The following is a 57,671-nucleotide window of genomic DNA, read 5'->3' on the forward strand; positions in this document are numbered from 1 at the left end:
TTCGGCAATGTCATCAAGAGCATCACCCTCGATGGCCAGCCGCTGGCCGATGCTGCTGTGCCGGCCAGCCTCAGCGGGCGGCACGCGGTGAAGATTGTGCTCAGCAGCGAAGCCCCGGCCGCCCAACCCGTGAACCGCGTGGCCGATGCCGTTTCGCCCGAAACGCCGGCCGTACAGCTTGCCGGTTACTACCTGCGCTGGCCCGCAGTTGCGAATGCTGTCAACCACCGCATCTTGAAAAACGGCCAAGCGCTGGCCACTACGACCGAAACGACCTGGCAAGTAGACCTTGCTACCGGGCCCGGCGAATTCCAGGTAGTGGCCATAGATGATGCCGGGCGCGAGTCTTTCGCCAGTGAACCCATCCCCGTGGGCGGGGCCACGGGCGCAGAAGTTCAGCTCGAAACGCTAGCTCCGAAAGCCACCCAGCCCTACAAAGGCTACTCCGGCAAGGGCTTCGTGGAAATCTCGACTACCAAAAATACCACCCTCAGCATCCCCGTCACGGTGCCGGAAAGCGGCGTGTATGCCCTCGATTTCCGATACGCCAACGGCAACGGCCCCATCAACACCAACAACCAGTGCGCCATCCGCACGCTGCGGCGCAGGGGCGAATTGCTGGGCGCCGTAGTGCTGCCCCAGCGCGGCGTGCAGGAGTGGAGCAACTGGGGCTTCTCGAACCCCATCCGCGTGCGCCTCGAAAAAGGTACCCATGCCCTCACCCTGACCTACGAGCCCGCCAACCAGAACATGAACGGCCCCGTGAACCAAGCCATGCTGGACTACCTGCGCGTGCGTCGGGTGGAGTAGGGGGCCGGTGGATTGGCCTGATTGCTCCATCAGAGTTGCACTTCGCCAGAGCAGAAAGCCGCAGGAAAACCGGTTAGCTGTTGTGTTCGGCTTTGCCGTATAGGAATCTGCCGGCCTCACTGGTTGGTCGGGCGTTTTAGCCAGCTGTTTTCGCGATGCTTTCTGTATGAAAAAACCACTCCTCGTTGCCATTGTCTTATTGCTGATTGGAGTGGCCGTGATAGGGCGCCGCTGGTGGTGGAAATCTACCGATGAAGTGGCCGCGCTGGCCGCCGGCCCCCCGCCTGCCGCCCTAATTCCCGACTCGACCACGGTAGTGCTGAGCGGCCGGATAGGAGCCGGCGGCACCGAACCGGTACTTGCCAAAAAGCCGGGCCGCATTCGCAGCATCTATTTCGATGCGGGCAAGTACGTGCGGCGCGGCACCATCATCGCCAAGCTGGCCGACTACAACTTCGTGATTGCCCCGCACGATGGCTTTCTGGGCGAGCGTCAGATTGCGCTGGGCGAGTACGTGAAGCCCAGCACCGTGGTCACCTCCATCACGAAACGGGGCTGCCTGCTGCTGCCCGTTGCCGTGCCCGCCGGCAGCCCCGCCCGTGTGCAACCCGGCGACTCGGTGCGCGTGTGGGCCACCAGCCGCCCCACCCGCGTAGTAACCGGCGTGGTCGCCCCCGCCAAAGACACCACCGGCGGCATCACGCTCGAAATCCAGCTCGCCTCGCGCGCGCCGTTGCATTTGGGCGAGGCCGCCAGCGTGCAGTTGAAGCGCTAGTTAGGCGTTGTTATGGTTTCGCAAATAGCCAGTAAGCCATTGAGTCCTGAAATGCACTGCTGTGGTAAACTGACGCGGAAATAGTGGCACTGCCGGCGTTGCCGCTCAACGTGTGTTTCTTGCCTAAGTTGCGCAGCCCCAGGCTATAATCGATGCAGGGCCTGGCCCGGCCGTACCCGTAGCCCAGCCCGCCTTGCACGCCGGCATCGAAGCGCTGGGTGTAGAATACGTCGTTATTGACGGTGTTGGGCCATGGGTTTGCATATGCCGCAACGGCTCCACTCGTTTGCGAAGAGTTGCCGCGTCGCAATTCACCCTGCAGTGTTCAGCGCAACACCGGACGGGCCCGAGCGATGGAAGACAACAGATGCTATATAGCTGCCTTGCCCCACGCTGGGTGCAGCTCCCGGCATGAGGGCAAATGCGGGATACGAGAATAAAACAGGGTAATAAAAAAGGCCCTCACATTGCTGTGAGGGCCTTTTGTGTAGTCCGTAGGGGAATCGAGCCTATATCCAAGCATATCCAATGCTGTACGATGCAAAAGCCTTAATGGGGTATCTAGAAGCATATTTTGCAAATTTGCTCTGCTGCTTTAATGAATGTTTTTCGGTCTAATGATGTGATTTTGTACCCTATGCTGTACCCTGGAAAGCTATTTGTTGTACCTTAGCGACAGCAATCAGAGCTATTTCTATGGCAACGGTATCATTTCATCTCAAAGAGCCGAACGGTGACAAGCCCACGGCCATCTTCATTTGGTTCAATCCCCAAAATGGGCAGGCTCGTGTGCGTATATACACAGGCGATAAAATTCACCCTGACCAGTGGGAGGGAGGTGACATACAGCGCGCCAAGACACCCAAGCGCGGTACTGACACCGAGCGGAACAAGACTATCAATACCAGTAATGAGCGCATGAGCAAGCGCCTCTTAGATTACTGGGCTGAGTGTAGGGCCGCAGGCACTCTGCCTACAACTGAGCAATTACGGGCTGTTGTAGAACCCCAGGTCCCAACAATTGAGGTTACTCAACCGCAGCCGCTGATTGATTTTGATGCCTATTTGGACCGTATGGCTACGAAAAATGCTGTTAATACTGTCAAGTCGCACCGCACAACTTACAATCACTTGGTGAACTTCGTGGCTGTAACACGCAAATCGCTGGAATACAGAGACTTTACGCGGGCGTGGAAAAACCAGTTTTGCGCGTGGTTAGCTGATGGTGCCGGAGGCGATAAGCCGATGGCTGACAGCAGCATAAACAAACAGCTCAAAAACCTTAAAGCCTTTCTGCACGATGCAGCCGACCACGGTTCGGTGGAGCGAATTGATACCAAACGAGGGTGGGGCTGGGATTTCACAGAAAGCGAGCCTATGGCGCTTTCTGCTGTGGAGCTAGCCCTACTAGAGGCTATAGAAGGTCTTCCTCCTTACTTGGAAAATGCGCGACGCCTCTGGCTGTTGATGGCTTATACAGGACTGCGCTATTCTGATGCGATGGATTTGAAGCCTGAGCATGACAAAGGAGATACAATACAGCTTATACCGCGCAAGACCACTGACGTTTCGGCAAAGGTGTATGTGCCTAAAGCAGCGCGGGCTTTGCTAGCTATGTGCTGGAGCGGAGAAATCCACAACATTGCAAACTCAACCCTCAACGAATACATAAAAGAGGTTTGCTGCCGTGCTGGTATCAACGAACCTACTGAGAAAATAGCATCATACGGCCAAACGAGCCGTACTCTGAAAACGGTGCATCCTAAATACGAACTGGTTACGTGTCACACGGCTCGTCGCACGTTCATTACTCATTCCTTTGCTAGGAAAATTCCTTTGGAGCTGATAATGATGGCTGCCGCGCACACCAACCCTAAAACAACACTGCGGTACAATCAGAACACTGTGGCTCGGCAAATAGAGGTTTCGAGACAAGCATGGGGTGAAGATGAATAGTCCCATCTCCGGTACGAAAAAGGCCCTTTACGATATTCTAAAGGGCCTTTTATTTATTTCTGGGGGACAATCATAGGGGGTAATCTAGTTAAATGCGTTCCTCTAGAATAGCGTCGAACGAAGCATATTCTCCTACGGCCTATTTAAAAGGCCCCCTGCATCACGCAGAGGGCCTTTTTTGTTTATCAGGGTACACAATAGGATGCATAGCGGTCTTTTATTCTTTCCTCTCCGCGAGAAGGAATATTGTGTTTTTAGAACGCGCACTGTCTGCGTATCGCCTAAAAATCCGTCAAACGCGTAAAGTAGAGCGACTAACCTTATGTTTCTCTATGTTACTATCTGTTACTCTTCGCCGCTGGCTCATCAGCGGGTTCTCGCTGCTGGCTCCGGCAGCCGTGCTGGCTCAGGCGCAGGTTCCTACCCTGCTCGATGACTTCAACCGGGCGGACAGTCCGACCGTGGGCGCGGGCTGGGTCGAGACAGAAACCACGGCCGGGACCGGCGCGGCCATCGTGAGCAACCAGCTAAAGCTGAGCAGCGGGGTGTTAGGCAAGGATTTCGTGGCACGGGACGTGTCAGGCCGCTACAGCCCGGTGCTGCGGCAGAATGCCGACCAGCTTACCTGGCTCTTCAACATGCAGCAGTCGCGGCCCAATCCGTCGGGGTTCGGGCCCAATAACTACGGGGCGGCGTTTGTGCTGGCCGGCAGTTCGTCGGACCTGACGACGGGCAACGGGTACGCGGTGGTGTATGGCAATTCGGGCGCGCCCGACAGCCTCAAGCTGGTGCGCTACACGGGCGGGCTCATCGGGCCGGGCAACCTGCGCACGCTGGCGGCGGTGAGCGTGCCGGTGGCGACCGGGGCGTTGACTGGGCCGGCGCACACGGTGCGGGTGCTGTACGCGCCGGACGAGGACAACTGGACGCTGGAGGTGAGTGCCAACACGGCCACGTTTGACGACCCGACGACGGCCACGTTCGTGCGCATCGGGGTGCGGAAGGACTCGGCGTTTGCGGCGACTCCCCTGCCCTGGGTGGGCTGCTTCTGGAACCACGCCACCACGGCGGCGGAGAATGCCGTTTTTGATAACATCTACGTGACGGCGCCCTGTACGCTGGGGCCGGAGCCCACGCAGGGGGCCAGCGCGCCGGTGGCGACGGGCCTGACCACGACGGGGGCCACGCTGAGCTGGACGGCCGGCAACGGCACGGGGCGCATTGTGGTGGTGCGGCGGGCCAGCACGGCGGCTACTGCGCCGACGGATGGCAGCGTGTACAACGGCAACGCCGCGTTTGGCAGCGGCTCGGCGCTGGGGACGGGTGGGTTTGTGGTGTATGCCGGGACGGGCACGACGGTGAACGTGACCAACCTGCAGCCTGGCACGGCTTACGCCTACCAGGTGTACGAGCTGCTGGGCACGGGCTGCACGACCAACTACCTGCAGGCGACGCCGGCGAGCGGCACGTTTACCACGGCGCCGTGCGTGCTGGCCAGCTTCCCGACGCAGGATGCCACCAATGCCACGGCCGTGGCGGCGGGGCGTAACGGGGCGACCGTGAGCTGGACGCCGGGCAACGGGACCAACCACCTAGTGGTGGTGCGGCCGAATTCCTCGACGCTGACGCTGCCGAGCTCGGGCGTCGGGTACACGGGCAATGCGGCCTATGGCGGCGGGAGTGCGCTGGGCAGCGGCTTCGTGGTGTACGCGGGGGCCGGGGCGACCAGCGTGACGGTGACCAATCTGGTGCCCGGCCAGTCGTACCGCATCGAGGTGTACACCTACAACGGCACGGGCTGCTCGGCGGCGTACACGACTTCCTTCTTTGCCAATGTGACTTACACCGTGCCGGTGCCGCCGGTGGGGACGCTGCTGCCCTTCCGCGGGAACATTCACGCGCACAGCAGCTACTCGGATGGCAACCAGGACGGGACCTTGACGACGCCCCTGCAGGACTTTCAGTACGCGGCGGCCTCGCTGCATACGGACTTTCTGGGCATCTCGGAGCACAACCACAGCCAGGCGGGCATGAGCCTGCCGAACTACGCGCGCGGCCTGCAGCAGGCCGACCAGGCGACGACGTCCGGCTTCGTGGCGCTGTATGGCATGGAGTGGGGCGTGATTTCGGGCGGGGGCCACGTGGTGGTGTACGGCGTGAACCAGCTGCTGGGCTGGGAGGCGGGCAACTACGACGTGTTCGTGGCCAAGAACGACTACCAGAGCCTGTTCCGGGAAATCAACCGGCGGCCGGGCGCGTTTGCCACGCTGGCCCACCCCAATCGGACGGACTACAGCAACCTGGCCGGGACGGCGTTCAGCCCCCGGGCCGACTCGGCCATTGTGGGCACGGTGCTGCGCTCGGGGCCAGCCACGTCGACCAATACCAGCTACACGAATCCGTCGCGGGGCAGCTACACGCCGTACTTCCAGACGCTGCTGGCCAAGGGCTACCACGTGGGCGTGACACTGGACCACGACAACCACAACACGACTTTTCTGCGCACGACGCCGGCCCGGCTGGTGGTGCTGGCCCCGGCCCTGACCAAGGCCGACCTGCTGGATGCGCTGCGGCAGCGGCACTTTTATGCGTCGGATGACTGGAACGCGGAGGTGACCTTTACGCTCAACAGCCAGCCGATGGGCAGCGTGTTTGCCGACCAAGCCGCGGCCTCAATGACAATAAACGTGAGCGATGCCGACAACGAGCCGGTGAGTTCGGTGCAGGTGTTGCGTGGGGTACCCGGCAACGGCACCAAGCCGGTGGTGGTGGCCACGGCAACGGCCGGGGCGACGGCACTGAGCTACGTGGACCCACAGAGCGTGAACACGACGGCCTATTACTATGCAGTGATTTCGCAAGCGGACGGGGACAGCATTGTTACCTCGCCTATCTGGTACACGCGGCGCATTATAACGGCCACGACGCCCGGTGCTGAGGAGCTGGCGTTGGCGGTGTTCCCGAACCCCACGGCGGGCACGGCGACCCTGTCGTACTACTTACCGGTGGCCAGTGCGGTGCGGGCGGAAGTGTATGACGCGGTTGGTCGTAAGGTGGTGAGCTTAGCAGCTGACGAGCGGCAGGTGGCGGGGCCGCATACGCTGGCGGTGCCAGCGCTGGTTCCGGGACTGTACACGGTGCGGGTGAGGCACGAGGGTGGAGTGGTTTACCGCAAGCTGGTGGTGGAGTAAGCCAGTAGGCACAAAGAATGCCCACCTTAGTAAGCATGGAGCTTGCTGAGGTGGGCATTCTTTTATTCGGCTGTTGTAGGAGGCCTTTGAGGCCGCGGTTTCGTGTTGGGAGCAACTGAAGGGGCGGCAGCAACGGAACCGGTAGGGTGGGTCGGTTTGCATATCGGGCGGAGACAGTAATTTAGGTAGGCTATGAAAACCTATTCACCCCGCGCCGAATCGATACCGTCTACCCGGCTGCTGTATAGCCTGATGCAGGAACGGCCAGCCGTTGAAAAGCTGGTGGCCATGGGCAAAGTGTACGAGCCGCTGCTGCGGCTGATGCTAGCCTGGCCGGCGGCGGAGAAGCAGCCCACGGGCAAGGCTCTCCAGCAGCAACTGGGCATCAACTCGGCGGTGTACCGGCGGTGGCTGGAAATCTGGTCGGCCGATTTTTGGGAACTGGCCCAAGCCGAAGACACCGGCTTCCTGGACTTTTCATCGGTGGAGCATGTGTTTGAGTTGCACCACCCGGAACAAAGCGTCTGGTTTCGGTGCCGCCTGGCGGTTACGCCACGGGTCGGAGAGGCAGTGGAACTGCCCTTTGTGCTCCGGCGCTACTGGTCTACTTATTATGTGGATGCCGTACAGCATGCGTACCGCAATGGGCGCACTGAAATCTCAATCATTCTGCGGGAAGGGCGCTACAATTCGCATCTACATTATTTGCGCCACAAAGCCCGATTTGAGCATGACTACTGGACGGTAGACCAGGGCGATGACTTTGATGTAAAGAAGTATTTTCAAGAACAGGAAAAGAGGAAGAATCCGGCTGCTGCCTACGTGACTGCGGTGCGCAACGATGGACGCGGGCGTTCTGGGCGATGAAGGAGCGCTGTGTGACCCGCGCTGAATAATGAAGCAGGTTGCAAGCTTGAATACCCCTGACAAGGTAGTTTTACGCACTTGCCCATTTGCCTACACCTTTCCCATTGACGACGTTTCTACCCTACCTGGCCAAGATTACCAAGCTGAAAGTGGATGTGCGCACCGTGGCGGGGGTGCGGCTGGAGTCGCCGTACAAGCCGGCGCTGTTGCTGGCGGTGCTGGAGGGCATTGAGGAGGCGGGTATTCGGCACAACCGCATTGAGATTACGCCGGAGCTGATTGCCGCTTTCAAGGCGTACTGCCAGCTGTTAAGCCCGGGGCCGGAATACTCGGCCTGCCCGTTTCAGATGCCGTTTTTTCACTTGCAGAGCAGTGGTTTCTGGCACCTGCATGCACGGCCGGGGCGTGAGCTGGTGCTGACGTCGTCGAAGTCGGTGCGGAGCTTTGGGCACTTGCGCGATGTTATTGCTTACGCTTCGTTGGATGCGGCGCTGTGGGACTTGCTGTTGCAGCCAGTGGCCCGCGAGCAGGTGAGGCAGGCGCTGCTGGCGCGTTACTTCCCGCTGACACGGCACTATTTCCGGCCGCGGGCTGGTCAGGAAAAGCTGGATGAGCTGGGCCGGCAGATGCTGGAGGAGCCGGCGGCCATGTACAACCGGGTGATTGACGTGGCCGACGAAACCGAGGTGCTGGTGCGGAGTGCGGTGTTCGGGCGGGAAGTGCTACGGGCGTATGAGTCGACTTGCGCAGTGTCGGGGTTGCAATTGGTGAGCACCACGGGGGCCGCGCCGCTGCTGGATGCCTGCCACATCGTGCCCTGGTCGGTGAGCCGGGATGATACTATCGGGAATGGGATGGCGCTCTGCCCAAATTTACACCGGGCTTTTGACCGGCACTTGTTTTGGGTAGATGAAGATTACCGGGTGCGCGTGGCTGAAGGATTTGGTGAGCTGGGCGGGCACGATTACGGGGTGCAACGGTTTAACGGGCATCAGCTGCGGCTGCCGAAATTACGGGCGTTGTGGCCGCTGGTGGAGAACCTGGCGGCACAGAGGAAGTGAGCCGTTGACTAATTCGTAAGCTTATCGAAAGGCTTTTCCAGAGTTTGATGCGCTCAGGCGTGGCTTTGCCAGCTATCCGATGCTGCTGGAATAGTGACCGACCACCGCTAAGCTGGTGGAATACGTGGTGCGACTATTTCAGCGGCAGCTGCTGGGGCTTGCGGCGTCCGTGGGACTTATGAACGTGGCGCTGGTGGTGCGTATGGCCTTGGCGCAAACCAGCATGCCGAAAGAAAAAGACGATGCTTCGGAATGGCGCAGGAAGTTGGGTAATGAATTTCTAAAGTATCTCCCAGGTTAGTAGTTGAATTAATTATAACGGCTAATAAACCCAGCCTTTTGAGCATAATAGACATATGAAAATGCACTTTCCCGCAACCTTACTCTCCTCTTGTTGCTAGCATCAATATAATTACCAGCTAATTCTATAGCTCCTATTGCGGCAACACCAAGTGCTTCTGTTGCAACCGGAATATCGAATAAACTCGTTTGAGAATTAACTAGAGCGCCAATTGCTGCAAAAGATGTTGGTGACTTTAAATTGATAAGAGATTTGAAAGACTTAAAAACGTGTTCAATTCTCGAATCACTCAAGGCTTTATCCAAGTCTTTGACACCATTCATTAATGTTTCGTGAAAATCTATAGCAATTTCTTTCATTTCAGAATTGGATGTCACCTTAGCTGCCTTTGACTCGAAGGCTGATATATTCTTGTTGAAATGGCTCAAATTATCCTTTCTAAGCCTTTTGAATTTGATTATCTCTTCGAATGGAACGTTACTATTTGGCGTGGGCATAATATTATGAAGGCTTAGGCTCATGATTTGAATTCCAGTCCTTCTATTATCAGCCTTAAAGTTTAATTTTTCATAGCCTGCATTGTCTGTACCTATTACTGTATAGTTGTCAGCGGCATCAGCAAGATATTTGGCGAGCAGAGACATATAAAGCATTGCTACACTGTTCTCGAAATCAATCCACTCGCTATCCTGATTTCGTTTAGCCAAACCTAGCTCTTCGAGAAATTCATAAATTCCATTATTCGTTTTATTGGAATGAATTCTTGAACTATTCCCAACTTTATTACTGTGAATTTTAATACTATGTGACCCAGCACGACGTTTTAAAAAACCTTGAAATTCGTCGCTTCGAACTGTTTCTTTAAACTCTACTTGGAACGCTTCAAAAGCTTCCCAATTATCTGGTTTATCAGTTAGCTCTTCTGGTTTAACAGGTCTGAACTGCTCTTCGTCCATTAAGTAGTGGATTTCGGGAGACAACTCCAATAAAAGTTCATTATCCCAACTTTTGGGCACTATTGAACTAACCTCATCCCAATATAACAAAGCGTGCCTCAGCCAATCTGCTCGTGGAATATCAATCGTAGGGTAGTATAGTATTGTTCTTTTCATGCGTAGGGTGAAAGCCTCGGTTAAGAAATCTAAGACCAGTCATTAAAAACCCTTGGCTTGGCGGCAGAGTCATTACGCCTAGCGTACCTAGGAGAAGGTGATTTGGTGATTATAATCACTAAGTGAATCACCTGAAATACTAAGCTGATTTCAGCTTCAGCGTTTTATTTTCTGGACCATAGAATTCGCCGATGCAATACTTGTCAACGTTCAGCGACTCATCTATCATAGAGGTCGAAAAAATAATCTGGTGCTCAACGTCGAACTGCTCCGAGAGGGAAACAACACTCCGCTGAAATCTTTTGCTGCGCTCAGGCTGCATGCCCTTATCTTCCATGTTATCGCACATAACTAGGCGAGGGTAACGGAAGAAGGGATTTTCTAGCGAGGCAAAGAAAATCCCAAAAAGCGCGCAATTCTTAGCGTAGACTACGGAGCTAGCAGAGAAGTTATTTCGACCGTCGACGGCAAATGTGTTTTTAGAAAAGTCGACCTCTACACGGCTGGCATTGGCAAAACCGGCTTCATAATGGCCATCCTGTTTAAGCAGGCTGACGGCGAATCTGCTAATTGAATTAAGCGCAATCGATGAGTTACGGCGTTGCTTTTCGTGTTTCAATTGGATGATATCATCTAATTCCGCAATCTGTCGCTTGGCATCTTCAATTTTGCGCCGGGCAGCATCCAGCAGCTTCATTACATTGATTTGCTGTTCCAGAAACTGACGCTGTGCCTGCAGATTCCCTTTTCTAATGAGAAGCTTATCAATCTGTTCATCTCGGGAAGACTGGCTTTTGTTGATAAACGCATCGTAGTTGCGTTGTAAAAGCCTGGCGTTTGAGCGAAGGTTCGGGATAGCATTTTCGAGCAGCTCTTTTCTGGAAATCTTGTCGACCAGTAATCCAGTTGATTCTTTTAATTGGAGTTCGAGTTCTTGGCGCATACGCATGGCCTGCGTCTGCTTGGCCTCGGGGGGAAGGGGCTGGTCACACAGGATGCAATTATTTTCTGGCTGCTGGTCCCGAACTAATGCTTCTAAGCAGTGTGGGCATTGGGTGATGGGCAATTGCCCTAGAATTCGGCGGGTTTCAATTGACTCATTGAGGGCCGAAACCCGATGCTTTAAGCTGGCAATAAAGTCTTCGGAATCCTGTACATCCAAAACGATTTTTTCGAGCTCCTGCAAGGAACTACCGAGGGCGTTTTTGGCATCCGACAGGGTTTTATTGAGCTCGGCAACATTTGTGTCAATCTTCTTGACTTTTAAGGTTGTGCTATCGGCTGCAACCTGCGCGTTGATGGAATCAACTTCCTGCAGAAGCTCCTGAAGCTGAATTTCCAGCTCGCTAATTGTTGTAGACTGGCCAGCCACCTTCATTACGGAAAGCAACCCACGGTGCTCACTCGTGTAATCGGCCAACTCTTTTTGCAGACGGCTGCGGTTTATCTGGGCGCTGTACAGCTCATTATCATAGATGCCCAACAGCAAATCACCAGTAGCCTTGCGGGTAAGCGGCGGGTCAAACTTCTCGTCTATCATCAACGACGTGAAGTTGGTGGCTTGGTCGATAAAGAGCAGGCGCAACACCTGGTGCATGGTGATATTGCTTTCGTCTTCGGTCTTGACCTCGGGAAAGCCAATCGCCCGGAACATTAACTGCGAAAAGCTTTCCTTGGTGGCCGTACGGCGGCCTCCGTATTCTTCCCAGCCGATTGCCGAAGCTAATGCTTCAGGGAGAGGCCCCCAGAAAATATCAATTGGTGGCGGGTATACAGCTATTTTGCGGCGCAGTGTGAAGACAGCGCCAAATGTTTCAACTTCGGCATACACGTCATCGCAGGACTTTGCGTCTTCGGTCCACTGGGTGTACTCGCCGCCCAGGACGTAGAACAGCATGTTCATCACCGTGGATTTGCCGGAGCCATTTTCGCCGCGGATGATGTTCACGCCACGATGAAACGAAGCTTGAAATACTTGCTTCCCAGCCTTATAAACTTGAAGCTCTCGAACGAAGAGGCTTGGGGCGAGCTTTTGCATCATGCACCTAGAATAATTTAGAACGTTCTTTTAGCCCAATCGAGCCTTCGTAAGGCATTTTGAGCAGCACTTGGTTGACAAACTCGGCCAGCACAGCGTTTTCTATCGGCTGAGAAACAAGCATATCGATTTCCTCACCAAAAAATTTATCGGAGAGCTTAACCTCACCCTTGCGATACAGAAGAGGGTCGATAAAAGCGTAGGCAGACATTGCCTGGAGGGCAGAGTCCTGGTAGCCTTGCAGCTGGCGGAACACAATTGGCCCGTTGTAGACGTCCTCGTAGGGGTTAACCTTGAAAAGCTTGCGGTAGCTTCTGTACTCTAAGGGCAACTGCATCTTGGTTATCTCACCTGGAAAGACCACGAAATAATCAATCAGCTTGATGTGTTCGGTGGCGTAACTTTTATCCTTGGTGAGATAGAGCAGTTTGAGGAATCGGCAGACGGCATGGTATAGGTCGAAGGCAGGGTGGTAGACTAGCATGTTAGTGCCATTTTATGTGGCAATTCCCTGTCAGAAAGTAAAGCATGCCGCATATTTCGTCCTTATACAAGTCGAGTACGTTGCTGCCAAGCTTCTCTTCCAAGTAGATGTACACATGCTCTTCGACGAGGTACATGACCTGCTGCGCTGGTAGTCCAGCTACGATGGAGGGGTAAACGTGTTGCTCAAAACAAGCATACGTTTCGACCAGCAAAATAGCATACATTTTCTGCGCAGCCTCGGAAAACTGGTGTTTTGTGAGGTGTTTTACGAACATTTCCTTGGTCTTGACGGCGAAGCCATAAAGGGAGCTGTAGCCTCCCAGAACCAGTTTTTGCTCCAAACCAATGACTTCTACCTCGTCCTCCGCCAAAGTGGAGTAGTGTTCGAGCTTGTCAATCAGGGGCCGGTGGCCACCCAAATTTTGCGCGCGCTCCTCCAGGTACTGCATGCCCAGCTCGACCAGCTTGTTGCTCCAAGCGGCGCTACGACTAGAATAGTTGTTGATAGTCGTTTCGTGGCGAATGTCACGGCCGGCGTTGTCGCGGCCAGCACGTATGTCATCCTGGGACGTGCGAGTGCCCGGCGGTACTCCGAACATCTCTACTTCGTGTTCTTGTTGATGTCGCCACCCGCCACGTCGCCGCCGGCGCGGATGTTTTTCTGCGTCACATCATTGATGCGGCCAGAGTTGTGTGTATTACGATTCTGAATGACTTTGAAAGTAATAACGGCACCTGCTGCAAGAAGCGCGACTACAGCCAGCAGAATTTTGGTAAGATTGTCGTCCATAACAAGGGCGCGGAGGAAAGGAAATCGGAGGGGAATGCTAAGCGTTTGCTACCCAATCCATTTGCCAGAGTAGAACAAATGGGGGCCTAAAGCCAAGCGGATAAGCGGTGGTTGTTACCACGGAGTAGCTTATACTTGCTGTATAATCGACAGTGGTTGCCACAAAGTAACTATACTTTTTCCAGAATGAGTACACCGTTGCTGATATGAGTCACTTTTGGTGCCTCATGTTAACAGCGTTACACAGCCGAGGGTATTGAGGCGTGGCCACTGCCGCAGTGCTAGCGAATGCCGCAAGCACTTGGTTTTCAAAATTATGAATCAACATTAGTGGATACGATATTATTTGACCGGGTGCCTCGTCCCCAAACGTTTGAGGAGGACTTGTGGAAGGCAGCCGACCAGCTGCGGGTAAAAAGCAAGCTAAAGTCGAGCGAGTACGCGGCCCCACTGCTGGGGCTGTTTTTTCTGCGATACGCCACCAACCGGTTTGAGAAGCTGCGGCTCAAGGCGGAGGCGCAGTTTGAGGAACAGACGGGGCGCAACCTGCTCACACGGGAGCAGATTTACACCCTCCTGATTGGCTACCGGCTGCCCGACGAGGCGCACTTTGACAAGGCACTGGTGGACCTGCCACGGGGCACCAACGTGCAGGAAAAAGTGGTGACGGCCATGCAGGCTTTTGAAGATGCCAACAACGTGGGGCTGACGGCGGGCCAGGACCCGCTGCGGCTGCCGCAGACGGCGTACCGCAATATTCCGGACGACGTGCTATCTGACATTATCCGCACGGTGGCCAAGGTACAGGCAGCGGAGGGCGACGTGTTCGGGCAGATTTACGAATACTTCCTGGGCAAGTTTGCGCTGAGCGAAGGGCAGAAGGGCGGCGAGTTCTACACGCCTACTTCGGTGGTGCGGCTGATAGTGGAGATACTGGAGCCACACACGGGGCTAATACTGGACCCGGCCTGCGGCACGGGGGGCATGTTTGTGCAGTCGGCCAAGTTTGTGCGGAGCCACGAGGCGAAGGGGCACCTATCGATATACGGGCAGGAAAAGGTGCGCGAAACGGCAGAGCTGGCGCGGCTAAACCTGTTTGTGAACGGGTTGAAGAGCGACGTTCGGAACGTGGTAACGTCGCTGGCCGATACGGCCTACGAGGGCGACTACGCCGACACGGCGGGCAAGTTTGACTTCGTGATGGCCAACCCGCCGTTCAACGTGGACGGAGTGGGCGCGGCTGACGTGAACGGCCACCAGCTGTTTACCACCTACGGGCCGAAGCTGGCCGAGAAGGGCAAGGGCAAAACGGCCGAAACCTATGGCAACGCCAACTACCTGTGGGTGTCGCTGTTTGCAACGGCCTTGAAGCCCACGGGGCGGGCGGGCTTCGTGATGCCCAACTCGGCGAGCGACGCACGCGGGGCCGAAGCAGAGGCCCGTGCCAAGCTGGTGGACGCCGGCATGGTGGATGTGATGGTGACCGTGGCCTCAAACTTCTTCTACACGGTGACCCTACCGGTGACGCTGTGGTTTCTGGACCGGGCGAAAACCGACGAGACTCATCCGCGCCATGACCAAATGCTGATGCTAGATGCGCGGCGCACCTACCAGCAGGTAACGCGCAAGCTGCGCGTGTTCACGGAGGCGCAGCAGCAGAACCTGACGGCGGTGGTGTGGCTGTACCGGGGCGAAACGGACAACTTCCGGGCCTTGCGGCAGCGCTACCTGGCGGCGCTGAAGGCATGGCGCGACACGGAGATAACCGACGACGCGGGCGAAACGCCGGTGACGTACCGGGGCATGGCGGCGCAGCGCGAAGCTTACGCCAACGCCCTGGTAGCCCTGGCCAGCCGGGCGGCCGACTGGAGGGCCGGCGTGGAAATGCTGCTGAGCGACGCGGCGCGGGAAGCCTTGCTGCCGCCCTACTGGGTTGAAGAGCTGGACGCGCTGCTGGCCCTGACGGGCGAGGCGCTGCCCGTCGACAAGGCGGGCGTGCAGGCGCTGGGGCAGCGGGCCGAGGCGCTGGTGAACTTCGCCGAAAAGAGCCTGCGGCCCGAGAAGGACAAGACCTGGGCGGGAGCCGGCCTGCGCGGGCTGCTGAAGCGGGCGGCCGAAGCCCGGGAGCTGCTGCTGTTTGTGCTGGAGCGGTGCGCGTACTTCGAGGCGCAGTTGGCGTGGCTGGATGGGCACTTCCCGGACGGGGAATACCGCGACGTGGAGGGGCTATGCTACCGGGCCAGCCGGGCCGACATTGCCAAGCAGCAGTACTCGCTTAACCCCGGCCGCTACGTGGGCGTGGCGCTGGAAGACGACGGGCGCACGCCGGAGGAGTTCCGCGAGTTTGTGGAAGCGCAGGCCGCCGACCTGGCGCGGCTACACCAGGAAGCCGACCAACTGCAAAGCGAGTTGGCTCAAGATATGGTGATACTGTTTATGGACGTTGTACGGGAGGAGGCAGCAGTATGAAATGGCCTGAGGTAGAGCTTGGAGAAGCGGTTGTATTCGGCCCAAAAACAAAGTTGCAGAAAGGCCAACCGTATGCCTTTGTCGGGATGCAAGACATTAATCCGATTGATAATTTCGTCTACTCTTATTCAGACGAGATATTCGACGGACAAGGCGGCGCAAAATTCAGCAACGGTCAGATTCTGTTTGCTAGAATTACACCGTGCTTAGAAAATAGAAAAATTGCGCAAGTCAAACTAGGAGAAGGAGGCACAGGGTTTGGGTCAACGGAGTTTTTTGTTTTTGATGAAAAAGAAGAAGTCAGTGACATAAACTATCTGCTTTATTTATTAAAAACGGACTACGTAATCAATCATGCTATTGGTAGCATGGTCGGCGCGAGTGGTCGGCAACGTGCTGACTGGCAGTATTTCAAAAACATTAAAATACCCTTGCCTCCATTACATCTGCAACGGCAGATAGCGGCGGTGTTAGGGCGCTACGACTCACTGCTGGAGAACTACCAGGTGCAAATAGCAACGTTACAAGCGTTGGCGCATGAGGTGTACCGGGAATGGTTTGTGCGCGGGCGCGGGCTGGGAGTAATAGTTGGGGTTGAGAAAGAATTACCAGTAGGATGGCGAAAAGGAAAGCTACGCGAGGTATTAGATTTCTATATCGGCGGAGGCTGGGGTCAAGACGAACCCGATGACGCCCACACAGTAGGCGGCCACGTCGTGCGTGGCACAGACATTCCGAACCTGAAAAAGGGCCAGGTAAATCTAGATGTGTACCGCTACCACAAAGCATCTAATATGGCCAGCCGGGAGCTACGGGCAGGCGACATTGTATTTGAGGTGTCGGGCGGCAGTACAGACCAAGGCCTGGGTCGCAACGTGCTGATTACCGATGAAGCCCTGGCAAAATTCGGGGACAAGGTGATGCCGGCGAGCTTTTGTAAGCTAATCAGGGCAGACCAAGTGAAAATCAGCCCCTATTACCTGCAACAGCTGCTTGACCATTTGCTTGAAACGCAAGAAATGGCACAGTTTGAAGTGCAGAGCACGGGCATCAGCAACTTTCAGTTTGAGGACTTTATCGACTACCAGCCGGTAATTATTCCGGCGATGGAGGCGATGAATCGATTTGATAAGCTGGTCGGTCCAATGTACAAGAAAATCGGAATCCTGAGTACCCAAATGGCGACCCTCCGCGCCACCCGCGACGCGCTATTGCCCCGGCTATTGAGTGGCCAGCTGGCAGTTGAGGCTTTGGAAACCGCAGAAATTTAGCAGTCGCACCTAGTTCGTATTTATTGATTGTTTTTCTACCCAAAACATGGCTTTTATTTCAGAAGACGACATCGAGCGGGCATCCGTGAAGGTGTTGATGGAGGAGCTCCACTACGATGAGCACCTGAACCTGTATGACCTGCACCTGAAAGACGAGGTGGCAGCAAATGCCAAGTTTGGGCGGGCCGACTCGCGGGACGTAGTGCGGTTGGGGCAACTGCGGGCCAGCCTACAGAAGCTGAACCCCCACGCCCCGGCCGCGGTGCTGGCCGAGGCGGAACGGCAGCTGACGGAAATCAAGCCCGGCAATACGTTTGACCGCAACAAGGCGGTGACGAAGCTGCTGCAAGATGGCGTGAGCCTGCCAGGAGCCAAAAACGCGGCGGGCGAATCCGTGAACACGCGGGTGCGGTACGTGGATTTTGACCACCCGGCCAACAACCACTTCGCGGTGGTGCAGCAGCTGACAATACGCGGCAAGAAGACACGGCGGCCCGACCTGCTGGTGTTTGTGAATGGCTTGCCGCTGGTGTTCGTGGAGCTAAAAAACAGCACGGAGGAAACCCGCCAAGCCTACGACAAGAACCTGACCGACTACCGGCGCGACATCGAGCGGCTGTTTGACTTCAACCTGGTGGTGGTGCTGAGCAATGCCCTGGTGACGAAGGTGGGCAGCCACACGTCGGACTGGGAGCATTTCTTTAACTGGGAGCGGGATGATGAGGAAGAGCCGGCCGCCGTGGCGAAAGGCGAAGTAGACGTGGTGCGGGTGATGCAGACGTTATTTCAGAAAGAAACGCTGCTGGATTTGCTCGACAACTTCGTGTTGTTCTACGCCGGCCGGCAGAAGATAGTAGCTAAGAACCACCAGTACCTGGGCGTGAACCTAGCGGTGGACGCCTTAACTCGTCGGCAGGAGCTGGCGGGCAAGCTGGGGGTGTTCTGGCACACCCAGGGCTCGGGCAAGAGCTTTTCGATGGCCTACTTCGTGCAGAAGGTGCGGCGCACGGTGCCGGGAGGCGCGGAGCTGAAGTTTGTGATGGTGACGGACCGCGACGACCTGGAGGAGCAGCTGTGGAAGACGTTTGTACGGGCCGGGATGCTGAGCGACGACCGCAAGGCCCCCGAATCCCGCGCCAAGAGTGGCGAACACCTGGGCAAGCTGGTGCGGGCGGACGCACCGGTCATGTTTACGCTGATACAGAAGTTTAAGAATCCGAGCGGGCGCGGCGGGGCGGGCTTTCCGCAGCTGACGCCAGCCGCCGATTCAGGACTAAAAGGGGGCGAAAGCAACTACGTGGTGCTGGTGGATGAGGCGCACCGGAGCCAGTACAACGACCTGGGCGAGAACCTGCGCCGGGCGTTTCCGGGGGCCAGCTATCTGGCCTTCACGGGTACTCCCCTGCTCGACGCGGTGCAGACGACACGGGAATGGTTTGGGGGCTACGTGAGCCAGTACAACTTTCAGCAGAGTGTGCTGGATGGCTCGACGGTGCCCCTGTTCTACCACAACCGGGTGCCGAAGATGGAGCTGCAAAACGATGCGCTCAACGAGGAGTTTGCGGAGATAATGGCCGATGAGGAACTGAGTGAGGAGCAGCAGGAAACTCTGACGCGCAAGTACGCCAGCGTGATGACGGTGCTGACTGACAGTGACCGTCTGGATGCAGTAGCGCAGGATATTGTGGGCCACTTCCCCAACCGGGGCTACCTGGGCAAGGGCATGGTGGTGAGCCTGGATAAACCTACGGCGGTACGGATGTACGACAAAGTGCAGGCCCGCTGGAAGCTGAAGCAGCGCGAGGTGCAGAAGGCGCTGAACGCAGCGGCCGACGGTAGCGAAGAGCAAGCAGAGCTAAAGCGGCGGCGTAAGTGGATGCAGGAAACGCAAATGGCCGTCATTGTAAGTGAGGAGGCCGAGGAAGAGCAGAAGTTTGACCGGCTAAGTCTGAATATCCGGCCGCATCGGGAGCTGATGAACAAAACCTGGGGCGACGACCACCAGACGATAGAAGACCGGTTTCGGGACCCTACCGACAAGCTGCGGCTGGTGTTTGTGTGCGCTAAATGGCTGACGGGGTTTGACGCGCCAACGATTTCGACGCTGTATCTGGACAAGCCACTGCAAAACCACACGCTGATGCAAACCATCGCCCGCGCCAACCGGGTGGCGGTGGCGCTGGATGCGAATGGCCACGTAGCGACGGACACCACCCTCTACCCGATTGCCAAGACGAATGGGCTCATCATGGACTACTACGGGCTAATGGACAGCAAGCGGCTGGAAAAGGCCCTGGTGCAGTACGCGAGCACGAAGCGAGTAGGTAGTGAGGGTGAGCCGGAAGGGCCCAAAGTGCCAGTGGAGGGCTTCGAGGTACTCCTAAGCTACCTGGACGCGGCGATTGAGGAGGCGGTTAAGTTTCTGGCAAAGCAAGGACTGAGCTTGGACGAAGTGCTGAAGAGCGGGGCCACGTTTGACAAGCTGGGCCAGCTGGAAGACATGGCTGACCGGCTGGTGAAGACGGAGGAATTGAAGAAGGAATTTGGGGTGTACCAAACGGCGGTTACGTCGTTTTACCAAGCCTGCAAGCCGAATATTCTGACCGAGGAGCTATTGGTGGGCGGCGGGCCATACAAGGGCCGGTACCGGCGGCTGAAGGACGCGCTGGAGTACGTGCGCCGCATCATGCAGCAAGGCCAGGGCGACAGCAGTGACCTGGACGATGCTCACAAGCGGGTGCGGGAGTTGATTGACCCGTCTATCGTGGCGCAGGGCGACGGCAAAGGCTACCATATCGAGGCGCAGGGCCAGGAGCTGGATTTGAGCGGCATAGACCTGGAGAAGCTGCAGGAGCGTTTCAACACACGGCCCCACAAGAACCTGGCGATAGCAGACATGGTAGCATTTCTGACCGATAAAGTGCAGGGGCTACTGAGTCGCAACGTGAGCCGGGTGGATTTGGCCGAGCGGCTGCACGAAATCATCCAGCGCTATAATACGGCCAGTAGTGACGTAACGGCTTTTTTCCAGGAGTTGAAAGCCTATACGGAAAAGCTGCAAGCCGAGGAAAAGCGGGCGGCGGCGGCCGGCTTGAGCGAATCGGAACTGGAGATTTTTGACCTGTTGTTTGTGCCGGCGCTGAAGCAAGGCGAGGAAGCCAGGGTGAAGCTGGCCGCGCAGCACTTGCTGGAAAAGCTGCGCTCGCAGGAGGCTAAGCGCACGGTAATGGCTCCGGACTGGCACAAGAATTCGCAGCTACAAAACGAAGTGCTGGTGTACATCGGGCAGGCGTTGGACGACGACGATAAAGGCCTACCGAAGGAGAGCTACCCGGACCCGGTGTTTCTGGAAAGGAGGCAGGCGGTGTTTGACCATGTGAAGAACCTGGCGACGCTGGGGAATCGGTATTGGGCTTAAATCAATTAATCGAACAAAGAATCATAAACCTGAAACAATGGCAACTCCACTACTTTTCACGCCTGAACTGATGTCAGCAGTTAAGCGCACTGAACATCAGCATTACAAAAACTACTTTCAGTACCTCATCCAGGAACCGGGTTTGGAACCCGTTAGACAACAGCTTGAAGAAGATTTACAAGCCTATCCCTCTGAACGAATTTCAAAAACACTTGGCGAAATAAAATCGCAGGACAAAAAGCAATCAATATCTGCAATTGCAGAAGTCCAGGCTTTTCGTAGGCTGAAAAAAGCCTTTACAACTGTTGAGATTGAAAAACCACTGGAAATAGTTGGAGGGAAGACGCCTGATTTCTGGGTTGATGATGCTTTAGCATTTGAGGTATTTGCTGTTTTTGATGAAGCACCATCACAGCAACACGAAATTATTTCCGCTATAAACCAGATTATCAGCGACGTTAAAGTGGTGATAAGAATTGACTTTTCTCCTGATGAAGAAGTGGACGATGAAGGGAAGCCGATTAAACAAAAGAACATCAACTTCAAACCAACTGAAATCAAAAAAGCATTCATTGAACTTTTTCAAAAGCATCCAACCCCCACTTTTAATGAACCTTTCTTTCTAAGATTCCGAGATGGCCTTATTATCAGCGGCTATTTTTGGCCTTTACCTTCTAATTATGGAGGGCCAACAGTCTTTTCGGTAATTGAGTCTTACAGTTCGAACGATGAAAGCAAGGATTATATAAAATCGATTAGAAAGCGGCTACAATCAAAACTGAGTAAATATAAATCTTTAACTGAAGAAGGCATTCCGTTGGTTGTTATTTTATATAATAAGAACCACTGGATACAAAGTCAAGATATAACCGAAGTGCTATACGGCACGCCAACATCTTTTTATGATGGTGAAAAGATAATAGAAGGCCCTACTAAAGACGGAATTATCAGGATTAACCAAAACCGTGCATTGTCTGCTGTTCTAATCAAACAAGATGATGTGAATACCCCTTTTAAACTAATAGAGAACCCTCATGCAAGGGCGCCGCTATCGGAAGAATTAAAGGCAAAAATTATTACTGCGTTCGAAATAGTTTAGTGAAAGTTCTTTTTCTCTTACCAGCAATATGAAAGCCACCGAAACAAAACTCCTAGGCCTTTTAGAGGGTCGCCAACAGTTCACCATTCCCATTTATCAACGGCCGTACAGCTGGACACTGGACGAGTGCCAGCGGCTTTTGCACGACATTCGACAAGTGGGGCAAGATGATACGCGACCTACCTATTTCATTGGGTCGGTGGTGTATTTTGAGGAAGAAGCACACGCGATAGGTACTATTCGCAACTTTCTCGTCATAGATGGGCAGCAGCGGCTTACTACCATGGTGTTGTTGTTGAAAGCCCTAGCAAACTATTTAGCACAGCATGGCGAACCTCTCCAATCAGACACCACCAGCGAAGAGCTAACCGATACATACCTGACCAACCGGCTGAAACAAGGCGACTTGTTGCAGCGGTTGTTGCTCACAAAACGCGACAAGGAAACCTTAATTGCGGTAGTGAACGGTAACCCGCTGCCCTCGCAGAAGTCAGAGCGAGTGGCGGCTAACTTCGCTTTATTCGAGCGGGAGGTAGCAGGTGACGTAGCGACGCTGTGGGAAGGAATCAAAAAGCTAATGGTCGTGAGCGTGGCGCTGCAGAGCGGCGTTGATAACCCGCAGCTAATTTTCGAAAGCCTGAACTCAACGGGCCGGCCGTTGGACCAATCAGACCTTATCCGCAATTACGTGCTAATGGGTCAACTCAAACCAGTGCAGGATGCGCTGTATGACGGGTACTGGTATCCCATGGAGGCAGCGTTTGGCGATGCCTACAGCAGCATGTTCGGAGAGTTTATGCGCGACTTCCTGACAATGAAGTTAGGCTCGACAGTGAATATCTGGACGGTGTATCAGACGTTCAAGACCGACTACGCGGCGGGACGGGTACAGGCCGAACAGGTGGAAGGTCTGGTGAAGGAGTTGTATTACCATGCTACGTATTACGTGCGGCTGCGGCAACCTGAAAAGGAAGAGCACGCCGGGCTTCGGGACGCTTTGAAGCAACTGCGCAACCTTGAAATTGGGGTGGCTTATCCATATCTGCTGAGTGCCTATGCTGCATCAGCAGCTGGGCAGATGAGCAAGGAGGGGTTAGTAGAAGTGGTACAGATGATAGAAGCCTATCTGATGCGGCGGGCGGTATGTGCGCTTCCGACAAACACGTTGAGCAACACGTTTGCCAGCTTTGGGCGGCAGCTGAACGGAGACGACTATCTGGCGAGCGTGAAGGCCCGATTCTTGAGCTTGGGTTGGGCGCGGCGTTTCCCAAAGGATGAAGAGTTTCGCCGCAGCTTTATTGAGCGGAATTCTTATCATTTCGGCAAGCGCAAGTTTCTACTATCTAATTTGGAGAACTACGGCCGCAAAGAGCGTGTGAACGTGAGCGAGTACACACTGGAGCATATCATGCCGCAAAATAAAAACCTTTCGGAGGCTTGGCAGCGGGAACTTGGCGACGACTGGGTAACGGTACACGACGAGTACCTGCACACAATAGGCAACTTGACACTTACCGGCTACAATTCCGAGATGAGTGACCGCCCGTTTGCAGAAAAGAAGGCACTAGAAGGTGGCTTTGTGGGCAGCCCTATCCGGCTAAACAAGCTTGTAGCTACGGCAACGCAGTGGAACTTGGATGCTATACTTCACCGTGCCGACGCGCTGGCGGACATAGCCGTGAAAATCTGGCCCGTTCCGACGACAGATGAACCAGTAATAACGATTGATGATGTCGAGGAAGAGCTGGTAGAGGAAAACGAGTCAATTGAGGACTAGGGGCTTCATTATTCATCGATTGATTAGTAACTAATGGAAAACCTCGACCGCTACGGTATTCTTACCTCCATCACTTGGAGCAGCACTGGCTGGACGAAACCGCTCACAAAGGAAGACTTGCAAAAGTCGAAATATGACTTTGTGCGCGATAATGGCGAGGCCGCCGACCATTTGAATTTCGGCCACGAGCTGTACCCGGCAGAAGCGGATGGCACTTACATTGGCTATAGCCCAATGCTCAACAGGAATCCACAGGTGCGTGATTTAGGGGCCATTTTCTTTTTGAGCTCTGATTACCAGCACGACAACCGCAAGTGCATTGTCGGAGTGTATGCCTTTCCTGAAATCGGGGAAACGTTGCGAAAAGCGAAGCACCCGATTTTCAAGAAATTTAACTTTGGTAACGTGCGGGCCAAGGTGGATGACATCGTGTATTTCGCCAAACCGGTGGTAATTGATGCTGAATCTGTGGTGCGAGAACAGCTACTGCCGACTGGAAAGAAGATATCGCAGCGGGGATTTAATTACTTGACGTCGGATAATGTCATCAACATCCTGCGCTTAGCAGAGCGGGGCAACCGCCGAAATGCTAAGCTGCGGGGGCTGCTGGAGAGGCTCGGGCAGGAAGAGGAGACGGATGGCGAGGGCTTGGGCGGCCTAGTTGATAACCCGGACGCGGGCACCCTGGGTGGTATCGCCGAATTGGAGGCCAAAATGCAGAAGATGAAGCCAGAGCAGAAGCGGCGGGTTTCAGTCTATATTGAACGGGGCCGCATTGCAACGCTAGCAAAGCGCCACACAGGCTACAAATGCCTCCTGTGCGAGGCGATGAAGCTTAACCCTATTGGGTTCCTGAAGGAAAACGGACAACCTTACGTGGAGGCGCACCACGTTGACCAAGTAGCAAACCTGGCGGTCGGGGCATTGGGGCTAGCGAATATCATTACGCTGTGTGCTAACCATCACAGGCAGATGCATTACGGCAATGTGGATTTGCTGAGCGCGACTAAAACGCAGTTCAAGTTTCGGGTAGATGGGAGGGATTTTGTAATCAAGAAAATCAAGGTTTGACGTAGCTGGAATTCCAACTGGCCATTATTGAATACTTCGCTGTATCCCCCCTAACTTATGGCTCAACTACACGCTGGCTACTTTATTGAGGAAATTCTACCCTTTCTAATCAAAGGAGCGGCAGAGGACGGGCCAGGAATTGGGCGTGACAAGGTGTTGGCGCTACTGCGGAGCCTTAGCTATTTCGAATTAGAATCCAGTAGCCCGCTAGAAGGTCACGGCACGGAGCCGGATAGTTTGCTGGCGGTAGCTGGCAATTTGGTATCACGGGGGATGCCTACCCGCGCACCCTTGAGGCTAGTAGCGCAGGTACTGCAGCAGGTATGGCCGGCTGAGGTTGCAGAAGCAATTGATTTGGGAACAATCCGCTACGAGTTGGGCAGCGTGACGGATGAGTGGAAGCAACTACTGTGGCGGGCGCTGCACGTTGTGGAACCGCGCATACAAGATACAGCGGCTACGCGGCAAGAGCTGGCGGGGTGGGCCAGCCACGGCAGTGATTTCGAGCGGCGTTTTTTTACCCGCATGGTACCGGAGTTATTTGGCCCAGAGCTATGGCAAGTTCTGGCTCCCCAAACGGTTTTGCGGTCACTGCTTGAATTTGCGCCCGATGAGCGCGAGCAGCTGCATAAGCAACTGCTGGTGAATGCATCGGAATTCACGGAGCAGACACTCGATTTCACGCTAGCTCTACCCTATCCCTGGTACCGAAACGCGGCGGCCTTGGGTAGCCCGCCGGTACAGGGAGTAGTAGTAGAAATTGATGGTTCGCAACACCGGAGCGACGCCCGGCAAAGCGTCAAGGATAACCGGCGCGACTGGGCTACCGAGCAAGCGGGCTGGGTTACTGCCCGCTTGGCTACGTCGGACTTTGATGCACCAGAAAAGTCGCTCGGGCCACTACGGGAAGTCGTTAGCAAGCACACCTATCTGCGGCACCTGAGTACCAATTTTCATCAGCCCATGCACGCGGATGAGGCCGGGCGTCGGGCAATGCAGTTGCTGCTAACACCCCTGGCCGTGGCGCGTGTGCAGCGGACCATGATAGAGTGTATGGCTAGCGGCGTACTGCCTATGCACAAGCAGCGGTGGAGTGTGGCAATTATTGAGCGTGACGTACCCTGCGGGCACTTAGCAGTAGAGGGATTGCAAGAGCTTTTCCTAGAGCTGTATGAATTGGAAGGCCGGGAGCGGCACTTACCCGAAATAGACTTGCGGGTTTACACCACGGCCGAATATGCAACCGCGGAGCTACACCAAATAGCTAGGCACTCAGTAAGGCCATTGAGCGCGGCCGCCAGTGATGGTGAGGTTGACCTATTGCTTGATGTGTCGATGCTGCAGCGGCCAGGGTTCATCATGGGGAAGGCAATGGTGCCAGCGCTGGTCAGGCTATCTATTCGTACAGCCTACGCGCCGGACACGGCACGCCGCTTTCAGACGGCTCCATTGATTCCCTACTTGCCTATCGTGCAGATTACACCTGAGAATGGTGAGGGAGAGTATCCGGAAATACCTGAGCGCAAGGAGCCGATGCTTTATTTTCTGCGCAACATTTTTCGCAAGAATGATTTTCGGGCGGGGCAACTGGCTATTTTGAGCCGGGGCATTCAGGGAAAAAGTGTGCTGGGGCTGCTGCCGACGGGCGGGGGTAAATCTTTGACTTATCAGTTGGCGGTGTTGCTACAGCCGGGGGTAGCACTGGTGGTCGACCCCATCAAGTCACTTATGCAGGACCAGTTTGAAGGGCTGCATAAGAACTGGATTGATGCGACGAGCTACGTAAACTCATCGGTGCGGTCGGCGGCTCAACGTGAGATGCGGCTGCGGCGACTGAGCCGGGGGCAGCTACTATTTTTCTTTATTTCGCCGGAACGGATGCAAATTCAGTCATTCCGTGACCAACTGCTGCGAATGCGTAGCCTGGACGACCCGCGACGGCGCGTAGGCTTCTCTTACTGTGTGGTTGACGAAGCGCACTGTGTGTCGGAATGGGGCCACGATTTTCGGACGCAGTATCTACGCCTGGGAGATAATGCCCGAACTTACTGCCACACGTTTGAGAACGAGCCAGTGCCTCTATATGGCCTAACGGCCACGGCTTCATTCGATGTGCTAGCCGACGTAGAACGGGAGCTAAAGCTGGACCTGGATGCAGTAATCAGAACCAAGACCAACCGGCGTGATGAACTTAGCTACCGAATAATTGAGGTGGTTGCCGAGGCTGAACACAAAAAACATTGGGACCCGGTGGGCGCAGCCAAGCACCAGCGGCTGCGGGAGCTACTATACGAATTGCCGGACGAGATTCAGGAGAGAATTGAAGTGGCGGAGAGAGTAGAAGGATTTGAGGCGCGGTTTATTCCGCGAGGATTTGAGGCATCTACTTTCTTTGCAGCCCAGCAAGAGTATTACTCCAATGCAGGACTGATTTTCTGTCCGTACAAATCGGAAAAACATGCGGCAGGCGTTCAAAACGTATACACCATGCTCCAGGGAATGGATGGGTTGCCGTTGAAGGTGGGCTATTTCATGGGCAGCGACCAAAATGACCCAGATGCCGATGCGGGCGCAGCCGAAATGGAATTGATGCAGAGCCGTTTCGTTGGCGACCGCCTTAATTTACTGGTAGCGACCAAAGCATTCGGAATGGGGATTGATAAGCCTAATGTGCGGTTTACCATCCATTACAACTATCCCAGTTCAATTGAGAGCTTCGTGCAGGAAGCCGGGCGGGCGGGACGTGACCAAGCGTTTGCGTTGAACTACGTGCTGTTTCATGAGAACGACAGCCAAATCCCGAAACAGTTTTTCCAGCGCAGCTTCAAGGGCCGAACTAAGGAAGCGCTTATTATGCATGAGCTGCTGACGATGGTGACATTCCCGGCGGGGCAGGCTATTCAGGAACTGGCTGAACAGTTGGCTGCTACTTTCCATGCTCCGGTAAGCCTAAATCTTTACCCTAAACCGAGTGCCGGGGTACCGCGCTCCATTTATGTAAATCAGGCGTTTGGCGTAAGCTACGGACGGGTTGATTTCATGAATCCAATGTCACCCGTCAAAGTAGTAGTTGACCGTCATCCAAGCATAGATGCAGACTTGGCAGATGCTATTATTGATGAGTTGGTGCGCTATTTGGAAGAGGACGCTCCAGATACAGCAAAGGATTCACAGCAAGCGATGGGCAGCTGGCTAGCAGCGCACACCACTGCTTCCTCGGCTCCTGGCATAGCTCCACGACTAGCTCGGGTCCTTCCAGGGCAGCGACCAGAACCGCTCACTATTGGATTTACCAACGGCGCATTAAGTGAGATGTCAGAAGTAGCGGCGGCGCACGGCTTCACGTTGCCTGAACCAATATTGCGAAGTGCGGCAATGTATGCTGCCAGCGCTACGGAATTTCTGAATAATCTTAAGTCGGCGCTCACCCCGCAGCCGGCAGCGGAGGTGTTCGATACCATCCGTCGCAACTTTCTACGTATTCGGGACGAGCAGGACACCTACAAAGCTGTGTATCGGTTATGTCTGTTGGGTGTAGTTGAAGACTATACCATCGACTACGGTTCCCGCACTCTGACGCTAATATTGGCACCAAAGACACAGAGCGAAGATGATTATCTGAATAATCTGGAGCGTTACTTCAGCCGCTATACAAGTGGCGGGCGAGCGCGAAGAATGCGCAATGATGCGGAGCAGCGGGAGAAGGGAGATTCACTACTTGAAAAGTGTTTGGGGCAGATTTTAGATTTCACCTATCAAGAGGTGAGTACCAAACGCCTGCAAGCTATTACCGAAATGGAAGCTGCCTGTCGCAGAGGACTGACAGGAGATGACCTAATTGAGTACTTCGATTTGTACTTCAACTCGAAATACGCCCGCGCTGAACACTTGCCCGAAGACCTGAAACAAGGCACCTTTTTTAGCCAAGAGATAGTACTGAAATATCTGCGCTATATGGCCGACCCACCAGACGGCCTGGGGCAGGAGAAGGACAACATCAAGCATTTACGCGGAGCCTGTACGCGCCTGATACAAAGTGCGCCAACAAATGGTGCGCTGCTGCTATTGGACGGGTTTGCTACCCTCTTTTTGGAACATCACAAACCCACAGGGAAAGCTGATGCAAAACTGGTAGCAACTGGCCAACAGAAAATTAGGGATGGGCTGGTAGCATTCTATGAGCAGACTGAGTTGACGGAGGAAGAATTGCAGAAGTTTGGTCGACAGTACGCAGAAGAGATTAACCGATACGACACAGAAATTGGCGCTTACGTGCTTGATACAGTAGTTGACGAAATACTACTTGATATCAATAGCCGCTGGTTAGCTGGATTCAACCAGAAATTTGATAACCGCCGTTTCTAACCCATTTTTTCTTTATGTCTGACAAACCTACTTCTTCACTGGAAATTTTAAAGCGGGAGCTGAGCCGACTAGTAAGCTTTACAGATACTATTGGCACAGCCAAAGCTAGCGTCTTAGAGTCACAGCAAGCGGCCGAAGCCGCAATACAAGCCGCTGAGGCAGTGCATGAACAGCAGAAAGCCCTGTTAGTCGACCTGCGGCGGGAACATCAGAAAAGTATTGATGGACAAAGCGAACTGTTGCGTAACAACTCGCGGCAGTGGGAGGAAGCACTGAAGCAGCAGTTGGCAGTGGCCCTGCAAGAGTACGGCAAGCAAACAGCTCAGCTAGAAAAGGTAGCAGAACTGCTTCGCAAGGATGGCCAGAAGCAGGGGGACGTGTTAACAGGCGTGAGTGACCGGCTACAAGTGATTACGGCAAGCCTAACTGCATTTCGGGATGCAATGAATGCTGCACGGTTTTCGGACCGATTAGAATCCATCGGCACACGGCAGGAAAGCGTAGATAGCCAATTACAAGCTCTACGACAGCAACTGCGTGAGATAGGTACCCAAAATTTGATACTGCATGGAGTAATCGCAGCCGGAGTTATTGGACTGCTTGTACTACACTTTTTGAAAACGAGTTAGATGTATAGCCCCAAGATGTGATGGTGTGTTTTCCGGCCTGGAATTTCGCACAATGTTATGGGACAGATACTCCACGGCAGCACCCGTACAACAGCGGCAGTACGGCGCGCTATCTAGCGTAGTCAGGAAATGCATACAAGTGTTAGCCAAGCGCCACGGTATCAACCCGAAAATCGTCGCCAAGTGGCGTAAACAGCCCAAGGTTCAGGACTCCCGGATGGGACCCGCTGCGGCCTCGACGGTGCTCATTACCGAAGAAGAAGCCGTGGCCTTTCGGCGCATAAGCTCCTGCCCTTGGATGACTGCTTGTACGCGCTACAGGTCACACGGCCCTACACCGCTGGTTTTAGCGCCACGGCGTCAGCCACCTGCCCCTGGCCGAGGACGGGCTAAGCGAGCTCAAAAGTAGTTCCGATTGTATCCCATAGGCTACCTGCACGTCGATTTTGCAGAAGTGCAATCGGAATAAGAATGCCAGTACCTGTTTGTGGCCATTGACTGCACCAGGAAAGTAGCCGTTGCTGAATTGTAGCCACAGGCCACTAAGCTGGCGGCCACTGACTTTCTGCACCGGGTCCTGGCCAAACTGCCGTACCGGATGCACACGGTGCTAACCGACAACGGCATCCAATTCGGCAACATTCGCCACTAACTGTGGGCCTTGCCCCACCTGTTCGACCGTGTCTGCACCGAGCACTGTCTCACGCAGCCCGGCCATTCCTAGACCAACGGTCAGGTCGAGTGCATGAACCGTACGCTTAAGGAAGCAACGGTCCAACGCTACCATTACCAGACCACGGCCGAGTTAAATGAGTACCTGCAGACCTTTCTCCTGGCCTATAACCATGCGAAACTGCTCAAGACCTTATGCGGTCTAACGCCGCATGAATTCGTGTATGCAATGACAGAAAAATCCCGTTACATTTAATCAGGACCCAATCTGCCTTGCTCTAGGACTATACACATAGAATATAGCACGTAGTCACGCAGATAAGCGTACACGTTGTGAAAGCAGTACTTGCACAGATTATACTTGTCGAAAATACTGCGGGTCTCGCTGGCTAGGCGTAGCGCCTCGGCCTTGGATGCCTCGTCATATTTACACCGTTTGCCGGGTGACGTTCCGATTGCTTTTGTTGCCACGACAGAAGAAATGGATGTCCTTCTTCTATCCGGCTTGCCTAGACTAACTCAGTCTTTTGAACCGGTCAGGCTGTGCATTTTGAAGTTGAAGATAGATACTATGGAATCGGGCAACTGAAAGCTGTGGGTCCATACAGAGGTGCGACTAGTATAGGCTTCGCTGAACAGGCGCTCGGCGGATAGGAGTCGAAACGAAAGTTCGAGGCAATCATTACGTTGGCTTTAGCTATACTCAAGCGGATGTAATGTGACAGATACGTGAATGTGCGCAGTTCATTCAGAAAATTCTAACCAGTAACCGCACAAGTTTCAAAGAACTATTAATACATGAGTGTAGACAAAAGCAGCCCTTTGTTAAAGATGTTTGTGCGCAATACTGTGCGCAGAATCTTGAAAAGCGCCTTTTTAAAGTCTCCAAGCCGTTTCGCTCATTCTTGCTAAGAATATCCGAACCCGTTTCGCCGGTTTTGTTTAACCTTGCGATAGCCTACTGGACTGCTGGCCTCCTGAAAACCAAACGAAATTGTTCCTGTAAATCGGAGGGTACCCGGTCCAGCATTTACGTTTCTTTTCGGTTCACTCTCCCCCGTCCTTCATATAAGAGCCCCCGGGGCTTGCACAACTGACCATTAGTAATTGGCTTCTGAGGAAACTGCTGACATTTGGCGGGGCAATTCTAGGTGCGTCCACCATTCTGCGCAGAAGCACCCCCAAGGAGGTAGTAGCTTTTCCTTTTCGATGCGTTGCACAGTAGGCCGAGAATTGTCGGCATAGTTTGCTATGATTTCCTGCGTGAGCTTCAGTGCTCGTCGTCATAGCTGGAGGTGGCCCGGTTTCCCAGTTTGGACCTTAAATAAAAGCGCCATGTGAAGAAAGACAGGTGTTCGCATTCAAGCTGGTGCTGACAGCAGACACAGTCACTTTTGCCTTACTATTATATGAGTGGACACGGAACGGAGTCATAGGAGGGATGCACGCAGCAATCACTCTTTTTATCCCTGTTTATGCTGGTCTACGGCGTCAATCCCAGGGCAATCCATTAGTTCCTGGAGAGGAATCTCGAATGCGCGGGTAAGAGAGATTAGGACGTCAAGAGTTACTGAGAACTTAGCTAGTTCGAGACGTTGGATGGTGAGCTTCGACACATCAGCCATGTCTGCTAATGCCTGCTGACTAAGCTTTCGTTGCTCACGCAACCGTCGCACACGGAGTCCAAAAACTGCGAGACCGGCCGGATTTTTCACCGGCGCAAGGTCCATTGAGCTTAAAAGTGTTTGGATGCACATATGTACTCAAAGCCGTAAATGTGCTTAGCTTTGGGCTAAACATATTTGGCTACAATAATGAAAATGGCGTCAGAACTGTCGCGACGTGAACGGGATGACCTTTGTTCGCAATATGAGAAGCAGTTGCAAGGCCCAATGGGGCAGCAGCAACTTGCCGTCACCTGTGCCATGGACTACTTCAGTAGCATCCCCGGGTCTGAGCGAACTCCCGAAATCTCTGCCCTCGAAGAAATATTCTCGGTGATAGTAAGTGACTCGCTACGGGAAGACCTCCTCGAAGACCTGGAAATTATGAGAGGCGAGTTTGCGACGCCAGAACTGCAAAATGAGTTCTGGTTTGACTTTCAGCATATCATCTACGTGCAAGCCTGCCGATTGGAGTTGTATTACTCCTTGGCGCAGAAAGTAGCGGCACAGTATGGCTTTAAGCTGCCCAGTGATGAAGCCATCGTTTCCTGAAATTTGGTTTGCTCCAGCAAAACGATTGCTTGCCATATTACCAGGTAATGCTCATGTGGCTAGTGCAATTGAACCTAAAATAGGTTGCTGAAGGGGCAAAATTCCTCTTGCGCTACTGCGCCCCATCTACCAAGCTCAGGCTAACAGCAGGCCGCTATGATGCTCGCCGCGGCTGCTATGGCCCGCCGTAGCGAGCTTCAAATGCAGGCCGTGCGCGAGGTGGTGGTATAAGCCACCACGCAGCTCACCGCTAAACCAGTGTCCGCCCAATTTCCTCAAAATCCCATTTTCCCAAGCGTAGCTAATGCTTGCCCCGTCTCGGCCGCTCTAAATGGAAGTCGAAAACGCCTACGCAGCTTAATCCTTAACTTCTTTCATGATTCAGTCTCCCTACTTACGCCGCATAATCGGGTTCTTATTAGTAATACTGCCCGAAGTGTATTCGCTCGTGGAGTGCATCATCGGACTACTCGTGCTCACCCTCATTCTACGTTGGGTAGGCCTTGCGGACGGGACTTTTGCGCGTGTTGTCAGCACTATTTGGCTCATTATTGTGACATCTCGTTGGGCCGTGCGGCGTCGTCACGTGAACAATAAGAAGAGTGCGGCACCAAGTTCGCCACTGACAGTGCCGATGCTGGTCGCAAACGAATTTGCTCGAATCCCAGCGCCTTTAGAAGGTGAGGCACAGACGGGCATAAATCGCCGAGATGAAGCGATTCAGCGGGTAATGGCAAAGGGGGGACTGAGCCGTGAGGAAGTAGAGTCTCAGCTTCGCAAGTATGGTCTGTAATTCACCGCACTCGCTTTTTTGGCTATGGCAAATTATATCTGGTTAGCCGTGTCATGATAAGAAAAGGCCGATGATAAACTGTTTCATAGTCTATCATCGGCCTTTTTCTGCACACCTTGTGTCGGAAACTCGTGTTGGTGCGCTTAAAGAACGAATGCATCGGTTTGCGCTCGGCCAGAGACGCTGGCATCTGTATGCGACTGTGCCGAGCGCAAAGATACCTGAACCACCCCCGGAACACCTGATTTCGGGGTGGAGGAGTTAATGCGCGGCGACAGGATATCCGATTCCAACTGCGAAATCATTCAGAATCGAGCACTCTCCCGGTGATTCATTGTGGGGGACATCCCAATTGGGCGGATAACCTGGCCACTCCGCCAATAGTAGGTCACCCAAGTCGTAGCCGGTTGCTTGCTGCTCTTCCGTCGTGTGCTGCTCCAGATAATCGGATACATCGATTCTAAAGCCTGCTTTTTGTAACTCTTGTGCTTTGTCCTGCCACCGCTGAAACGCCCGTCCTTCGAGCGAGGCATCCGGGAAAAGCAAGATGTATCTGCTCTTCAATGGCGCGATGCGCTCGGCGTTGAGATACGATAAGGCATTGACGGCAACCCAGGTGTATTGGGGAAAAAAACCAGCCCCCAGCACGGCTGTTTTGGGTGCCTCCACGACCGCGACGATACGGGTGTGGGGGGCTTGGAGCGCCTGCGTTAGGCCAAACAAACAAGGGGACTTGGCGCCATGCAGGTCGTAGGCTATCAGCCAATCCGGATGGGTTTCTTTGCGCCGGTCGATGGCCTGCCCCAGCGCCGTATGAAACCAACTCGTGTACCGTTTGATGGTCCCGTCTGGTCGCACCGTTTTAACTGTGTGGCCATCGGCGTCGAAGAGGACCACTTGGCCCCCACGGACCCGCCCGCGTTCGTCGCGCAGCCAAAAGACGCATGCTCCAGGCCAATGGGCGGAAGTGCCGATTTCAAACTTACGCAGCAGGTCTTTCGCCACGCCGGCCCCAAAGTGCACCGTAAGCAGGCGGGCAAACTGGTTGCGGGAATACCCAGCGAAGCTGCGCTGCACAACTTCTTCGGGAACAGAAACAACTGGCGGGGCAGTTGGCGCCATCTGTGGCGTTTGACGCACGCGCCCCTTTAAGAAGGGGAGGCACTGGTTACGAATGTCTTCTGCATAGCTTGTTCCGCCTGGGGGCTTGTGGTACGGGCTGGCGAAATAGCCGCAGCGGTCCTCGCGGTTGCAACGGCCGAAGTGTGCAGGAAGTAACTCGCCGGTGGCTTTGTCCACGAAGCGGGCGAAGGTGTTGCGGTGCTGATTGCCACAGGCCGGGCAGTCATGCCGCGTGTGGGTGCCCCGGTAGCGGTAGGGCTGAAGTGCAAATCGATAAGGCGGAGCCATAAAGAATAGTTTTTTCGGCCTGCATTTGCTGCATTTTGTACATCGCCAACTCTGACATCAGGGCTGTGTGCTGAAAATGCAGCAAATGCAGGCAGTAGAAAAAAATTAATTATCGCTCATGGGCACCGTGCGGCCTGCCCGAATGGCCCACCCCACGCTCTTGCGGAAATAGACGAATCCAGCCCGTTCCATGCGTTTGCGGAAGTTCTTCCCACCGACGGGCGGGGCCAAGCTTTCGAAGCATTGGTTCTTGTACTGCCTGTAGAGGTCCTGGTGAGTAATCCACCGCTCGGGGTCAGGCTGGAAGCCTTCTTCTTCGAGAAACAACCGCACTGAATCAGACTGCTTTTCGAAATCTTCCACGAGGTGGCGCGACGCGGCGCAGGAACTGAACCCGCGCTGGGCCAGCAGGCGGTGCAAGCCCGCCAGTACCCAGTTCAGCATGCCCGGGAGTTCCGTGGCCGCGATGGTGGCGGCCAGTTGTGGGTCGCGCTCGGCCTCGGGAATGGTGACGGCAAAATGTATCAGCAGAAAGCGGCGGAAGTAGGCGTCGGTCTGCTCCACGTCGGTGGGCAACTCGTTGCAGTTGCCCATGAACTTCGCGTACTCCTTCATGATGAAGGGCTGGCCGTAGGGCAGCCGGGCCTCGATGGGCTCGCCCGACACGAGTTGCTTGAAGGCGTTGGCGTCAAACTTGCCGTTGATTTCACTGACGTAGTTGAGCTTCTTGTCGGCCAAGTTGGCGCGGTGATAAGCGCGGCTGTCCGTCAGGCTGTGTAAGCTGTAGCTGCACACGTTCTCCGCTCCCAGCATCTTCAGCACCAGTTCGTAAAAGACGGACTTGCCGTTGGCGCCGGAGCCGACCAGCAGCAGGGCTTTTTCGAGCTTGAGCGTGCTGGTCGGCACGAATACGTAGGCCAAAAATTCCGCCAAGACGTGCTGGCTGTCCATGTCGGGCTGCACACGGTTCAGGAACGCCTCGAACCGGGGAGCAGTGGCAGTGGGGTCGTACTCGTACGATAGCTGGTAGGTGAGAAAATCGGCGGGGTCGAAGGGCTGGAGCCGTTGCCCTGCGGGCCCAATGACCAAAGTGCCATTCTTCAGGTTGAGCTTCACCTCGTCGGTGTCCGGCTCGGGTGCTGCTTGGTAGCCGTCGCTGAGAAATTGAGCTAGCAAATTCTCCGTGAAGACATAATGACGGGCATCGCAGTGTTTCACGCCCATGCCTTCGGCGGCTTCGCGCAGGAAGACCCGCAGTTCTTCATTGGCGAGGCGCTCCCAGTAGGCTCCGTTGTACACGTAAACGGCCTGGTTTCGTTGGCAAAGGCCATAGCCGTGGAACTTGGCAAGGTCCCGCACTTTGCGAACGACGGTCACCAAGTGGTGTTTTTGCTTGAGTTGTTCTTTGTCGCTCTCCAGGGCAACTTCGGCCCGGAAGTCAACCGGCTCGACGTGCTGAAGCAGCTTATACAGCACAGAGTGGCGTGTTTGTGGAGTTGCAGCGTCTTGCAAGGAGTCGGCCTGCTCAGCTAGGTGAGCAGCTAGGCCGGTTAGAGAAGGGGAATCAGGAGCTTGGGGCACGCGCGCAGGCAAAACCGCAGTTCGGTTTTGGAGTAAAGTTTCGAAGGACATTAAAAAGGCAAGTCGTAAATGTCGTCTGACACAGAAGCGTGGAATTGGGTGCCAACAGCAGGGCTCACAGCAAGCCGGAAAGGTGCCGAAGTGCTTTTAGGTGTGCTTTCGCGCTGTTTTTGTTGAAGAGAGATTCTAAGCCGGAGCTTTTTCTGCTTGCACGCATACTGGCGCACGTAGTCTTTCGCTACGTCGCTTTCCCACCACATAGGGTCCTGTGACAGCATCATGGCCTGCACTTCAGTTCGAGAGAAACCGGAGCGGCCCTCCACTTTCCAGCATTTTAGCCAGCCTTTGCGCGACCAAGCGTGAAGTTGTTGAGTGCTTACCCCAAGCATAGAGGCAGCCATTCGTGCAGGGAACACATTTGGAGGAGGTGAAGTGTAGGTTCGCTCGGTCTGCGCCTGGGTCCACAAATAGACCAGTTTATCTCGAATGGCCAAACGGAATTGAAAGTCTTCCATGAAGACATTCATATGGCTCGGGAGCGCGACAACCGCACGGTCAGATGGACTTATGCTGGGATAATTTCCTCGGATGACTGCGGGCACATCAGTCGAAATCAGAACCTTTGCACCCTTCTCTGAGAGCCGTATGGTTGAAAATGTGGTTGGGCGGGTGGATGAATAGGTGGTCATGATTAGCGGGCTTTGGGGGTGGAAGAGGAACGACGGGCATACTTGCGGCGCCCATCCGGCTGGGTATGGGCTTGAAGGGCGGCCAGCACGTGACCACGCTTTATGCGAACCGAACGGCTGCCCGCAGTGCATGACTGTATCTTGCCCGCCTTAATCCATTCGTACACGGTTTGTGGCTTCATGCCCAGCACGGCCGCAGCTTGCTGAACGGTCAGCATTTGGTCGTTTTGGTCCGCCACGGCAGCCACATCAATTTGCTCAGCGGCTAAAAGCAGGTGCTCTTCGCGAGCAATTTGACGGAACCGTTGCTCCGCAAGTGCGATGAGCTGAAGGACCGGCGCCCAGTGTGAGGGCGCTTCATTCGCGGTGCCAGTTGTGGCTGGCATCGGGAGGAGGGTGGGGGCCCCGAGGGGCTGTCGCTGGTAAAGCGATGTCATATATGTATTACCAACCGCTTCGACCTGAGTACATTCGTTGCACTAGCGGCGATTGATATTACAAAGGTTAAGAGCTCCTCAAACCTTTCCCATTTTCGGTATATACCGGTAGCTGTTGGTATATACCAGGCAGTGGTTTTTGTTTCGCCTTGGGCGCCAAAATCAGTTGCGCGAAAGCAAATGCATTGCGTACCGCTTCCCGAAAAACCCGCGATTTCGGCGGGTTTTCGAACTGGTACTTTCCTATGGCTTCACTAACTGTAACTTGGTAGCGGTCCAACAGCATTGCCTTCCATTCACGAGATGGGATGTCTTTATGAACCAATCCCAGCCAATCAGCCAGTTTGTACACTGCGGCGCAAGCCGTAGGGTAACTGCTCGCAATGGTTTTGTTTTTGACGGCCTCCCACATTGCGTCAATCTTCGCAGCATATTCAGCCCGCTGCTTATCATCTTGCCCTTTGCATAGGCTTTCCAAGGATGGTATCGCCTTTTGGGCGAGAGGTGCTGAACCTTTCGAAATCTTGGCTCTAGCAGAAGCGAGGGAAGGAGCAGCCAAGTTCATCGAAACTGTATCTGGTGCCGTGGGCAAGCCAGCGTCCTGAACGGCGGCTAGCTGCACAGAGTCGGATTCGAAGACGACTTTTTTGAGAGGTCCTTTCGAGTTAAAAGGCGCTGCGTAATAGCTGCGCTTGGGGGTGGCCCGGCTTTCGCGCCCTTGCAAATCACGATACTCAGCCCATGGGAAACCATCACCCTCTTGACCAGATGCAACAAGAGCTTTTAAGCGCGAGAGTTCAGCGCGCATTGCTGGAGTAAACTCACTTGTATCTTCTCCAATGTGCCTTTTCATAAGGAAACTCATACGACCGGGCCCCAGAGTGGTTTTCAACGTCCGCCTCGGTGAGTGCAGGACGAGCCACGCATGTAGAGCAACTTGATAGAACAGCGAGGCAACCAGCCATCGGCTTAGAATTTGCTTTGTACCCGGGGCTGTACCCCAAGTACGAAAAAACCCGCCCTGCGTGATGCAGAGCGGGTTTTTAGTAGTCCGTAGGGGAATCGAACCCCTGTTGGTAGAATGAAAATCTACTGTCCTAACCCCTAGACGAACGGACCGTTGTTCGTTTTGATGATGCAAAGGTACGGCGCGCTTCGTTTCGTGCAAGTGCTTGAAGAAAAAAAAGTGCGATTTAAACCAAAGTACCCTGTTTTTCAGGCTGAAAAATTTTCACAGTGTCCTATTCCCGATAAGCCCGAACGTTTGAGACCTGGCAGCTGCCTGCTGAACCGTGCTGTAGTCCGAAGGGGAATCGAACTCTTATTAAGGGCGGAATTGAATGTGGGCTAACCCGCGCCTGCCTGCTATCTTCGCCCCGTGTTTCAACCGGCCGCCAGCGTGGCGGCTGGCCACTAATCCCCACCTGTTTGTACAATGGCAAAAATTAAAGTCGCCATCAACGGCTTCGGCCGTATCGGCCGCCTCACCTTCAAGTCGCTGCTTGGCCGCGACAATGTGGAAATCGTTGCTATCAACGACCTGACCGACAACAAAACGCTGGCCCACCTGCTGAAGTACGACTCCGTACACGGCCGTTTCGACGGCACCGTGAGCTACGACGAGGAGAGCCTGACGGTGAACGGCGTGAAAATCGCTGCCCTCGCCGAGCGTGACCCCAAGCTGCTGCCCTGGGGCAAAATGGGCGTTGACGTGGTGCTGGAATCGACCGGCCGCTTTGTGGACGAGGCTGGCGCTGGTCAGCACATCACCGCTGGTGCCAAAAAAGTAGTTATTTCGGCTCCCGCCACCGGCAACATCCCCACCGTAGTGTTGGGCGTGAACGAGGACATCCTCACCGGCTCGGAAACCATCATTTCGAACGCCAGCTGCACCACCAACTGCCTGGCCCCAATGGCCAAAGTGCTGGACGACGCTTTCGGCATCGAGAAGGGCTACATCACTACGGTGCACGCCTACACCTCGGACCAAAACCTGCAGGATGCCCCGCACAAGGACCTGCGCCGCGCCCGCGCCGCTGCCTACAGCATCATCCCCACCAGCACCGGTGCGGCCAAGGCCGTGGGCCTGGTACTGCCCACGCTGAAGGGTAAGCTCGACGGCCTCGCTATGCGTGTGCCCGTGCCGGATGGCTCGATGACCGACCTGACCGTCATCCTGAAAAAAGAAGCCACCAAGGAGCAAATCAACGCCGCGCTGAAAGCTGCTGCCGAAGGCCCCCTGAAAGGCATCATCGAGTACGTGACTGACCCGATTGTGAGCATCGACATCGTGGGCAACCCCCACAGCTGCATTTTCGATTCGGAACTGACGTCGGCCAACGGCACGCTGGCCAAGGTGATTGGCTGGTACGACAACGAAACCGGCTACTCGACCCGCACGGCTGACCTGATTCAGAAGCTCGGCGAGAAGATGAACGGGTAATTGCCGCTCCCGTAAATAAACGCCGTCTGCTTTGCCATTTGTGGCGGGCGGGCGGCGTTTTTATTTGTAAGTAAAGCGTAATGGGGAGTTAGGTGGTGAGAAATCAGCTGACTTTACTCTAAAATTGCGCCCAAGCTAATTCGCACTGCTTTCTACGATATTCCGCCAAGCCTTCGCTGGGCGTCTCCCATGCCCAAAACCTGCTTCATCCTCAACCCCAAGGCCGGCCCCAGCCAGCGCCACGACATGCCTGCCCTGATTGCGCGGTATTTCGGCGCGCGGGAGGCGGACTATGAAATCCGCCCCACCGAGTACGCCGGCCACGCCGTAGAACTGGCCCGAAAGGCAGCAGCCGAAGGTTTTGCAGTGGTGGCGGCCGTGGGCGGCGACGGCACCGTGAACGAGGTGGGCCGGGGCCTGCTGGGCACTGAAACCGCCTTGGGCATCATCCCCCAGGGCTCAGGCAACGGCCTGGCCCGCCACCTGAAAGTGCCCCTGGGCCTGCCCGACGCCTTGCGCCGACTGGCCGCGCCTGACTTCAGCCGCATGGACGTGGGCGTGATAAATGGCCACCCGTTCTTCTGCACGGCCGGGCTGGGGTTTGATGCGCACGTGAGCCAGCACTTCGCCCAGGCCGGCTCGCGGGGCCTGAGCACTTACCTGCAGGTGACGCTGCGCGAATACCGCCGCTACCGGCCGGTGGCGGTGCAGGCTAACTTTGACGGCCAGGAAATTGCTACCGACTGCTACGTGCTGGCCTTCGCCAACGCCTCGCAGTACGGCAACAACGCCTACATCGCGCCCCGCGCCGACTTGCGCGACGGCCTGCTCGATGTGTGCCTGATTGACGCCCTGCCCGTGTTTCGCGCCTTCCGCGTGAGCTTGGCCATGGCCCTCGGCAACCTTCCCCAGAGCAAAGCGGCCGAATATTTCCGGGTGCCGCACGCCCGGGTAGTGGCCGCCGCGCCCATTGGCTTCCACGTCGATGGCGACTACCTGGGCCACGCCACCGAATTCGACGTGGAACTACTGCCGCTGGCTCTGGCCGTAGCGGTATAGGTCATTTAACATTTATCAATTAACATTTAGCAGCGTTTACAAAGGACCAATCGCGCCAGTTGAACGGTCGTCAAATCGCGCCAGTTGAACGGTCGTCAAATCGCGCCAGTTGAACGGTCGTCAAATGTTAATTGATAAATGAAAAGATTGTTAAATGATAAATGTTAATAGATAAATGAAACAGAATCGCACCGGTGTGGTCTATTCCACCAATCCTGATTTCTCTTACCAAACCGATGAGCCTGCCGCGGCTACTACGCTGCCGCCGCAACAGCAGCAGCTGCGCGTGCAGCTTGATAAGAAGCAGCGCGGTGGCAAGCAGGTCACGCTCGTCACCGGCTTTGTGGGCAACGATGGAGACTTGCAGGCCCTCGGCAAGCTTCTCAAAACCAAGTGCGGCGTGGGCGGAAGTGCCAAGGACGGCGAAATTGTGGTGCAGGGCGACTTCCGCGATAAAGTGCTGGAAGTGCTGCTAAAAGAAGGCTACAAAGCCAAAAAAGCCGGCGGCTAGTTCCGACCGCGGGCCGGTAATGTCCGTATCCCGCTCGTCCTTGCATGCCCCGCCCCCATGATGTTGCTGTATACTTGTTTCCTATCAATCCTGCCCGAAGCGGCCCGCGACGTGACATCCCTGCACGGCCGGGCCGAAAGCACAGTTATCGACGCGGTGCTGTGGCTAAAGCTGGGCGTGGAAATGGTGGGCGCGCTCATCATCGCACTGGGCATTCTCAGCGCGGGCTGGCTGCTGCTGAAAGCCTTGAGCCGGGGCCAGACGGCTGATTTTACCGCCATTCGGCTGGCGCTGGCGCGGTACCTGGCGCTGGCGCTGGAATTCCAGCTGGGGGCCGATATTTTGTCCACCGCCATTTCGCCGACCTGGGAGCAGTTGGGCAAGCTCGGGGCCATTGCCATCATTCGCACGGCCCTCAACTACTTTCTCTCCCGTGAAATGCGCGACGAGCGCGGCCAAACCAGCGCCGAAAAGCCTGTGGTGGAGCGCGCCGACTAGCCCCGCAGCCGCGCCCGCGCCCGCTCCACGTCCTCCGGCGTATCGATGCCGAACGCGTCCAGCTGCGTCTCGGCGCAACGAATCTGAAAGCCAGCTTCGAGCCAGCGCAACTGTTCCAGGCTTTCGGCAGCTTCGAGGGGCGACACGGGGAGACGCGTGAGCTGCGCCAGCACCTGCGGCTGGTAGGCATACAGGCCCAGGTGGCGCAGGTAGCGGTGGTGGGCCAGCCACTCGGCGGGCTCGCGGCCGCGCTGGTAGGGCAGGGGGTGGCGGCTGAAATACAGGGCCTGGCCCTGCTGGTTAAGCACCACTTTGGGCAGGTGCGGGCTGAATAACTCTTCCTCCGTCAGCACCGGTTTCACCAGTGTGGCGATGGCGGGCGCGGTGGCAGTATCGGCAAATAAATCAACCAAGGCGTTGATTTGGGCGGGGTGAATGAACGGCTCATCGCCCTGGATATTGACGATGCAGTGCACATCGGCCGGGCTGCCGAGCTGCTGGAAGGCCTCCCAGAGGCGGTCGGTGCCGCTGGGATGGTCGGGGCGGGTGAGCACGGCCTCCCCCCCGAAATCCTGGACGTGGCGCAGGATGCGCTCATCATCCGTAGCGACCACCACGCGGGCTAGGTTGGCCTGCCGGGCCTGCAGCACCACGCGCTGAATCATGCTCTGGCCGCCCAAATCGACGAGCGGCTTGCCGGGCAGGCGGGTGGAAGCGTAGCGGGCAGGAATGAGGCCGAGAACCATGGGCGGGAGCGGGAAATGGGGAGCGGGAAGCGAGTGTAGCCCCGCCAATAAGCCCCAAATAACGGTACTGAACAGGGTTGAAACTGGCCGGGCTCAATTTCCCGCCGGTTATTGCGTTATTTTGCCTCCGCGGGCTGCCTGGCCGGCGCTCCCGGGCGGGGGCCAAGTGAATTTTGGAAGGCTTATTTATATGACTGCAATTCTTTCGTTGCTGACGCTGCTGGCCCTGGGCGGCCCCGGCCCCGGCAAACCCGGCCACGCCAAAAGTGCCCCGGCCGACTCCATTGGTCAGGAAATGCGCGGCGGCCAGCGCTTCGTGAAGCACCGCGTGGCAGCCGGCGAAACCCTGACGGCCCTCACGCGCCGCTACCACGTCACGCTGGCCGAGCTCAACGCGGCCAACCCGCAGATTAAAAACGGCCTCGGCGTAGGCCAGATTGTGTACGTGCCCCGCCCCGCCGCCGGCAAAGCCACGGCCGCTGCCGCGCCCGACAAAGCCGCCGCGCCCGTAACGGTGCCTGCCCGCTACACCGTGGCCAAGGGCGAGACCCTGTTCGGCATTGCCCGCAAGTTTCAGCTCACGCCCGATGAGTTGATTCGGCTCAACAAGCTGCCGGCTGGCGGCACCGTGCGCGTGGGCCAGCAGCTGATACTGTCCGGCGCGGCTGAGACCCCGTCGTCTGCCGCCACCACGGCTCCCAAAGCCGCGCCCGTGCGCCCGGTGGAGGTAGAAGCCGTGCCCGCCACGCCCGCCAAAGCCCCGGCCCCCGACAAACCCGCTCAGATTGCGACCGTGACCGAACGGCCCGATGAGAAGGAGGAAAAAGAGGACCACACCCCCAGCCGCGCCAGCGAAGTGCTGGCCCGCGTGGTGGAGTCCGGCCTCGGCGCGCCCATCGAAAAAAGCATTACCGACAAGTACCTCGCCCTGCACAAAACGGCCCCCGTGGGCACCATCATGCAGGTAAAAAACAGCGGCAACGGCCTGTCGGTGTATGTGCGCGTCATCGGCAAGCTGCCCGATACGGGCGAGAACAACAACATTCTGGTGCGCCTCTCGCCCCGCGCCGTGCAGAAGCTCGGCACCACCGACTCCCGCTTCCGCGTCGAGACGAACTACATCCCGCAGTAGGGCGGTTGACAATTCAACACGCCTGTCATCCTGAGCGCAGCGAAGGACCTTATCACGTTGATAGTTTTCTAACGTGCTAAGGTCCTTCGCTGCGCTCAGGATGACAGGCGTTTTTATTATCCTATTATTCATCCCATGAACATTGCCCAGCTCCGCCGCCAACTCGATGCGCAGTACCTGCGCTACAACCGTCCCGAGTTCATCCAGAACGACCCCATTCAAATCCCGCACCGCTTCACCCAGCGGCAGGATATCGAAATCGCGGCCTTGTTTGCGGCGCTGCTGGCCTGGGGGCAGCGGCCCACCATCATCAACAAGTGCAATGAGCTGATGCGGCGTATGGACGACGCCCCGCACCAGTTCATCACCCAACACCAAGATGAGGATTTGAAGAAGCTGCTGGGCTTCTGCCACCGCACGTTCTGCGATACCGACCTGCTGTATTTCGTGCATTTCCTGCGGCATTGGTACGGACAGCACGAGTCGCTGGAAACCGCGTTTCTGGTGGGGCACTCGCAGCGCGAGCGGCTGATAAACTTCCACCAGCACTTTTTCAGCCTGCCCGATGCGCCGCAGCGCACCCGCAAGCACGTGGCCACGCCGGCCCGCAAATCGGCCTGCAAGCGGGTGAACATGTACCTGCGCTGGCTGGTGCGCCGCGATGGGCACGGCGTGGACTTCGGCCTCTGGACCCGCCTCTCGCCCGTCGACCTCATCATGCCCATCGACCTGCACGTGGAGCGCCAGGCCCGCCCCCTGGGCCTGCTCACCCGCAAGCTCGTAGACTGGGAGGCCGCCGAAGAGCTGACAGCTAATCTGCGGTTATTGGACCCGACGGACCCGGTGAAGTACGACTTTGCCCTGTTTGGGGCGGGGGTGGATAAGTAGGTTTAATAGCCGACCGAGTAATCATGGGAAATCAATTTTACTTTATTCTGACTAATCGAATAAAACTGGCCGGTCTAATGATTGGAGGATTGTTACTGCTGATGTTTGGCCTGAAAACCGTCGACACACTAACCGCACCGTTGGCAGTTAGCAAGACTGTGAAGTTGCTGGTATTTCTTGTTTGGATGGCGGGAGGCTTGTATCTACTTTACCGACTATCAAAGAAGTTTAGCGGGGAAGCGGCATTGATTACAATTTCGTCTGATAAGCTGGTAATTGCTCGCTCGGATGCTGGAACGGAAAAGCAAATTCTATTGGCGTCCATTACAGCCTACCGTCATTCAACCTATAATTCGGACGATATTTTGCGCTTGAAGATGCGCGATGGTACGCGCACTAGTCTTGTAATTAGTGACTTCTTTCATGGAGGGCAGAGCTTGCACTTTGCCGCAATGGTAACAGCGCTTGAAACAGCCGTGGCGGAGCAACTGCGTTTGAATGAGCAACCGGTGACATTGCGTGAAAAGACACTTTTTGAAAAGCCGATTTCAACGGTTTTACTAGGTCCATTTGCCGCCTTGATGGTTTGGATGACTTGGGCGCAGATGCACCGCCTCCACACTTCCGGTAGCTTTTTCTCGGCTTGGGGGATTTTCAGCGCCTATCTGGTTGCGTGGATTGCCGCTCGTGAGCGGCGAAATGAAAAGTGAATTGCCTATCAGAACTGCAAGCGGGTAATTCGATTTCCGTTTCTCCCGGCAAACCGATAATTTGGCCAGACTTACATCCCAATGCTTTATTGCATGAGTGCCACTATTACTTCAACTGCCGAATCATCTGCTAGTTCATCAGCCACCTTGCACAGCCATCTGGTGCTGGTGCGCATGGGCCTGATGCTGGCCGGCATTCTCATTCCGGCCTTCGCATTGCCGCTTATTGTGGTGGGCTGCCTGTTCCTGAGCGACGGCGACCGCACCTGGGGCGGGGGCCTGTTGCTGGCCAGCGTGCCGATGCTGGCCGTGGCCTGGCCCTTGCTGCGGCGCAGCATGCTGCCCGTACTGGCCACCCTCACGCCCAAAAACCTGCGCCTGGAGCCGCGCGGCCGTAGCATCGCCTACGGCGTACCGCCGACCGACTACCCGCTGAGCGAAATGGTGGGCTACGGCGAGTTGGCCTCGCAGGGCGGCGCTCATATCAAGCTCTACCCCAGCCACGGCCCTATGCTGCAACTGGCCGACCGCCCTAAACGGGGCATTCCCGCCGCCGAAACCAGCCTGCCCGGTCTCGTGGATGCCGTCACCCTTGGCCGCACCTTGCAGGGCCAAATGGTTGCCGCTGGCACGCCCGACGAAAGCCTGCACCGCCCCAATTTCTACCAGGGCGGCTTCGGCCGCGCCCTGGCCTGGCTGTGCTACGCCTTGATGGCCCTGGGCGCGGCGTTGCTGCTGGTGCCCGGCGTGGACTGGACGGTGAGCCTGCGCCTGTTCACCTTCACCGCGCTGTATCTGAGCCTGTACCGCCGCAACCAGCGGACCGCGCCAACAGCGTAGCCTGCTTGCCGCACTGCCAGGGTGGTTATGTTGCCGCCTTACATGGCCATCTGGCTGCTGCGCTGAAATGCCTGCGCCACCGCGGCCGTATCCGTGTACACCTGGAAGCGCGACACCTTGCCGTCCCGCATCTGGAAGACGTGCGCCCATTCTTCCTCTTCGGACTGGCCCGTGGCCCGCACCCGGGCCTTGCCGTAGCCCAGGGCCACTAATTTATCGTCATGCGCGATGTACTCCGTGGGCTCAAAACGCTCAAATTCCACGGCATCGTGCAGCTTGGCGAAGAACGTGGCCACCGCCTCCTTGCCGCGGTAGACGCCGGCATACGGGATGGCCTGCGGTGCCCCCGGAATAACAAACTCGATGTCTTCGGTGTACAATTTCAATAAATTAGGAATGTCGCCTTTGCCGAAAAGGGCGTACCCGGCTTGCACCGTTTGGGTGTTTTGTTGCTCGTTCATGGCCGTGAAATTGATAACTAATGAAGGGTTGTGGCACGTCTCATCTCTTCCCGCAACCCCATCGGCAACAGACGCTTTTCGCCGCAAAGGCTACACTCGTGAGGCACGTTCAGCGGGCAGTTTGGCCGTCGTTCCTCATAACTCTGACTGCTTAGCTAAAATAGCCGTTGGGTAGTAGAGTTAACATGATTAACCTCAGCTGATTGAGCGGCTTTTATCAGTGATTTTTACTTTAGCTGGGCCGCGGGCTTTTGAGGCTAATCTGCCGCAGGCCTTCCATTCAGGTGCCCATAGCTGTCGCTTGTACTTTTGCGTCCGAATTAAAGGCAGCCGCCAACGCTGCTGTGGAACCATGCGCACGAGGCTACGCCGGCACGCCCGCCGGATAAAGGTGATTGTCTATCAGGAGACATTATTCGATTATAAAGAGCACTGCTGGACGTTTTTAGGCGCGTTTGTGGGCATTGCCCTCATTGGCCTGCTCAACCGCACCCGCCTCCCCGCCGATGCGCCCCTGCTTATCGGGTCTTTCGGAGCCTCGGCAGTGCTGATATATGGGGTCATCAACAGCCCGCTGGCCCAGCCCCGCAACCTGCTGGGCGGGCACGTGCTTAGCGCCTTCATCGGGGTCACGGTGTACCGCTGGCTGCCGCAGGAGCTGTGGCTGGCGGCGGCGCTGGCAGTTGCGCTGTCCATCGTGGGCATGCAAATCACCAAAACCCTGCACCCGCCGGGCGGGGCCACTGCCCTCATCGCTGTCATTGGTTCGCCCCAGCTCAAGGCTCTGGGCTACGGATACGTGCTAATGCCCGTCTTCTCCGGCGTGCTGATTCTGCTGGTGGTCGCTTTGTTCTTCAACAACCTCACCGCCACGCGCCACTATCTTGCCAACAAGCATTGGTACCGGTTCTGGCAGCGTCGGTACCACGGGTAGGCTGCGAAATCCAGCGTCAGGGGCAAGGGCTCATAAAGCAGAACTCCTGACTGAAAGGCAGTTGCCTTCCAGCCAGGAGTTCTGGCACTTGGGGCTCAACCCCGTTGGCTACACGCTCAGCGTCGCCGGGCCGAACTCCTCAAAATGAATGGCGGTGCGCGGCACGCCCAGCGCCGACAGGTCCTGCACCTGCTTGCTAATGAAGGGGGCCGGACCGCATACGTAGTAGTCGGCCTCGGGCATCAGGCTGCCGCCGTTTAGCTTGTTCAGGTCCACGAGGCCTTCATAGCAGCCTTCCTGCTCCAGGCCCGGCGCCAGCGTGTCGTAGAAAATGTGGTGCTGCACCTTTTCGTGGTGGGCGGCCAGCTGCGCCACCGGCTCGCGGAAGGCGTGCACCTGAGCGTTGCGGCTGCCGTGCACCCACATGACCTCGCGGTTGCTGCCCGTGGCCACCAGGTATTCCAACATACTCAGCAGCGGCGTCTGGCCCACGCCGCCGCTCACCAGCACCACGGGCGTCTGCTTAGTGGTTGCCAGGGTGAAGTCGCCGGCGGGGGCGGCCAGCTCCACAATGCCGCCCTCGGCCACGAAGTCGTGCAGGCGGTTGCTAATCATGCCATCGGGATGCTGGCTGCCGGCTTCCTTTTTCACCGAAATGCGGTAGTATTCGCCATTGGGGGCACTCGAGAGACTGTACTGGCGCGGCTGAAACAGGTTTAGCTCGGGCAGAAACAAGCGCAGGCTCACGTACTGGCCGGGCTGGAAATCGGCCACTTGGCCACCGTCGGCCGGGTAGAGGTAAAACGAGGTGATTTCGGCCGACTCTGCCACTTTCTGCTTTACTACAAACGGGCGCCAGCCCGTCCAGCCACCGGCCTGGTTGGCGGCTTGTTGGTAGAGGCCGCTCTCCAGGCCGCTCATCAGGCCGGCCAGCTCGCCGTAGGCGGTGGCCCAGGCATCGAGCAACGCGGGCGTGGCAGCCTCGCCCAGCACCTCGCCAATAGAGGCGATGAGGTGCCGGCCTACAATGGCGTAGTGTTCGGGCCGGATGTCGAGGCTGACGTGTTTGTGGCCGATTTTGGTGACGGCGTGCACCAGCACCGATGGGTCTTCAATGTTTTCGGCATAGGCCAGCACGGCCATGGCTAGGGCCATTTGCTGCTTGCCGTTCTGCTGATTGCCCATGTTGAAGACGTTCTTCAGCTCGGGATTGTGCTCGAACATACGACGGTAAAAATGGGTGGTGAGGGACACGCCGTGCTCTTTGAGGGTGCTCACGGTAGCCGTGACGAGGGCTTTCTGGTCAGGGGTCATGCGTAAATGGAATTGGTAAAGGACAAAAATGTCCGGTATTTGCGTAAAAAAAAGGTCAACCGAATTGCTTCAAAAAGCCCAGGCCGTCGTGTACCTTGCTGGCCAGCTCGCCGATGGTGTGCGTGCGCAGCAGCTCGTTGAGCTGGTCGCGGATGGGCAAAAACTGGTAGTGCATGGGGCAGGGCTGCCTGGCCGAGCACTGCGGCAGGCCCAGGGCGCAGCCCTGGAGCATCGCTCCCCCATCGATGGCCACCACAATCTGACGGAGCGTGACGGTGCGCAGCTGCTCCGCCGTCAGCTCGAAGCCACCGGTGGGGCCTTTCACGGACGTGATGAGCTGCTCGCGGACCAGCTGCTGGAGCACTTTGGCCGTGAAGGCTTCCGGCGAGCCAATTTCGGCGGCGATGTCTTTCAGGCCCACGCGACGGCCTGAATCGGTCGACTGCTGCCCGATGTAAATCGCGGCCCGAATCCCATACTCACACGCCTTCGAGAACATTGCCATGGTGGAGCAAAGGTACGGAGTGATTTTATATCGGACAATTTTATCCGATATATTTTTTGATTGAAGACGGGTTTGCTGCCGGGTGGGGGAGCAAAGGGGGCAAACAACTCCTGCGCTCGGCGAATCTTCCCGCCCGCTTAGCTGTTTACCTTCGTACCCAATTACAACTACCGATAAGCTCAACTACTTGCTGTTACCCCAACACTTCGAACAAAAAATAGGCTTCACTACCCTGCGCGAGCAGCTTGAGGCCAACTGCCTTTCCGCCTTGGGCCGGCAGTACGTGGCCCGCATGGAGTTCCAATCCAAGCACGAGCCCCTGCTGAAACTGCTGCAACAGGCCGACGAATTCACCTACCTGCTGCGCTCCGGGGCCGATTTTCCGGCCTCTCACTACCACGATGCCCAGGCCCACCTCAAGCGCGCCGCCCTGCCGGGTGCCTACCTCGACGTAGCTGCTTTCTTCGAGGTGAAGATGAGCCTGCGCACCATCCGGCAGGCCCTGAGCTTCTTTTCCGATGCCGATGCGGGTCTGTATCCCACGCTGCGCCTGCTGGGCATTGGCATTCAGGTCGACCGCAACTTGCTGGCGGCCATGGACAAGGTGGTCGATGATGAAGGGGGCGTGCGCGACGACGCCAGCCCGCTGCTGCGCCAGATTCGGCAGGAGCTCATTGCTCGCCAGGGCCAGCTGCGTCGGCAGATTGCCGGCATCTTGCGCCATGCCAAGAACGAGGGCTGGATTCCCAGCGACTCGGAGCCGACCATCCGGGGCGGCCGGCTGGTGCTGCCCGTCATTGCCGAGCACAAGCGCAAGGTGAAGGGCCTGATTCACGACGAATCGGCCTCGGGCCAGACCGTGTATATCGAGCCGGAGGCCGTTTTTGAGTTGAATAACGACATCAAGGACCTCGACAATGCCTACCACCGCGAGCTTATTCGCATTCTCACGGCCCTGACGGACCAGCTCCGGCCCCACATCCCGGACCTGCGCAAGGCCTATTCTTACCTCGGGCTGATTGACTTCATTCGGGCGAAGGCAAGATTGGCCGTCACGCTCGATTGCCGCCTGCCGCTGCTGCACAACAAGCCCCTGCTGAAGTGGGTGAAAGTGCGCCACCCGCTGCTGCAGCTGGCCTTTGCCCAGCACAAGCGCGACAACGGCGACCCCCGCGAAGTGGTGCCCCTGGACTTGGAGCTGAACCACGAGCAGCGCATCCTCGTCATCTCCGGCCCCAACGCCGGCGGCAAATCGGTGAGCCTGAAAACCGTTGGTCTCGTGCAGTTCATGCTGCAAATGGGCCTGCTCATTCCCTGTGCCGACAACTCCGAAGCCGGCGTGTTCGAGGATATTTTCCTGGACATCGGTGACGAGCAGAGCCTTGAAAACGACCTTTCAACTTATTCTTCGCACCTGCTGGCCATGAAGCAATTCATGCTGCTGGCCGGCAAGAAAAGTCTGGTACTGATTGACGAATTCGGCACAGGTACCGAGCCCAGCTTGGGCGGTGCCATCGCCGAGGCCGTGCTCGACCAACTGAACCGCGCCCGCGTCTACGGCGTCATCACCACCCACTACACCAACCTCAAGAACTTCGCCGAGCGCACCCCGCACCTCGTGAACGGGGCCATGCGCTACGACCCCGAGAAATTGCAGCCGCTTTACCGGCTTGAAGTAGGCAAGCCGGGCTCATCGTTCGCCATCGAAATTGCTCGCAAAATCGGCTTGCCGAAGGAAGTAGTGGAGCGCGCCACTCAGCTGGTAGGCAAGGATAAAATCCGCTACGACCGCCTGCTCGAAGGCCTCGAAAAGGAGAAAACCGAGCTCGAAACCCGCACCGCCGAAGCTGCCAAAGCTGAAAAGCGCCTCAAGCGCGCCGCCCAGGAATACCAGGACCTCAAGCAGCACATCGAAGACACCAAAATCGAAACCCTGCGCACCGCCAAGCAGCAGGCCAAGGCGCTGTTGGTGAATACCAATCAGCAAATTGAGGCCACCATCGGCGAAATCCGGCGCGGCAATGCCGAGAAGGAAACCAACAAAGCCGCCCGCGAGAAGCTCGACAACTTCGTCAAAAAGGAGCTGCAAATTGAGCCGCCCAAGCCCAAGGCCTCGCGCGAGCGGGCCGAAGCTGGTGACCTCCGTCCCGGCGATAAAGTGGCTCTGTTCGGCCAGGAGGGCCACGGCGAAGTAGTGAGCGTGAAAGGCCAGACCGCCGAAGTCATGTTCGGCGGCCTGAAAACCCTGACCAAGCTCAGCCAACTCGAAAAGCTGGGCCGTGCCGAAATCCGCGAGCGCGAGCAGGCTGCCAAAGCGCAGAAATCGAAGCTCAGCGGCGGCGGCTCCGGCGGCAACGGTGTGAACATCACCGACCGCATGGCCGGCTTCAGCCCCACGCTCGACCTGCGCGGCGAGCGCGCCGAAGACGCTCTCACCAAAACCATGAGCTTCGTGGACGACGCCGTGATGCTGGGCATGCCCGAAATCAAGTTCCTCCACGGCCGCGGCAACGGCGTGCTCCGGCAAGTGGTGCGCGACTACTTGCGCTCGCAACGCGCCGTGGCCAGCGTAGCCGACGAGCACGCCGACCGGGGCGGCGACGGCGTGACCATTGCCGTGCTGAAGTAGTAGGGAGCAGCTTCATATAGAACTTCATGTTTTGATTGCGCTCAGCATGATGCTCTATTGATGCCTGAATAATACACAACAAAAAGGCGGCTCCCGATTCGGGAGCCGCCTTTTTTGCGTCAGTTTTGCTCAGCTTATTCCACTACTACGCGGCTGGTTTGCACAGCTTCGGGAGTAGTTACCTGCACCATGTACAGGCCCGATTTCAGCGACGTAGCGTCGATGTTCAGGTCAGTGCCGGTGAGGGGCTGGGTTTGGGTGAGCACCACGCGGCCGGTTACATCGCGCAGCACGATGGTAGCAGTGCGGGCCGACGTGCTGGCCAGATGCAGCTGGAAGCTGCCGCTGGTGGGGTTCGGGTACACTTGCAGGGTGCTGGCCTGAATGCTGCCATTCTTGGTGGCGAGCACGAGGCGGCAGACGGCCACCCCGGCAATGTTCTGCTCCGACACGCGGGTCGAGAACTCCTGGTAGTACTGGTTCACAATCTTGGCGTCGTGGATAACGAGGGTGTTTTCGTCGTTTTCGTTATCGGCCGAGTTGGTCCAGTTGTGCGAGCCCAGGAAGATGGTGGGGTCCGACTGCGAAGCGCCGGCATCCACAATCAGGTACTTGTGGTGGAAGATGTAGGAGCCCACTTTCTTAATCATGCGCGTGCCGATGGCCGAGCGGATGATGCGGAAGTTGTTGCCCGAGCCGTCGGTGGCGCTGGTGTCGTTGGTCACGCCCTCGGTGCAGGCGGCAATGCCACGCAGCTGCACGCGGTCGCGGATGGCGCGGGCAATGTCGGCGCGGGTGATGAGCATCGAGGCAAAGTGCAGGTCGTTATCAGCCGTTTGCACGGTTTCGATGAGGCGGCCGTTCACGTTGTCCGTGGGCGAGAAGTACGACTGCACGTCGCGGTTGCCGATGCGCAGGTAGTGCGGCGTGTTGTCGGTTTTGCGGTTGCCGAAGAGCAGGGTGCCGGGCGTCAGCGTGGTGCTGCCCCACATTTCATTAAACTCGATGGTGTACACGCGGGCCAGCGCCTGGTCCTGAATGGCAATGGCCGAGTTGCGGTCAGTCGTGAGCTGGGCCGAAGTCCAGTTGGTCGAGCCCGTCCATACCCAGGGAGTAGAGGCTACGTTGGTGTCGGCGTCAATCACCACAAATTTGTTGTGCATGATGGCGCTCCCGCTGCTGCCGGCCTGGGCCGGACGACCTACGCGCGGAATGGCGGCGTTGAGCGAGTTGATGCTCACGTTGGCGTTGTCGTCTTCGTAAATCACACGCACCTTCACGCCCCGGGCGCGGGCCGCGTTCACCGAGTTCAGGATGACGGTGCTGTTCCAGTTGTAGATGGCGAGGTCGACGGTTTTGCGGGCCTTGTTGATGTAGCTGGCCAGGGTGTCGGCAATGTGGCCGCTGGGCAGGTACACGGCGTTGTTGCCGGGCAGGGCCAGGGTGTTATCCACAGGGTTGTTGAAGTACACGCGCATCTTGCCACTCGACAGCGACTGGGTAATCATCGGCACCACGCGCGACTGCGACTGGCCCACGCTGTTCACCGAAATGGCTTGCACGTAGTACACCGTGGCGGGCTGCAGGCCGGTCAGGGCCAAGGCGTGGGTGGTCACGCTGGCGGCATCGGTCACGCTCGTAAACGGGCCGGTGGGCGAGGTGCCGTAGCTCAGCTGAGTGTTGCCGGCGTTCTGAGTCAGGAAGTTCACGGTAAAGCCCGTGGTGCTGATGTTCGAGGTAGTAGGGGTGCCAATTACGTTAGGCGTCAGGCCCTGAATGAAGTCGGCATAGAGACGGGGCAGCAACTGGTAGCCAGTGGTGGTGTTCACCACACCGGTGTTGGCCGTCATGTGCTGGCTGATGAGGCCGATGGCGTCGTACAGGCCCGTGGGAGCGGGCTTGCCGATGAGGCCGTACGGGCCCGTGCTGGCCGCGTTGATGTAAAGCGGCGTAGCGGCGTTGTTATTGATGCGGTAGCCGGCTGATACCGAAGCAAATGCCGTTACCGGCGCGCCCGTGCTGGTGTTGATGGAGCTAATGCCGTTGATGCGCACCAATTGGCCTTCATACTGCTCGGCAAATGCCGGGGTGATGCTGCCGGCCGGGAAGCTCACTGGCACCACCGGCCGGTTGCCGGCCAGAATGGTAACGCTGGTGAGGGGGTCGATTTCTAGAAAACCATAGAACTGCTTCAGCTGGCCCGTCACCAGGATGCTGTCACCAGGCTGCACCGAGTTTAGCACGGCCGCTACGGCCGGAGTGGTGCCGGCGCTGCCGCCGTAGGCCGCAATGCCAGCCGTGCCGTCCTGAAAGTAGCGAATCGCGCCGAGCTCGTTGCCGTTGGTGGCAATGCCGCGCACCGTGACGGTGGCCCCCGCCGTGGCGTTGGTGGTGGGCTGCTGCGCCCGTGCGGCCGCAATGGTGATGGAAGTTTGGGCCGAGGCCGCGTGCCAGGAAGTGGCACACGCCAGCAACGCCAACAGAGTAAATTTCTTCATGAAAAAAACAGAGTTACGAAACGGTTAATTTTTAAAGATTAGGTGGGAGACGGAATTACAAAGATGCTGAATTTCAGCGAAACGAACCGCTCTCAGACCTCAATAGTGCCGTGCAACGCAAACTTTAATTTTTGCCGCCCGCCCGCACCCGTTTGCCGCCCGTGGTGATGAACGGCACGGGCGAGGCCGTTTCGGTGCCCGCGGCGTTGCGCGAGCTCACTTCCACGTAGTAGGTAGTGCCCGGAATCAGGTCGTTCAGGGTGAGGCTGTGATGGGTGGTAAGGGCATCGTCGACGCGGCTTTCCTTGAGCTGCTTGGCATCGAGGCCGTAGCGCACGCGAGTGTCGCCGGCGTTCAGGGTCGAGAACACGACGGTGAAGCCGGTCGGGCTCACGTTCACGGGCACGGGCTCTTCGGTGAGGCGGGGCAGGCCGCTGCCGCGCACAAAATCGGTGGCCAGGCGGGGCAGCAGCTGATAGCCGCCGGTGCCGCCCGGCGAGTACTGGCTCATAACGCCGCGCACATCGAACGGCTCGCCCGTGGGGGCCGTGGCCCCGATGAGGCCTTGGGGCCCGGTGCTGGCCGCGCCCACACGCAGCAACGCGCCGGCCGTGCCGTCGAGCAGGTAGTTGGCGTTGCCAACCAGCGCCTCAGCGGGGGCACCGGCCGGGGTGAGCAGGCGCGTCACGCCCTTAATTTCAATAAGCCGACCCTCGTTGGCCTCCACAAAGGCCGTGGTGGCCTGGGCTACGGGCACGCGCACCGGGTGCAGCCGTTGGCCGCTGGCCAGCTTATGAAACGAGGCGATGGGGTCCATTTCCATCAGCCCATTGTAAACCTTGAGCTGGCCCGTGACCTGGATGCTGTCGCCGGCCTGCAGCTCGCCGTAGCCGGGCAGCTTGGCTGCCTGGGCGTAGAGGGCCAGGCCGGCCTCGCCATCCTGCACAAAGCGGAGGTTGCCCATTTCGGCCCCGTTCAGCACCACGGCCCGCACCGTGACGGTGCTGCCAGCCCCCAGGGCACGAGCTGCTTTCAGGGTGAGTACCGGGGGAGTGGGTGGCGTGGGAGGAGAAGCCAGGGCCGGGCCGGAAAACGCCCCGGCGAGAAGGAGCAACGCGAAGTTCATAAATTGAAGAATAAGCAGACCGGCAAAGAAATGACTGATGCAAATGGTGGGACAAATTACGCATCATTTAGCATTCTCGGCAATATATACAGATTGCTGGTCAGTGTGCTATTCAATCACAAAATATTAACTTCCGGATGCAGTTCAATGCCGAACTGCTGGCGGACGGACGAGATTATCTCTTCGGCCAGCTGGCGCACCTCGCTGCCGGTTGCGCCGCCGTGGTTCACGAGCACGAGGGCCTGGCGGACGTGCACGCCGTGGGTGCCCGCGCCGGGGCCGCGCCGCAGCCCTTTCCAGCCGGCCCGCTCGATGAGCCAGCCGGCGGGCACCTTCACGCCGCCGGGCACGGGGTAGCCAGGTAGGTCGGGGTACTGGCTGTGCAGGTCGTCGAACCGGGCCTGAGAAATTTCGGGGTTTTTGAAGAAGGAACCGGCGTTGCCGATTTCGGCGGGGTCGGGGAGCTTGCTGCGGCGGATGTGCACCACCGCCCGGCTTACGTCGTGCGGCGTGGGCTCGCCTTCGATGCCTAGCTCGGCCAGCGTTTCGGCAATGGCGCCGTAGCGCACATTGGGCCGAGCCTGGCGGTGCAGGCGCAGCACCACGGCCGTGACCACAAACTGGTTTTTGAGCGCGTTTTTAAACACACTTTCGCGGTAGCCAAAGCCGCACTCGCCGGCCGTGAACACGCGCCCCGCGCCGGTGCTGATTTCAATAGCCTCCAGGTGGTCGAAGGTGTCGCGCAGTTCGGCCCCATAAGCCCCGATGTTTTGGAGCGGAGCGGCACCCACTGTGCCGGGGATGAGGGAGAGGTTTTCGATGCCGCTCAGGTTCTGGTCGAGGGCGTATTGGACGAGGCCGTGCCAGCTTTCGCCGGCCCCAGCGCGGACGAGGGCCGTACCAGTGTCGCCGTCTTCCGACATGATTTCCAGGCCGCGAATCTCATTCTTGAGCACCACGCCCGGAAAATCCTGGGTGAAAAGCAGGTTGGAGCCACCGCCGAGGATGAGCTTGTCGGCCGACTGCACTGCGGGCAGTTTCAGCAGCTGGCGCAGCTCATCGGCCGAGGCGAAACGGGCAAAGTAACGGGCCTGCACGTCGAGGCCGAAAGTGTTGTAGGGGCGGAGGGAAACGTTTTCTTCGAGCGTAGGCATCATGGCCGCAAAGGTAGCGGCCGCACCGTAGCGTGGGCAGCAAGCCCGCACGCCCTTACTTCGGGTCGGCCTTCACGTTGAAGCGCGAGTCGGCGCGCACGGTGGTGGCTTTGCTCAGGCCCAGCTGGGTCATCTCCACGGTGGTGAACAGCGTGTAGCTACCGCTGCGCAGGTAGGTATCCAGCTTCTGGCCCGAAGGCGTGAGTTCGATGGTGGTTTGGCCGGTGGGTACCGGGTTCAGCGAAGCCAGCGGTACTTTGTTGGTGCCCGCCGCATCAGAGGCAATCGAGATGCTGATGCTTTTTACAAAGTCAAAATTCTGGCCGACGGGGTCCGTAACCGTCAGGGACAAGCGGTCGAGGGTGACGTCCTTCACGTAGTCGGCGGCCGTGTTGTTGTTCTGGTAAGTGCTGTTGGCGGTGGAGTTGACCGTGACGCCCGGCAACGCAATCACCGGCCCGGCGGTGCCGATGGGCAGCGGGCCAGTAGCCGGGAGCTGAAACGTCGAGGAATCGTTAATCTGGAAAGTGAGCAGGTCCAGAATCTTTTTGCAGCCAACAGTGCCCAGCAGCAGAGCCAGCACGAAAAGAACAGGAATAAAGGGAGACTTTTTCATGAGAGTAAAGGGCTAGACCGATGGTACGAGCCTCAGCAGACGCTGTGGTAACGGCCAGGCGGCCGGCTTAGTGCGAAATGCACTCAGCCCAGGTAGTGGGCGGCGTAAATGATGGCATACACCCAGACCGTGTACAGGCTGGCGTGCCACAGGCCCTGGCCGATGCTGGCGGCCCAGCGGCCCCGGCAACGGTTAGAGTTTTTGAACACCAGCCGCAAGGCCCGAAAAAACACCCAGTACAGCATGGCGGCGAAGATGAGGATGCCCGTCCAGAGCAGCGCGCCCACCAGCCAGATAACGAACACCGCGACAATGGCACCCAG

At 56.8% G+C, this 57,671-nt stretch carries 46 protein-coding genes, 1 tRNA gene and 1 pseudogene (2 of these 48 cut by a window edge); 27 read left to right on the forward strand and 21 right to left on the reverse strand.

From position 1 onward, the window contains the following. From I7X13_RS07575 to I7X13_RS07605, 7 genes are all read left to right on the forward strand, one after another. Positions 1 to 810, forward strand: the end of a protein-coding gene (locus I7X13_RS07575) for an MGH1-like glycoside hydrolase domain-containing protein (protein ID WP_198075000.1). 1,926 nt of this gene lie to the left of the window's left edge; 810 of the gene's 2,736 nt are visible here — the last part of the coding sequence; the start codon falls outside the window, past its left edge; the stop codon is at positions 808 to 810. Positions 811 to 976: 166 nt separating this feature from the next. Then, positions 977 to 1,585: an HlyD family efflux transporter periplasmic adaptor subunit gene (locus I7X13_RS07580; RefSeq protein ID WP_198075001.1), complete on the forward strand. Its 609-nt coding sequence runs from the start codon at positions 977 to 979 to the stop codon at positions 1,583 to 1,585. A 696-nt stretch (positions 1,586 to 2,281) separates the two neighbouring features. After that, positions 2,282 to 3,541, forward strand: coding sequence for a tyrosine-type recombinase/integrase (locus I7X13_RS07585; protein WP_198075002.1), 1,260 nt, complete (start codon positions 2,282 to 2,284; stop codon positions 3,539 to 3,541). A gap of 332 nt (positions 3,542 to 3,873) precedes the next feature. Continuing rightward, positions 3,874 to 6,732 carry a CehA/McbA family metallohydrolase gene (locus I7X13_RS07590; protein ID WP_198075003.1) on the forward strand — a complete coding sequence of 953 codons (2,859 nt, stop codon included), beginning with the start codon at positions 3,874 to 3,876 and terminating at the stop codon, positions 6,730 to 6,732. 192 nt (positions 6,733 to 6,924) lie between these two features. Continuing rightward, positions 6,925 to 7,599, forward strand: a complete 675-nt coding sequence (locus I7X13_RS07595) for a hypothetical protein (RefSeq protein WP_198075004.1) — start codon at positions 6,925 to 6,927, stop codon at positions 7,597 to 7,599. Between the two features lie 104 nt (positions 7,600 to 7,703). Beyond that, positions 7,704 to 8,660: an HNH endonuclease gene (locus I7X13_RS07600; protein ID WP_198075005.1), complete on the forward strand. Its 957-nt coding sequence runs from the start codon at positions 7,704 to 7,706 to the stop codon at positions 8,658 to 8,660. A 115-nt stretch (positions 8,661 to 8,775) separates the two neighbouring features. Beyond that, positions 8,776 to 8,961 carry a hypothetical protein gene (locus tag I7X13_RS07605; RefSeq protein WP_198075006.1) on the forward strand — a complete coding sequence of 62 codons (186 nt, stop codon included), beginning with the start codon at positions 8,776 to 8,778 and terminating at the stop codon, positions 8,959 to 8,961. 8 nt (positions 8,962 to 8,969) lie between these two features. Here I7X13_RS07605 and I7X13_RS07610 read toward each other — a convergent pair whose 3' ends face one another. The 5 genes from I7X13_RS07610 to I7X13_RS07630 form a co-directional block, all read right to left on the reverse strand. Then, complete coding sequence (locus I7X13_RS07610; RefSeq protein WP_198075007.1) at positions 8,970 to 10,073, reverse strand: DUF6236 family protein; 1,104 nt, start codon at positions 10,071 to 10,073, stop codon at positions 8,970 to 8,972. A gap of 139 nt (positions 10,074 to 10,212) precedes the next feature. Continuing rightward, positions 10,213 to 12,114, reverse strand: a complete 1,902-nt coding sequence (locus tag I7X13_RS07615) for an ATP-binding protein (RefSeq protein ID WP_198075008.1) — start codon at positions 12,112 to 12,114, stop codon at positions 10,213 to 10,215. A 4-nt stretch (positions 12,115 to 12,118) separates the two neighbouring features. Beyond that, complete coding sequence (locus tag I7X13_RS07620; protein WP_198075009.1) at positions 12,119 to 12,595, reverse strand: ABC-three component system middle component 5; 477 nt, start codon at positions 12,593 to 12,595, stop codon at positions 12,119 to 12,121. A gap of 1 nt (position 12,596) precedes the next feature. Further along, positions 12,597 to 13,196, reverse strand: a complete 600-nt coding sequence (locus tag I7X13_RS07625) for an ABC-three component system protein (RefSeq protein ID WP_198075010.1) — start codon at positions 13,194 to 13,196, stop codon at positions 12,597 to 12,599. A 2-nt stretch (positions 13,197 to 13,198) separates the two neighbouring features. Next, a complete protein-coding gene (locus tag I7X13_RS07630; protein WP_198075011.1) occupies positions 13,199 to 13,387 on the reverse strand; it encodes a hypothetical protein in 189 nt (62 codons plus the stop codon). A 354-nt stretch (positions 13,388 to 13,741) separates the two neighbouring features. Between I7X13_RS07630 and I7X13_RS07635 the strand changes: the two genes are divergently transcribed. From I7X13_RS07635 to I7X13_RS07675, 9 genes and pseudogenes are all read left to right on the forward strand, one after another. Beyond that, complete coding sequence (locus I7X13_RS07635) at positions 13,742 to 15,856, forward strand: class I SAM-dependent DNA methyltransferase (RefSeq protein ID WP_198075012.1); 2,115 nt, start codon at positions 13,742 to 13,744, stop codon at positions 15,854 to 15,856. After that, positions 15,853 to 17,127: a restriction endonuclease subunit S gene (locus I7X13_RS07640; RefSeq protein WP_198075013.1), complete on the forward strand. Its 1,275-nt coding sequence runs from the start codon at positions 15,853 to 15,855 to the stop codon at positions 17,125 to 17,127. The genes I7X13_RS07635 and I7X13_RS07640 overlap by 4 nt, the downstream gene beginning before the upstream one ends. Before the next feature lie 46 nt (positions 17,128 to 17,173). Beyond that, positions 17,174 to 20,545, forward strand: coding sequence for a type I restriction endonuclease subunit R (locus tag I7X13_RS07645; protein ID WP_198075014.1), 3,372 nt, complete (start codon positions 17,174 to 17,176; stop codon positions 20,543 to 20,545). A gap of 37 nt (positions 20,546 to 20,582) precedes the next feature. After that, entirely contained in the window at positions 20,583 to 21,644 is a 1,062-nt protein-coding gene (locus I7X13_RS07650; protein ID WP_198075015.1) for a hypothetical protein, read from the forward strand. Between the two features lie 28 nt (positions 21,645 to 21,672). Then, positions 21,673 to 23,421 carry a DUF262 domain-containing protein gene (locus I7X13_RS07655; protein ID WP_198075016.1) on the forward strand — a complete coding sequence of 583 codons (1,749 nt, stop codon included), beginning with the start codon at positions 21,673 to 21,675 and terminating at the stop codon, positions 23,419 to 23,421. Between the two features lie 33 nt (positions 23,422 to 23,454). Next, on the forward strand, positions 23,455 to 24,492 hold the full coding sequence (locus I7X13_RS07660; RefSeq protein ID WP_198075017.1) for an HNH endonuclease: 1,038 nt from the start codon (positions 23,455 to 23,457) through the stop codon (positions 24,490 to 24,492). Positions 24,493 to 24,549: 57 nt separating this feature from the next. Then, a complete protein-coding gene (locus tag I7X13_RS07665) occupies positions 24,550 to 28,857 on the forward strand; it encodes a DEAD/DEAH box helicase (RefSeq protein WP_198075018.1) in 4,308 nt (1,435 codons plus the stop codon). A 14-nt stretch (positions 28,858 to 28,871) separates the two neighbouring features. Beyond that, positions 28,872 to 29,486, forward strand: a complete 615-nt coding sequence (locus tag I7X13_RS07670; RefSeq protein ID WP_198075019.1) for a hypothetical protein — start codon at positions 28,872 to 28,874, stop codon at positions 29,484 to 29,486. 57 nt (positions 29,487 to 29,543) lie between these two features. After that, positions 29,544 to 30,414 (forward strand): annotated as a pseudogene (locus tag I7X13_RS07675) (integrase core domain-containing protein). 1,207 nt (positions 30,415 to 31,621) lie between these two features. Here the strand turns inward: I7X13_RS07675 and I7X13_RS22030 are convergent. Continuing rightward, positions 31,622 to 31,915 carry a helix-turn-helix domain-containing protein gene (locus I7X13_RS22030; protein ID WP_198075020.1) on the reverse strand — a complete coding sequence of 98 codons (294 nt, stop codon included), beginning with the start codon at positions 31,913 to 31,915 and terminating at the stop codon, positions 31,622 to 31,624. 57 nt (positions 31,916 to 31,972) lie between these two features. Here I7X13_RS22030 and I7X13_RS07685 point away from each other — a divergent pair, with 57 nt between their 5' ends. Further along, positions 31,973 to 32,374, forward strand: coding sequence for a hypothetical protein (locus tag I7X13_RS07685; protein ID WP_198075021.1), 402 nt, complete (start codon positions 31,973 to 31,975; stop codon positions 32,372 to 32,374). A gap of 1,054 nt (positions 32,375 to 33,428) precedes the next feature. On the opposite strand, the gene I7X13_RS07690 is transcribed toward I7X13_RS07685, so the two are convergent. The 6 genes from I7X13_RS07690 to I7X13_RS07715 form a co-directional block, all read right to left on the reverse strand. Beyond that, positions 33,429 to 34,577: a DUF6371 domain-containing protein gene (locus tag I7X13_RS07690; RefSeq protein WP_233454699.1), complete on the reverse strand. Its 1,149-nt coding sequence runs from the start codon at positions 34,575 to 34,577 to the stop codon at positions 33,429 to 33,431. A gap of 105 nt (positions 34,578 to 34,682) precedes the next feature. Further along, positions 34,683 to 36,053, reverse strand: a complete 1,371-nt coding sequence (locus tag I7X13_RS07695; RefSeq protein WP_198075023.1) for a DNA primase family protein — start codon at positions 36,051 to 36,053, stop codon at positions 34,683 to 34,685. A gap of 155 nt (positions 36,054 to 36,208) precedes the next feature. Continuing rightward, positions 36,209 to 36,847 carry a MerR family transcriptional regulator gene (locus I7X13_RS07700; protein WP_198075024.1) on the reverse strand — a complete coding sequence of 213 codons (639 nt, stop codon included), beginning with the start codon at positions 36,845 to 36,847 and terminating at the stop codon, positions 36,209 to 36,211. A 2-nt stretch (positions 36,848 to 36,849) separates the two neighbouring features. Then, entirely contained in the window at positions 36,850 to 37,233 is a 384-nt protein-coding gene (locus I7X13_RS07705) for a helix-turn-helix domain-containing protein (protein ID WP_198075025.1), read from the reverse strand. A gap of 118 nt (positions 37,234 to 37,351) precedes the next feature. Further along, positions 37,352 to 38,137 carry a hypothetical protein gene (locus I7X13_RS07710; protein ID WP_198075026.1) on the reverse strand — a complete coding sequence of 262 codons (786 nt, stop codon included), beginning with the start codon at positions 38,135 to 38,137 and terminating at the stop codon, positions 37,352 to 37,354. 194 nt (positions 38,138 to 38,331) lie between these two features. Next, positions 38,332 to 38,403: transfer RNA gene (locus I7X13_RS07715), tRNA-Glu, on the reverse strand. A 316-nt stretch (positions 38,404 to 38,719) separates the two neighbouring features. On the opposite strand from I7X13_RS07715, the gene gap reads away from it, so the two are divergent. From gap to I7X13_RS07735, 4 genes are all read left to right on the forward strand, one after another. Further along, a complete protein-coding gene (gene gap / locus I7X13_RS07720; protein WP_198066611.1) occupies positions 38,720 to 39,727 on the forward strand; it encodes a type I glyceraldehyde-3-phosphate dehydrogenase in 1,008 nt (335 codons plus the stop codon). 189 nt (positions 39,728 to 39,916) lie between these two features. Next, the gene (locus tag I7X13_RS07725; protein WP_198075027.1) at positions 39,917 to 40,786 is read left to right on the forward strand and encodes a diacylglycerol/lipid kinase family protein; all 870 of its coding nucleotides are present in this window, start codon (positions 39,917 to 39,919) and stop codon (positions 40,784 to 40,786) included. A 175-nt stretch (positions 40,787 to 40,961) separates the two neighbouring features. Further along, positions 40,962 to 41,297, forward strand: coding sequence for a translation initiation factor (locus tag I7X13_RS07730; RefSeq protein WP_198075028.1), 336 nt, complete (start codon positions 40,962 to 40,964; stop codon positions 41,295 to 41,297). A 57-nt stretch (positions 41,298 to 41,354) separates the two neighbouring features. Continuing rightward, complete coding sequence (locus I7X13_RS07735) at positions 41,355 to 41,795, forward strand: DUF1622 domain-containing protein (RefSeq protein ID WP_233454700.1); 441 nt, start codon at positions 41,355 to 41,357, stop codon at positions 41,793 to 41,795. Here I7X13_RS07735 and kdsB read toward each other — a convergent pair. Next, entirely contained in the window at positions 41,792 to 42,541 is a 750-nt protein-coding gene (kdsB, locus tag I7X13_RS07740) for a 3-deoxy-manno-octulosonate cytidylyltransferase (RefSeq protein ID WP_198075029.1), read from the reverse strand. The two genes, I7X13_RS07735 and kdsB, sit on opposite strands and share 4 nt — an antisense overlap. Positions 42,542 to 42,731: 190 nt before the next feature. Here kdsB and I7X13_RS07745 point away from each other — a divergent pair, with 190 nt between their 5' ends. The 4 genes from I7X13_RS07745 to I7X13_RS07760 all read left to right on the forward strand — a co-directional run bounded on the left by I7X13_RS07745 (position 42,732) and on the right by I7X13_RS07760 (position 46,111). Then, a complete protein-coding gene (locus I7X13_RS07745; RefSeq protein ID WP_198075030.1) occupies positions 42,732 to 43,673 on the forward strand; it encodes a DPBB and LysM peptidoglycan-binding domain-containing protein in 942 nt (313 codons plus the stop codon). Between the two features lie 135 nt (positions 43,674 to 43,808). After that, positions 43,809 to 44,561 (forward strand): TIGR02757 family protein, encoded by a 753-nt coding sequence (locus I7X13_RS07750; RefSeq protein WP_198075031.1) that lies wholly within the window; start codon positions 43,809 to 43,811, stop codon positions 44,559 to 44,561. A 23-nt stretch (positions 44,562 to 44,584) separates the two neighbouring features. Further along, a complete protein-coding gene (locus I7X13_RS07755) occupies positions 44,585 to 45,271 on the forward strand; it encodes a hypothetical protein (RefSeq protein ID WP_198075032.1) in 687 nt (228 codons plus the stop codon). A 93-nt stretch (positions 45,272 to 45,364) separates the two neighbouring features. Then, a complete protein-coding gene (locus I7X13_RS07760; RefSeq protein WP_198075033.1) occupies positions 45,365 to 46,111 on the forward strand; it encodes a hypothetical protein in 747 nt (248 codons plus the stop codon). Positions 46,112 to 46,149: 38 nt separating this feature from the next. On the opposite strand, the gene I7X13_RS07765 is transcribed toward I7X13_RS07760, so the two are convergent. Next, entirely contained in the window at positions 46,150 to 46,572 is a 423-nt protein-coding gene (locus I7X13_RS07765) for a nuclear transport factor 2 family protein (RefSeq protein ID WP_198066603.1), read from the reverse strand. Positions 46,573 to 46,924: 352 nt separating this feature from the next. Here I7X13_RS07765 and I7X13_RS07770 point away from each other — a divergent pair, with 352 nt between their 5' ends. Further along, a complete protein-coding gene (locus tag I7X13_RS07770; protein ID WP_198075034.1) occupies positions 46,925 to 47,506 on the forward strand; it encodes an HPP family protein in 582 nt (193 codons plus the stop codon). Between the two features lie 108 nt (positions 47,507 to 47,614). On the opposite strand, the gene hmpA is transcribed toward I7X13_RS07770, so the two are convergent. Together hmpA and I7X13_RS07780 are read right to left on the reverse strand one after the other, a co-directional pair. Beyond that, a complete protein-coding gene (gene hmpA, locus I7X13_RS07775; RefSeq protein WP_198075035.1) occupies positions 47,615 to 48,820 on the reverse strand; it encodes an NO-inducible flavohemoprotein in 1,206 nt (401 codons plus the stop codon). 55 nt (positions 48,821 to 48,875) lie between these two features. Continuing rightward, positions 48,876 to 49,325, reverse strand: coding sequence for an RrF2 family transcriptional regulator (locus I7X13_RS07780; protein ID WP_317191550.1), 450 nt, complete (start codon positions 49,323 to 49,325; stop codon positions 48,876 to 48,878). A 187-nt stretch (positions 49,326 to 49,512) separates the two neighbouring features. On the opposite strand from I7X13_RS07780, the gene I7X13_RS07785 reads away from it, so the two are divergent. After that, positions 49,513 to 51,954 carry an endonuclease MutS2 gene (locus tag I7X13_RS07785; RefSeq protein ID WP_198075036.1) on the forward strand — a complete coding sequence of 814 codons (2,442 nt, stop codon included), beginning with the start codon at positions 49,513 to 49,515 and terminating at the stop codon, positions 51,952 to 51,954. Between the two features lie 134 nt (positions 51,955 to 52,088). Here the strand turns inward: I7X13_RS07785 and I7X13_RS07790 are convergent, their stop codons facing one another. The 5 genes from I7X13_RS07790 to I7X13_RS07810 form a co-directional block, all read right to left on the reverse strand. Next, positions 52,089 to 54,452, reverse strand: coding sequence for a phospholipase D-like domain-containing protein (locus tag I7X13_RS07790; protein WP_198066599.1), 2,364 nt, complete (start codon positions 54,450 to 54,452; stop codon positions 52,089 to 52,091). Between the two features lie 124 nt (positions 54,453 to 54,576). Further along, a complete protein-coding gene (locus I7X13_RS07795; protein WP_198075037.1) occupies positions 54,577 to 55,578 on the reverse strand; it encodes a fibronectin type III domain-containing protein in 1,002 nt (333 codons plus the stop codon). A gap of 116 nt (positions 55,579 to 55,694) precedes the next feature. After that, positions 55,695 to 56,735: a UDP-N-acetylmuramate dehydrogenase gene (gene murB, locus I7X13_RS07800; protein ID WP_317191551.1), complete on the reverse strand. Its 1,041-nt coding sequence runs from the start codon at positions 56,733 to 56,735 to the stop codon at positions 55,695 to 55,697. Between the two features lie 52 nt (positions 56,736 to 56,787). Further along, positions 56,788 to 57,348, reverse strand: a complete 561-nt coding sequence (locus I7X13_RS07805) for a hypothetical protein (RefSeq protein ID WP_198075038.1) — start codon at positions 57,346 to 57,348, stop codon at positions 56,788 to 56,790. Positions 57,349 to 57,431: 83 nt separating this feature from the next. Beyond that, positions 57,432 to 57,671, reverse strand: partial view of a hypothetical protein gene (locus I7X13_RS07810; protein ID WP_198075039.1) — the final stretch only. The gene runs 369 nt beyond the window's last position; 240 of the gene's 609 nt are visible here — the last part of the coding sequence; the start codon falls outside the window, past its right edge; its stop codon occupies positions 57,432 to 57,434.

This window comes from Hymenobacter negativus (genome assembly GCF_016056375.1).
In the GTDB taxonomy this organism is placed as follows: Bacteria; Bacteroidota; Bacteroidia; order Cytophagales; family Hymenobacteraceae; genus Hymenobacter; species Hymenobacter negativus_A.

What these genes read in the sequence shown, in the direction of transcription:
- I7X13_RS07650 (WP_198075015.1), top strand. Translation starts at nt 20,583, where the DNA reads ATGGCAACTCCACTACTTTTCACGCCTGAACTGATGTCAGCAGTTAAG.
- I7X13_RS07585 (WP_198075002.1), top strand. Translation starts at nt 2,282, where the DNA reads ATGGCAACGGTATCATTTCATCTCAAAGAGCCGAACGGTGACAAGCCC.
- I7X13_RS07705 (WP_198075025.1), bottom strand. Translation starts at nt 37,233, where the DNA reads ATGCCAGCCACAACTGGCACCGCGAATGAAGCGCCCTCACACTGGGCG.
- I7X13_RS07795 (WP_198075037.1), bottom strand. Translation starts at nt 55,578, where the DNA reads ATGAACTTCGCGTTGCTCCTTCTCGCCGGGGCGTTTTCCGGCCCGGCC.
- I7X13_RS07700 (WP_198075024.1), bottom strand. Translation starts at nt 36,847, where the DNA reads ATGACCACCTATTCATCCACCCGCCCAACCACATTTTCAACCATACGG.
- I7X13_RS07730 (WP_198075028.1), top strand. Translation starts at nt 40,962, where the DNA reads ATGAAACAGAATCGCACCGGTGTGGTCTATTCCACCAATCCTGATTTC.
- I7X13_RS07655 (WP_198075016.1), top strand. Translation starts at nt 21,673, where the DNA reads ATGAAAGCCACCGAAACAAAACTCCTAGGCCTTTTAGAGGGTCGCCAA.
- I7X13_RS07755 (WP_198075032.1), top strand. Translation starts at nt 44,585, where the DNA reads ATGGGAAATCAATTTTACTTTATTCTGACTAATCGAATAAAACTGGCC.
- I7X13_RS07620 (WP_198075009.1), bottom strand. Translation starts at nt 12,595, where the DNA reads ATGCTAGTCTACCACCCTGCCTTCGACCTATACCATGCCGTCTGCCGA.
- I7X13_RS07660 (WP_198075017.1), top strand. Translation starts at nt 23,455, where the DNA reads ATGGAAAACCTCGACCGCTACGGTATTCTTACCTCCATCACTTGGAGC.
- I7X13_RS07615 (WP_198075008.1), bottom strand. Translation starts at nt 12,114, where the DNA reads ATGATGCAAAAGCTCGCCCCAAGCCTCTTCGTTCGAGAGCTTCAAGTT.
- I7X13_RS07580 (WP_198075001.1), top strand. Translation starts at nt 977, where the DNA reads ATGAAAAAACCACTCCTCGTTGCCATTGTCTTATTGCTGATTGGAGTG.
- I7X13_RS07780 (WP_317191550.1), bottom strand. Translation starts at nt 49,325, where the DNA reads ATGGCAATGTTCTCGAAGGCGTGTGAGTATGGGATTCGGGCCGCGATT.
- I7X13_RS07745 (WP_198075030.1), top strand. Translation starts at nt 42,732, where the DNA reads ATGACTGCAATTCTTTCGTTGCTGACGCTGCTGGCCCTGGGCGGCCCC.
- I7X13_RS07710 (WP_198075026.1), bottom strand. Translation starts at nt 38,137, where the DNA reads ATGAAAAGGCACATTGGAGAAGATACAAGTGAGTTTACTCCAGCAATG.
- I7X13_RS07770 (WP_198075034.1), top strand. Translation starts at nt 46,925, where the DNA reads ATGCGCACGAGGCTACGCCGGCACGCCCGCCGGATAAAGGTGATTGTC.
- hmpA (WP_198075035.1), bottom strand. Translation starts at nt 48,820, where the DNA reads ATGACCCCTGACCAGAAAGCCCTCGTCACGGCTACCGTGAGCACCCTC.
- I7X13_RS07685 (WP_198075021.1), top strand. Translation starts at nt 31,973, where the DNA reads ATGAAAATGGCGTCAGAACTGTCGCGACGTGAACGGGATGACCTTTGT.
- I7X13_RS22030 (WP_198075020.1), bottom strand. Translation starts at nt 31,915, where the DNA reads ATGTGCATCCAAACACTTTTAAGCTCAATGGACCTTGCGCCGGTGAAA.
- I7X13_RS07760 (WP_198075033.1), top strand. Translation starts at nt 45,365, where the DNA reads ATGAGTGCCACTATTACTTCAACTGCCGAATCATCTGCTAGTTCATCA.
- I7X13_RS07690 (WP_233454699.1), bottom strand. Translation starts at nt 34,577, where the DNA reads ATGGCTCCGCCTTATCGATTTGCACTTCAGCCCTACCGCTACCGGGGC.
- I7X13_RS07750 (WP_198075031.1), top strand. Translation starts at nt 43,809, where the DNA reads ATGAACATTGCCCAGCTCCGCCGCCAACTCGATGCGCAGTACCTGCGC.
- I7X13_RS07725 (WP_198075027.1), top strand. Translation starts at nt 39,917, where the DNA reads ATGCCCAAAACCTGCTTCATCCTCAACCCCAAGGCCGGCCCCAGCCAG.
- I7X13_RS07590 (WP_198075003.1), top strand. Translation starts at nt 3,874, where the DNA reads ATGTTACTATCTGTTACTCTTCGCCGCTGGCTCATCAGCGGGTTCTCG.
- I7X13_RS07670 (WP_198075019.1), top strand. Translation starts at nt 28,872, where the DNA reads ATGTCTGACAAACCTACTTCTTCACTGGAAATTTTAAAGCGGGAGCTG.
- I7X13_RS07595 (WP_198075004.1), top strand. Translation starts at nt 6,925, where the DNA reads ATGAAAACCTATTCACCCCGCGCCGAATCGATACCGTCTACCCGGCTG.
- I7X13_RS07765 (WP_198066603.1), bottom strand. Translation starts at nt 46,572, where the DNA reads ATGAACGAGCAACAAAACACCCAAACGGTGCAAGCCGGGTACGCCCTT.
- I7X13_RS07805 (WP_198075038.1), bottom strand. Translation starts at nt 57,348, where the DNA reads ATGAAAAAGTCTCCCTTTATTCCTGTTCTTTTCGTGCTGGCTCTGCTG.
- I7X13_RS07645 (WP_198075014.1), top strand. Translation starts at nt 17,174, where the DNA reads ATGGCTTTTATTTCAGAAGACGACATCGAGCGGGCATCCGTGAAGGTG.
- kdsB (WP_198075029.1), bottom strand. Translation starts at nt 42,541, where the DNA reads ATGGTTCTCGGCCTCATTCCTGCCCGCTACGCTTCCACCCGCCTGCCC.
- I7X13_RS07735 (WP_233454700.1), top strand. Translation starts at nt 41,355, where the DNA reads ATGATGTTGCTGTATACTTGTTTCCTATCAATCCTGCCCGAAGCGGCC.
- murB (WP_317191551.1), bottom strand. Translation starts at nt 56,735, where the DNA reads ATGATGCCTACGCTCGAAGAAAACGTTTCCCTCCGCCCCTACAACACT.
- I7X13_RS07640 (WP_198075013.1), top strand. Translation starts at nt 15,853, where the DNA reads ATGAAATGGCCTGAGGTAGAGCTTGGAGAAGCGGTTGTATTCGGCCCA.
- I7X13_RS07630 (WP_198075011.1), bottom strand. Translation starts at nt 13,387, where the DNA reads ATGGACGACAATCTTACCAAAATTCTGCTGGCTGTAGTCGCGCTTCTT.
- I7X13_RS07790 (WP_198066599.1), bottom strand. Translation starts at nt 54,452, where the DNA reads ATGAAGAAATTTACTCTGTTGGCGTTGCTGGCGTGTGCCACTTCCTGG.
- I7X13_RS07665 (WP_198075018.1), top strand. Translation starts at nt 24,550, where the DNA reads ATGGCTCAACTACACGCTGGCTACTTTATTGAGGAAATTCTACCCTTT.
- I7X13_RS07625 (WP_198075010.1), bottom strand. Translation starts at nt 13,196, where the DNA reads ATGTTCGGAGTACCGCCGGGCACTCGCACGTCCCAGGATGACATACGT.
- I7X13_RS07610 (WP_198075007.1), bottom strand. Translation starts at nt 10,073, where the DNA reads ATGAAAAGAACAATACTATACTACCCTACGATTGATATTCCACGAGCA.
- gap (WP_198066611.1), top strand. Translation starts at nt 38,720, where the DNA reads ATGGCAAAAATTAAAGTCGCCATCAACGGCTTCGGCCGTATCGGCCGC.